Genomic DNA, 54758 nt, shown 5'->3' with positions numbered 1-54758 from the left:
AGCTGAAATCCTCGGTCACGATCTGGGCGTCGGGCACGCCTGCGGCCTCAAGCTTCTTCGGCAGGTCCTCGACCATGCTGTCGGGCCCGCAGACATAGCAGATGTCGCGCCCCGGCGTGACCAGCTCCTTGAGCATCTTGACCCCTATGGGTCCGCTTTCGTAGCGCGGATCCTTCTGGTCGGTCACGACCCACTGGGTCTTCAGCCCCTCGGCCTTTTCGAACCAGTCCTTGAGGATGATGTCGGCTTCGGTCTTGTTCGAGAACAGCAGCGTGTTGCCGTCAAGCGTCCCCTTCGCGGCCAGCTTGGCCCGCAGGATCGAGATGAACGGCGTCACGCCCGCGCCCCCGGCAATGAAGACACCGTCCCCCTTGTCCTCGATCGCACCCCACGCATCGCCGATCAGCACGTGATCGCCGGGGCGCAGCTTTGGGATGCGGGCGGTGACGCCGTCATGGTCGGGATAGGATTTGATGACGAAGTCGAGCGTGTCTTCTTCCGGCAGCGAGGTAAAGGTGAAGGGCCGCCCCTCGTCGCGCCATCCATCCTGATCCAGCGCCAGTTCGGTGGCCTGCCCGGGTGTGAAGTCGAAGCCCTCGGGCTTGTCAAAGGTCAGGTGCACCACGTTATGGGTGACCTGCTTGATGGATTGCAGCGTCAGTCGATGTGTCATTTCGGCTCCTTCTGTTACCGGAAGGAACGCGGAACGGCGTCTAGCGTTCCCGTGGACGCTTGCGGAACACCATCCAGCCCAACAATCCGGCCATGGCCGCCGCCGCGAGGAACCCGGCCAGATCGCTGGCGAGTTCCGACACTTCGGCCACCTGCCCGGCAAAGAGCCAGCCGAGCCCCACATAGATTGCCACCCAGACGGTTTCGCCGGTCACGCTGCCCAGCGTGAAATGCGACCACGGCAGGCGCATCGCCCCCCCGACGAAGTTCACATACGGCCCCAGCGGGCTGAACAGCCAGCGGGTCAGGAACACCGTGACGGTGCCGCGCCGGTGCAGCATGGCGCGGGCCTTGCGCAGGGTGCCGCGCGTCTTGCGGCGGGTTTCAAGCCGATTGACCAGCCGCGCGCCACCCCAGCGGCCGATCAAGAAACCCGTCTGGTCCCCAGCCACCGCACCACCAAGCGCCGCCCCTGCACTGAGCACAACGCTCAGATCGCCCGAGGCGGCAAAGGCCCCGGCCCCCAGCATGATCAACGAGGATGGCACAGGCACGGCAAGGCACGAGAAATACGTCGCCAGCAGCACCAGCCACGCGCCATAGACCGGCACCAGCGCGAACAGCGTATCGCTCATTCGCCCTGCCCCGCGCGATAGGCGGCGATTTCGGCTTCGATCCGGGCGATCAGCACGGCGGGGTCCTCGCCCAGCCGTTTCGCGATCTCGGCCAGTGTCTCGCGCTTGCCATCCTCGGGGGGCGGGCCAAGCGCCGCGCGCATGACCTCGCGCGGGATTTGCCACGAATGCACGACATAGCCGGGCGTCATCCACAGGGCGATGGTCTGGTCGCGATGCGCGGGGTCAGACCAGTAGATCCCCGACAAGACCAGCCGTGCACCGAAGAACAGCATGACCGCCAGCGCCAACAAAAACGCGCCCGACAGGATCGGACGCGCCTTCAATCTGGACCAGACCCGGCTCACAGGTTGTCGTATTGCGGCATGCCCAACACGTGGAAGCCGCCATCGACGCGCACGATCTCGCCGGTGGTGCAGGCCCCGCCCTCGGAGATCAGCCAGACCGCGGTGCCGCCCACCGCCTCCAGCGTGGCATTGCCCCCAAGGGGGGCGTTCTCGTTGGTGTGCTTGTAGGTCTTGCGCGCGCCGCCGATGGCAGAGCCTGCCAGCGTCTTCATCGGGCCGGGGCTGATGGCGTTGACGCGGATGCCGTCGCGGCCAAGGTCGTTGGCCAGATAGCGCGTCGCGGATTCCAGCGCCGCCTTGGCCACGCCCATGACGTTGTAATTCGGCGTGACGCGGTTGGACCCCATATAGGTCAGCGTCAACAGCGTGCCGCCCTCGGTCATCAGCGGATGCGCGCGGCGCGCCACGTCGATGAAGCTGTAGACCGAGATGTCCATCGAATTCTTGAAGTTCGCCCGCGTGGTATTGAGTATCCGCCCCTGCAGCTCGGACTTGTCCGAAAACGCGATGGCGTGGACGACGAAATCCAGCCGGTCCCAGCGTTCGGCCAGCTTGTCAAAGGCCGCGTCGAGGCTGGCCTCGTCGGTCACGTCCACATCCACCATGAAGTCGCTGCCGACGCTTTCGGCCAAGGGGGCCAACCGCTTGCCAAAGGCCTCGCCCTGATAGGTAAAGGCCAGCTCGGCCCCGGCCTCGGCACAGGCCTTGGCTATGCCCCATGCAATCGAGCGCTCGTTGGCGACACCCATGATGAGCCCGCGCTTGCCTTTCAGTGAAATCGTCATGTGCCCTCTCCGGCTTTTTGCCTTTCCTGACCGGAAAGCAGGGAGAGGTCAAGTTTGGGGCGCGACGCTTGAAGCCCGAGGGCCTTTTGCCCTACTTGGTTCGGCAAGGCCGACAAGCCAGCCCATCGCGCCCAAACCGGAGGCCAGCCAGTGCATATCAAAGCCAGACTTGAAAAGCCTTGGGAGGCTCTGTTCGTTTTTCATATGCTTGCGGTCCCCGGCGGCGGCGCCGGTCCGGCACCCATGGGCCAACTGGCGGCGCTGATCGCGCGCAACGCCGGGGACCGTCTGGATTTTGGCAAGACGCTCGCCATGGGCAAACGAAATGCCCCTTTCCAGATCGCAGGTCGGTTCGTCGCGCCAAACGATGGACAGGATTTGTTGACGGCTTGGAACGCCCCGGACGGCGACATGACGTGGATGTGTTTTTACCCCAACCATGGCATCGCGGTCGTCAACGAGGGCCAGATGGATTGGTGCGCAAACATCTGTTTCCAATGCGCCAATGCCGCGGTCACAGGCCCGAGCGCGACTCTGAGGACGGCCACACCCAATCGGTTGCTTCCCGACAGCCCGGATTTGCGTGATCGGCTGATGGCGCATCTGCCCGAGCGACCGTTTCCGCTACGCGAGATGTAAGGGACTGGCAGAGCCGCCGTCGAATTCAAACGACGGCTCGGACCATGTCAGTCGCGATACTTCGACAGCACCATCGAGCCGTTGGTGCCGCCAAAGCCAAAGCTGTTGGTCATCACCGAATCCAGCCCGGCGTTTTCCACCAGTTGGGTCGCGATCTCCTCGGGCTTCAGCGCCGGGTCCAGCGTTTCCACGTTGATCGACGGGATGATGAAGTCATGCTCCAGCGCGAGCAGGCAATAGATCGCCTCTTGCGCGCCGGTGGCGCCCTGCGAGTGACCCGTCATGGATTTGGTCGAGGAGACCGGCGGGGTCGAGCCTTCACCGAACACACGGCGGACCGCCTCGATCTCGCCCACGTCACCCACGGGCGTCGAGGTGCCATGCGCGTTGATGTAGCTGACGGTGCGGCCTTCGGGCAGCGTGCCCAAGGCCAGACGCATGGCGCGTTCGCCGCCCTCGCCCGACGGTGCGACCATGTCGGCGCCGTCCGACGTCGCGCCATAGCCCGTCACCTCGGCATAGATCTTGGCACCGCGCGCCTTGGCGTGTTCCAGTTCCTCCAGCACGAGGATGCCGCCGCCGCCCGAAATGACGAACCCGTCGCGGTTCGCGTCGAACGCGCGAGACGCCTTCTCCGGGGTGTCGTTATACTTGGACGACATCGCGCCCATCGCGTCGAAGAGGCAGGACAGCGTCCAGTCCAGTTCCTCGCCGCCACCTGCGAACATGACATCCTGCTTGCCCAGCATGATCTGTTCCGCCGCGTTCCCGATGCAGTGCAGCGAGGTCGAGCAGGCCGAGGTGATCGAGTAGTTGATGCCCTTGATCTTGAACGCGGTCGACAGGTTGGCCGACACGGTCGAGCACATGCATTTCGGCACGGCAAACGGACCCACGCGCTTGGTCGCGCCGGTCTTCAGCACCGTTTCATGGGCGGTCAGCATCGCGCTGGTCGAGGGGCCGCCGGACCCCGCCACCAGACCGGTGCGCGGGTTGACGATATCGCTTTCCTCAAGGCCCGAATCCGCGATGGCCTGCTGCATGGCGATATGCGCATAGGCCGCGCCCGGCCCCATGAAGCGCAGGGTCCGCTTGTCGATATGCTGGGCCACATCGATCTTGAGCGTGCCCGCGATCTGAGAGCGGAAGCCATGTTCCTTCATCTCTTCGCTGGCGGTGATGCCGGATTTCCCGGCTTTCAGCGAGGCGAGGACCTCTTGGGCATTGTTCCCGATCGAGGAGACGATCCCCAACCCGGTGACGACGACACGGCGCATGTGGCCTCCTTCGTTTGGTTGCAGGGTGTTTAGGGCATCAGGCGGGGGCGGCGCAAGGTGCGAGGAACGCATGACAGCTCACAACCCCGCATTGCATCCGTGGCCCCCCCTGCTGTACGTTCGTCGCGTCGGACGGCTGCAAAACACCCAAGGCCCGGGCGAGAACAGGTTGGACCCTTTGACTGATACATTCGGATACATTTTTGCCGCGGTCATAGTCGTGGGCGTCGTCGCGCTGTCGGTCTGGCTGACATTCGTCGTGCCGGCTCAAATGGCCGAGGACCGTGGCCGCAGCGCACTCGCGTGGATCTTGGTGTCCCTGTTGCTCAGTCCGCTGGTGGCCATCTTGCTTTTGTGGATGATCGGCCCGTCCGAGGACCATCAGAGCGCGCCGGACCGCGAATGGCCGTCGGTCTGATCGTCACATGTCCAGCGTGAAATGGGCCTCTGGGATCGAGATGTGCCAATGCACGGCCTCATCGGTCAGACTGTAATCCGCCTTCGTCCCCAGCATGGACGGCGCCAGCGAGGTCAGCACGGTCGAGCCGAAGCCGGTGCCGCTTTCGCGCGGCGGCTGGGCCAGTTTGGTCTCCCGCCAAGACAGGGTGATCGCCTTGTCCGTGGCGTCCGGCGACAGCGCCCATGAAATGTCGATCTCACCCACGTCGTGGTGCAACGCACCGTATTTGAGCGAATTGGTCGCCAGTTCGTGGAACGCCACCCCAATCGTCTGCACCGCTTGCGGCGCCAGCCGCACATCGGGGCCATCCAGTCGAATCCGGTGATCGGTGTCGGCCACGAAGGGCCGCAGATGTCCGTCGATCAGCGCCCCCAGCGGCACGGCCGACCAGTCGCCGCCGACCAGCAGGTCGGTCGATTTGGCCAGCGCGGCGATGCGCGCGCCGAAACTGCGGTGGAAATCCTCGACCGACAACGCGGTGCGCGCGGTCTGACGCTGAACCGCCGACACGATCGTCAGCATGTTCTTGGCGCGGTGGATGACCTCGCGGGCCAGCAATTCGCGCGCCTTCTCGGCCTTGCGCAGCTCGGTGATGTCGCGGTGGATGTTCGAGATCGCCACGACCTCGCCCGTCGCGGACCTGATCGGGGCGCAACTGATCCAGACCTCGTGCGCCGTGCCGTCCTTGCCGATCCGCGTCGCCTCGAACCGTTCGAGCCGCCCGGCAAGGATCTCGTCGCGATACCAGCTGACCGGCTTGGGCCAATCCGGCGGGTATAGCAGGCTAAGCGGCTGGCCCACCGCCTCGTCATGGGTGTAGCCGTACAGCTTTTCCGCCGCCGGGTTCCATGTCGCGATGTTGCCGTCGAGATCGTAACTGAGAATCGGATCGGTCGTGCCCGTCACCAGCGCCGCCAGCGCGCTGCTGTCGATATAGGCCTGCTCCAGCGCCGTCCGCTGGACGCGCCGCGCGGTCACGTTGCGGTGCTGCACGGCAAGAAAGACGTCGTCGTCGGATTCGATGCGCGTGGCCGTCAGTTCGAACCAGCGTTTGACGGTGTCGCTGTCGCAGGGATATTCGCAGACAAAGGGCTGGCCGGTCGCAAGGGTCTTGCGCAGGCCATCGACGACGATGCGCGCCTCGGCGCTCGACGCGCCCTCGGCACTGTCGCAGATTTCGAAATACCGGCTGCCGATATAGTGATCCGCCTCGCCGCCGTTTTCGATGCTGAACTGACGCCATGCATCGTTCGCGGCAACGACGACGCCATTTCGATCGAGAATGGCGAACTCATCCGGCAACGCGTTGATCAGCGCCGGCAAGCGCAATGCCCCAACGGCATCGGACATGTTGGGATGGTCGGACAAAAAGAACTCCTTTGCGGCGCAACGTCCTGCCACGGGATTTGGTTCCCGCAGCCGCAACCGCAGCCACGACGTGACCACCATGGGTTTGCATTTCAACCGGACCGGCAAGAAAACGCCGCCCCCGGCTTGGCCCGGGGCGGCGTTTTGCACTTCGGCGGCCCGTCGGACGGATCAGCTTTCGGACAGGGCGACTTTCATGTCCTTGACCTGATAGATGACCTCGCCATCGGCCTCGACGATGCCATCGGCGACGCCCATGGTCAGCCGCCGGGTTTGCACCGCCTTGGTGAAATCCACCTTGTAGGTCAGCATCTTGCGGTCAGGGCGCACCATGCCGGTCAGCTTGACCTCGCCCACGCCCAGCGCATAGCCGCGCCCCTGCCAGCCGCGCCAGCCAAGGTTGAAGCCGGTCAGCTGCCACAGACCGTCAAGGCCAAGACAGCCGGGCATGATCGGGTTGCCGGGGAAATGGCAGTCGAAGAACCACAGGTCCGGGGTGATGTCGAATTCCGCCACGACATGTCCCTTGCCGTGCAAGCCACCATCGCCGGAAATGTCGGTGATCCGGTCCATCATCAGCATGGGCGGGGCGGGCAGTTGGGCATTGCCCGGCCCGAACAACTCGCCCGCAGCGCATTTCAAGAGGTCTTCCTTGCTGAAGCTGGTCGGATAATCGGCCATGCGAGGGGCCCCTTCTGCTGTCTGATCCAAAGTCCGGCCCCGTCTATCACCCGCGCGCCTCGGCACGCAAGTGCCTGCGGCACAAGCAGCCTCGGGGCAATTCCATTTGAAAAACCGGACCGAAGCCCTCTATATTACGAACAGCATACAACAAGACGCAGAAAAGACATGTCCCTCGCGACCCAACGTGGCAAAGACTGGCTGGCCCATAGTGACCTGCGCCCGACGCGGCAGCGCATCGCGCTGGCCGCTTTGCTCGTGGGCGACGGGCACAATCGGCACGTCACCGCAGAAAGCCTGTTCGCCGCCGCCAAGGAAACCGGCGAGCAGGTTTCGCTGGCCACGATCTACAACACGCTGCGCGCGTTCTGCGAGGCCGGGCTGATGCAGGAGATCACGGTGGACGGGTCGAAGAGCTATTTCGACACGAACACCCACGACCACCCGCATTTCTTTTGGGAAGATGACGGAAAGCTCACCGACGCGCCCGCCGATCAACTGGAAATCGTGCGCCTGCCCGACGCGCCCGACGGGGCCGAGATCGCCTCGGTCGACGTGGTGATCCGCCTGCGCCGGAAATGACGGCCTTTGGTCGGGGGCATCCTCCGACCCGCTTGGCAGTCCTGAAAGCGGGGTTCAGTTCGCGCCGCCCTGCCAAGCCCGCGCGACGCGGCCATCCTTCAGCCAGACCATGTCGGCGGGTTCGCCCTCGGCCATGATCCCACCCGCGCCCGAGATGGTTCCCGGAACGGAGGTCACCATTGCGAGCGCCCGCACCTCGCTGACACCGATGGCCATTAGGTTGCGCACCGCCGTCGCAAGGTCGAGATCCGCGCCCGCCAAGGTCCCGTCGGGCAACGTCAAGCGGCCCGCATTGCGCGCCACCCGACGGTCGTTCAGGTCAAAGCCATCCAGCGACGTACCGGCCACCGCCATCGCATCGCTGACCGCAAACACGCCCTCGGGCCGCGCCGCCAAGGCCACCTGCAGGCTGACCGCGTCCACATGCACGAGGTCGGCAATCACGCCGATCCTGACCGGCGCGCCGGACAGCGCCGCACCGACCAGCCCCGGCGACCGCCCGGCCATCTGGCTCATGGCATTGAACAGATGCGTCACGCAGGAGGCGCCCGCCGCGACCGCCGTCAGCGCCTGCTCTGCGGTGCAGTCCGAATGGCCCAGCGACACCACAGCCCCCGCCCCGCTCAGCGCGGCGATCTGATCGGGCGTCACGGTTTCAGGCGCGACCGTCACCATCAGGCACGGCAGCGCGCGCGCGGCCGTGCAGAGCATGTCAAGGTCGTCCAGTTCCATCGGCCGGATCAGGCCGCCGTCATGCGCGCCCTTGCGCGACACGGCCAGATGCGGCCCTTCCAGATGCAGGCCACGGATGCCGGGCACACCTTCGTCCACCGCCGCACGCACCGCCGCGATGGCCGCCGCGACCGTGTCACGGCGCGCCGTGATCAGCGTCGGCAGGATCGAGGTCGCCCCAAGGCGTGCATGCGCCTTGGCCATCACCCGCAGGGTCTCGACCGTGGGGGCGTCGTTGAACATCAATCCGCCGCCACCATTGACCTGAAGGTCGACGAAGCCCGGCATCACGATGCCACCGTCCAGCGCCACCTCCGCGCCGCCCGGCCCGCCAAAGCGCCCCTCGGTCACGCGCAGCGGCCCCTCGACGAAGCGCGCCCCGTCAAAGACCCGCGCGCCGGTCAGGGTAAAGCTCAGTCCCATCCGCGCCACCCCTCCGCCACCCGCGCCGCCAAGGCCAGCGCACCGTCGGGGGCGGTGCCTCGTGGCGCGGTCAGGCAGGCGCGCATCTCGTCCGGCAGGTAATCGGCATAGACCGGGCCAAGCCCGCCGGTCAGGCAGGCCGCCTCTCCCGGCTGCCAGCCCAAGGCCCGCCAGCCCTCGGCGATGTAGCGCGCACCCTCCCAAAGCAGCGCCTCGACGCTGGCCACGCCCCGTGCCGCGACGATTTCGGGGGCAAACTCGGCGAAGGCGCGCGGCGTCGCCTGCGCGGCAAAGCGCGCGATCCCCGTTGCGCCGCCCAATCGCGCCCGCAATCCGGCCAGCAGGGCGTCATCGGCGGCCAGACCGTCCGCCGCGCGCAGCGCCATGGCCAGCGCCTCCCGCCCCAGCCAGGCTCCGGACGCCTCGTCGCCCAGCGCCAGCCCGTGGCCGCCGACATAGCGCACATGGTCGGCCTGCCGTGCAAGGAACGACCCAGTGCCGATCACCGCGACACAGCCCGTGGCCGCGCCAAGCGCATCGAGGACCGAGGCGCGGCGATCCTCTTCGATCACCGCGCGCGCAAGGGGCAAGGCGGCGGCCAGACGCGAGGCCAGCGCCTGATCCGTCACCCCGGCCAACCCGAGGAAGGCCGGCTGCGGCGACAGGTCGTCCAGCGTGCAGCCCGCCGCCTTGGCCAGATCGCGCAGGACGTTGCTGACCGCCGCCACCGCGCCGTCGAAATCCGATGTGACATTGGCCCCGGGGCGGCTCACGTCGACCCGCCGCCCCTGCCAGATCAAGGCCCCCCGGCACGTGGTGCCGCCGCCGTCGATACCGATCATGTGACGCCTCCCTTTGCGCCCTCCTACAGCAATCCGGCAACGCGCGAAAAGACCTTGTGCGCGGGGTTTGTCGAAACGTGGCCGGGGCACAGCCCCGGCCTACGGACTGTCACACCACCTGTCCGGGGTGGTCCTCGGCCCATTCGGTCAGGAAGGCCCGCAGGTCGTCCGCGCCCACCTGTTCGATCACGGAACGCGGCAGCGCCACACCGTGATGCAAGACCATATCGAGACAGGCGATGTAGTCCCGGCCCGGCCCGTGGCGATCCGGGTTATTCTCGGCGCCGTGCAGGATCGTGGTCAGCAAGGTCCCGCCATGCCCGTTAACAAAGCCCATGTCCGGGCGCAGCGACAACAGCCAGCCCAGCACCTCGGGAAGGCCAGCCCAGCCAGCCGCATGGGTCGGCGTGACGCGCTCCACCCGGTCCGGCTGGTCATAGGGCAGGCCCCGCGCCACGAGGCGCTGCATGGCCCCGAGCAGGTCGGGCCGCGTGACCATGTCGCGCAGCAGATCCGTCAGGGCTTCGGGCAGTTTGGCGGGGTCGATGAAGTCGCCCGCGCGCCCCTCGACCGCATCGACCAGAGGCTGCACCGCCGGGGACAGCGTCGTATCCGCCCCGCCATCCGCGATGGCCTGCGCCACTTCGGCATTGCCGAAGACGCGCGCCAGTTCAAAGGCGGTCACCCCTTGCCAGCGCAGGTTTGGGTCCACCCCGCCAAGGATCAGCCCGGCCATGCGCGCGTCACAGCCGCGCCGGGCGGCCTGATGCAGAGCCGGGCAGACCATCGGGGCCTCGCCGCCGACCTCGGCGGGGTTGAAGTCATCCACCCGGGCGCCGTGCGCCAGCAACAGCGCGACCGCGTCGTGGTCGTTGAAATCCATCGCCCGGAGCAGCGCGTTGGTGCCGTTCGGATCGGCCCCAGCGTCGAGCAACATCTTCAGCCCCTCGCGATGCCCCAGCTCGGTCGCGTGATAAAGCGACTCGCCGTCATTCGAGTTCGCGCCATGCTCCAGCAGCCAGCGCACCAGCACCATGTTATCCGCTGCCACCGCACCGTACAGAACCGACAGCTGGTGCGGCCCGTGCATGATGCCATCATCGACCGAGGCCCCCTGTGCGACCAGCGCCTCGGCGACGGCCAGCATGTCGGCCTCGCGGCCCGCGCCCTTGAACCACCTCGAAAAGCACAGATGCGCCATGGGCGAACGCGGCCCGCGCTGCGTCACCGCCTGAGCCGGGTCACGCGCCAGCGTGGCGCGCACGGCGTCGATGTCGTACAGCGCGCATTCCAGACCAAACAGCCCTCGGGCCAGATCGGGGAACCGCTCCAACAGACGGGCCGTCAGGCTGACCTGCCCGTGGGCCAGCGCGATTTTCAACCGCTGCAAGGCCTGCGCGCGGTCGAGCCCGGAGGTCTCGGCGGCGGCCTTGAGCTTGGGCCAGCTGTCAAAGCCGGTTTCCTGCGCGACGATATGCAAGAAGTCGGCGCGTTTGAGCGCAGCCATGCGCCTCGGCGGGTGTTGCCGGACACGTTGCACGGCCCAGACCTCGCCCGCCTCATAGGCGCGGTGAAGGCGTTTGGCATCCTGCCGCAACGCCTCGATCGAAAGGGGGATATCCGCAGACATCGGTTTCCTCCATCACGGCCCGGGATCCGCTGATCGGGCAAGAGAGAACCGAATGTTCCTGTGAACAGTCGCAAACCGGTGCGCGCGCTTTCCGCGGATCAGGAGGCCGCCGGTGATCGGCCCTGCCCTATCGTGCCGCGCCACGCGCCGAATGGCAAGCCACGGATGAGCGGTTTACGCCCCCGCCCCGGCACCCTAGATTACCCGCGACCAGACGCGCAGGATACCATGACCGACAGCCCGCAATATCAGGTGCTCGCCCGCAAGTACCGCCCCGAAACCTTTGCCGACCTCGTCGGACAGGATGCGATGGTGCGCACGCTGCGCAACGCCTTCAAGGCGGACCGGATCGCGCAGGCCTTCATCATGACGGGGATTCGCGGCACCGGTAAGACGACCACCGCGCGGATCATCGCCAAGGGGATGAACTGCATCGGGCCGGACGGCAATGGTGGCCCGACGACGGACCCCTGCGGCAAGTGCGAGCATTGCGTGGCGATCATGGAAGGCCGCCATGTCGACGTGATGGAGATGGACGCCGCGTCGCGCACGGGCGTCGGCGACATCCGCGAGATCATCGATTCGGTGCATTATCGGGCGGCCTCGGCGCGCTACAAGATCTACATCATCGACGAGGTGCACATGCTGTCCACCTCGGCCTTCAACGCGCTTTTGAAGACGCTGGAGGAACCGCCGGCGCATGTGAAATTCATCTTTGCCACCACGGAAATCCGCAAGGTGCCGGTCACGGTGCTGTCGCGCTGCCAGCGGTTCGATTTGCGGCGGATCGAGCCTGAGGTGATGATCGCCCTGCTCCGCAAGATCGCGACGGCGGAAAACGCCGAGATCACCGACGAGGCGCTGGCGCTGATCACCCGCGCCGCCGAAGGATCGGCGCGCGATGCGACCTCCCTTTTGGATCAGGCGATTTCGCATGGCGCCGGGGAGACGGGTGCCGATCAGGTCCGCGCGATGTTGGGTCTGGCCGACCGGGGCCGGGTCATGGACCTGTTCGAACGGATCATGCGCGGCGATGCCAAGGGCGCGCTGGAGGAACTGTCGGCGCAATACAGCGACGGGGCCGACCCGCTGGCGATCCTGCGCGATCTGGCCGAACTGACCCATTGGGTCAGCGTGGTAAAGATCACGCCCGACGCCGCCGAGGACCCGACGATTGGCCCAGACGAACGCTCACGGGGCCTTGCTTTTGCCGATGGGTTGGGGATGCGGCCCTTGAGCCGCGCGTGGCAGATGTTGCTGAAGGCGATCGAGGAGGTCTCGAACGCGCCGGTGGCGATGATGGCCGCCGAGATGGCGATCATCCGTCTGACCCATGTCGCGGAACTGCCCAGCCCCGAGGAACTGATCCGCAAGTTGCAGGACACACCGCCCCCCACAACGCCCGCGCCGTCCGGTGGTGGCGGAGGCTACACGCAGGCCCCCAGCGCACAGGGCAGCTATACGCCGACCCATGCCGGGCCGTCCGGCCCGGTGGCCTCAGCCGTGCCCGCGCAGGCGGTCGAGGCGGCCTTGGCCCGCTATCCCACGTTTGAACACGTGCTCGAACTGATCCGCCAGAACCGCGATGTGAAGCTGCTGGTCGAGGTCGAGGGCTGCCTGCGGCTGGCCAATTACCGCCCCGGGCGGATCGAATTCACCCCCACGAACAACGCGCCGGGCGATCTGGCCTCCAAACTGGGGACGGCGCTGCAACGCTGGACGGGCAACCGCTGGGTCGTGACGCTGGTGCCGGATTGCGACGCGCTCACCATCGTGGAAAAGCGCGACGCCGCGCGGCTGGCCATCGAGGCCGAAGCCGCGCAGCACCCGCTGGTCAAAGCCGCGCTGGAGGTCTTTCCCAAGGCCCGCATCAAGGCGGTGAAGACCGAGGAAGAGGCGCAGGTTGCCGCGTTGGAAGAGGCCCTGCCCGAGGTCGAGGACGAATGGGACCCGTTTGAAGAGGACTGACACGCGCGCGCCAAGGCTGGCGCTGGTCTGGCTGTTCGGCGGTCTGCTCAATCCGGGTGGCTATCTGGCTGGCCTCGTCCTGCTGGCGTTTGTGACGCCGCGCGCACCGGTGACGGTCTTGGACATCGGAGTGTTCTACGCGCTGCCCTGTCTGGTCGCGACAGGGCTGATGCTGGTCTTGCGCAAACGTGGCCACAGCCGCCGCGGCGCGGCCCTTTACGGTTTGGCGCTGACCTGCCTGCTGACTTGGCTGGTGATCTGCCTCTATGCCTTTGGCTTCGGCTTCGCAAAGGACGGCGTTCTTGGCATCGACCCGGCGATCCTCTGGCTGGTTGCCGTGCCGACCGCCCTGTTCGGTCTGGTCATCGGTCTGCCTGCTGCGGTGTTCGGCGCGGTCATGTTGCGTTGGACGCGGCTTTAGTCCGGGCATGGCGGGCTTGCCCCCCTGCCCCGCGACGCATATCTAGGCTGCAATCACAATGCAGGAGACGGATATGCTCAAGGGACTTGGTGGCCTCGGCGACATGGCCAAGATGATGAAGCAGGCGCAGGCCATGCAGGAAAAGGTCACGCAGCTTCAGGAAGATCTGGGCGCGATCACCGTCACGGGCGAAAGCGGTGCCGGGCTGGTCAAGGCGACCGCCACCGCCAAGGGCGAACTGACGAGCCTCGATATCGACCCCAAGATCTTTGACCCCAATGAAAAGGAAGTGGTCGAGGACCTGATCCTCGCGGCGATCAAGGATGCGCAGTCGCGCGCGCAGGAACGCTCGCGCGCCGAGATGGCGAAGATCACCGAAGAGCTGGGTCTGCCCGCCGATCTCAAGCTGCCGTTCTGATGTGAAGGGGGCGGGTTTCGCCCCGCCCCACGACTGGACGGCGCAAGCATGAGCGGCACGGATGAAATCGAACGGCTGATCGAGCTGATGTCGCGGCTGCCCGGTCTGGGGCCGCGCTCGGCCCGGCGTGCCGTTCTGCACCTGATCCGCAAGCGGGCGCTGCTGTTGAAGCCCTTGGCACAGTCGATGCAGGTCGTGGCCGACACCGCGCGCGAATGTCTGAACTGCGGCAATGTCGGCACCTCGGATATCTGCGCGCTGTGCGAAGACGAGGGCCGTGCCAACGGCCTGCTCTGCGTTGTCGAGGACGTGGCCGACCTGTGGGCGATGGAGCGGGCGAATGTCTTCAAGGGGCGTTACCACGTGCTGGGCGGGACGCTGTCGGCGCTGGACGGGATCGGCCCGGATGACCTGCGCATTCCGCAGTTGAAACAACGCATTACCGCCGAGGCGGTCAGCGAGGTGGTCCTTGCGCTGAACGCCACCATCGACGGCCAGACCACCGCGCATTACATCGCCGACCAGTTGGAGGGCACGGTGACGCTGACCTCGCTGGCGCAGGGCGTTCCCATCGGCGGCGAGCTGGACTATCTGGACGACGGCACCATCACCGCCGCGCTGAACGCCCGCAAGCCCTTGTGATGACTTGAGAATAGCCTTTTGCGGCAGGCCCACGGGCGGCCAGGCAAAGCTCCGTGACGCTTTGCACACCAGATCGCGTCGGCCTTGTGCTCCCCGGACGCAAGGCGGTCGCGGCGAACGCTGTCTGTCAATCCAGACTGGTGTCCACTGGCTGTTCGTTCGACGTGTCGACCCCGTCGCCCGCCCATTGTGCGGCCAAGTGAACGATGATGATGACCATCGCGATCGGAACGATCACCGCGATCCACACCATCGCGATCCCCAACGTGTCCGCCGTCAACCCGGCTTGACGGCCCAGATACCCCTTGGCCAAGCCGCCGCGCAGCCCGACGAACGAAAAGTAGATGACCGGCAACACGAAGGCGAGAACCGCCGCCGAGCGGATGGCGTCCGCCATCAGACCCAGAAGGCTCGGACGCGCCGGAAAGATGCTCTGCATCAGAACGGCATCCGAGCGTGACTTGAACGACAGCGTCGTTCCCAGCAGCCCGGTCCAAACCATCATGTACCGCGCAACGTCCTCGGTCCAGATCGGCGGGGACGAAAAGCCATAGCGCGCAACCACCTGAATCATCACGGTGACGAACATCCCGGCGACGGCAAGGATCGCCACCCATCGGGCGGCCTGGTGCAGCGCGTTGCTGCTGGCAATGATCAGGTGTCGCATGGCGATGGCCTCTGCTTGGGGAAAGGGGCGCCCGGACTGACGGGCGCCCGGTCGACCTTAGCGGGCCTTGGCGGACAGCTCGCTCCAGGTCTTCACGTCCTCGGACGGCAGCAAGCCGGACTCGTAGACCGCTTTCGAAAGCTCGCGGAAGGCGTTGCGCTCTTCATCGGTCAGGCGCTGGACGGTGACGCCCTTGTCCTCAAGCGCCGAGAGCGAGCTTTCCGAGACCTCGTCAAGCCAGGCCTGGGTGGCCGCGTTGCCAGCCTCGACCGCCGCATCGACGGTTGCGCGCTGCTCATCGGACAGGCCATCGTACCACATCTTCGAGACGATGACGGCGCGGATCGGGACGATCACGCGGGCATCCGAGAAATTCTTGACGAAGTCGGTCTGGCCAAAGGTGATCGGCACGAAAGGCGAGTTGAGGTAGCCATCGATCACCCCGGTCTGAAGACCCGCGGGCACTTCGCCCCACGGCACGATGGTGCCGGTCGAGCCCCAAGCCTGATACATGGCGATCTGGGCGTCATCGAGCGCGCGCATCCGCAGGCTTGCCATGTCGGCGGGCTTGCGCACCGCTGCGGTGGTGGTGATGATCCCCGAGGACGGGCCGATCGGCACGATGGCGACCAGCTTCACGTCCTGACCGGCGATGGACTCGTTGATGCGGTCGAACAGCTTGCCCTCGTTCAACACGCGCTGCATATGCGCCGCGTCGTCGAACATGTACGGCAAGCGCAGCCCATAGACGAAGGGATCGACCTGCGCGATGGCGCGCACATCGGACAGCGAGACTTCGAGCAGGCCGGTGGACAACTGGTCGAATTTCTCGGCCTCGTTGCCGACCGAGCCGCGGGGCATTTCGCGCGGGTCCATGCCGCCCTCTTTCAACCTGGCGCCAAAGGCCTGCGCCCAGTTGTACGATCCCGAGGTCTCCAGATCGGGGCCGCTGTCGAGCGCGATCTTCACTTCGGCAGACACAGCCGAGGCCGAGGCCATAAGCGCCACAAGGGCGAGTGCTTTGAGTTTCATATTCAGTCCTCCCATTTGTAACTCAATCGACGGAAAAGCCAGCAAGGCGCGGCACGCTCAGACTCAGTTCTGGCCAATAGGCCAGCGCCAGCAGCAGCAGAACCTGCACCACGACAAAAGGCAGGGCCGTCCAGGCCAGCCGCCAGTAATTCAGGTTGGTGAGCGCCGCGACCACCACCAGACATTTGCCCAAGGGGGGCGTGATCAGCCCGACGCACAGGTTGAAACACAGCACGATCCCGAGATGGATCGGATTGATCCCCTGCTCCAGCGCCTGCGGTGCGAACAGCGGGATCAGCAGCGACAGGGCCACCGGCGTGTCCATGAACATCCCCGCCAGCAGGAAAATACCCACGAGGAAAAAGAGGTATCTGGGGCCGGTCAGGCCAATGCTTTCCACCCAATCGGCGAGAGCCTGGCTCCAGCCCATCTGCCCGGCCAGAAACCCCAGAACGGAGATCGCGGCCAGAATGATGAAGATCGTCCCGGTCATCCGCGCCGTGGCTTCCAGCGCCTCCACGATCATCTTGCGGCTCAGCCCGGTGTAGAACTGCCCTGCGATCAGCGCAAAGAGCACGGCAACCGCCGAGCCTTCGGTTGGCGTGGCAAGGCCCAGCACCAACGATCCGAGGATGACCACCGGCAAGAGCAGCGCCGGGGCCGCGCGTTTCAGGCTGGGCCAGAAGCGCGGCAGATCGTCAGAGGCACCGCCCGGATGGTTGCGCAGGCGCGCGATCACCGCATTCAGCACGATCAGCGCCACCGCCAGAAGCAGGCCCGGAATGACCCCGGCCGCAAACAGCGCGGCCACCGATGCGCCCGTCAGGCCGCCGTAGATGATCATGATGATCGATGGGGGGATGATCGGCCCGATCATCGAAGAGGCCGCCGTGATGGCGCCCGCGTAATAGCGGTCATACCCGCGCTCTTCCATCTCGGGTACGAATGTCCGCGACAGCGCCGCGCTATCTGCGATGGCCGAGCCCGAGATGCCCGCAAAGAACACCGAGGTCAGGATGTTCACATGCCCCAAGCCCCCCCGGAACCGCCCGACGATGGACAGCGAGAAATCGATCAGGCTGCGCGTCACGCCCGCGCGGGTCATGATCTCGGCGGTCAGGATGAACAGCGGCATGGCCATGAACGCGAAGACGTCAAGCTGGGCAAAGATGCGCTGCGGCAGGATCGACAGGAACTGCGCCTTGCCGACCATTACGAAAGACAGCACCGACACCGCCCCCATCAGATAGGCAAACGCGGTGCCGCTGATCAGCAGGACAACGAAGACAACGGGAATGATCCACATGGGCATGTTCTCAGACTGCGGTTTGCACGGCCCCGGCCCTCTGGGGCTGGGTCGACGGCGGGTGCGTGACGATGGAGCGCAGCCCCGGCTCGACCGGCTTCAGCCGCGCCAGATCGGGGCGCGGACGCGCGGTTTCGGGGTCGGCGGCAAAGAGCGTTTCGATGGCCTTGGCAACGGCCAACAGCCCCTCGTCGCCGCGCACTGGCCCAAGCATCTGCAGACCAAAGGGCATCCCGGCGCCGTCTCGTCCCGTGGGCAGGGTGATCGACGGGCCACCCATCAAGGAGCCGCGATAGGTCAGCGCCAACCAACGGTAGTAGATATCCATCTCTTGCCCGTCGATCCGTTCGGCATGCGGTTGCGTCCACGGGAACGGAGAGACCGGCACGGTCGGCAACAGGATGGCATCCAGCCCGGCAATGCGCGCGTTGAATGCCCGCAGGATGCGGGTTTGCTCGGCATGGGCCCAGCCTCTGTCCGCCAGAGTGAATTGACGACCCAAGGCAAGGTTTGCGTGGATCGTGTCACCGAAATCCTGCGGCGCCCTTTGCGCCGGGCCATCGAAGGCCGACAAAAAGCTTTCGGCGCGCAGGATGTCGAAGGTGCGGTCCATCTCGCCAAGGTTCAGGTCCACCGCGCGGCACTCGGCCACATGCGGGGCAAGCGCCTTGAGCCGCGCGTGGAAGGTCGCGCGGATATCCGCATCGACCGGCGCATCGCCAAAGTCTTCGGACCAGCCAAGGCGCAGCGCGCTCAGCGGTTTTCCGGAAAACCCGGCAAAGCGCGCAGGGGCGGACGGCATGGACAGCGGATCGTTCGCATCATGCCCCGCACAGACGCCCAGCATCAGCAGCAGATCATCCATGTCCCGTGCCATCGGGCCCAACACCGAAATCCCCGACCAGCCCAGCGGTCGCGTCGGATGCGCGATCACGTCGACCGACGGGCGGTAGCCCACGACGCCGCAGATCGCAGCGGGCAGCCGCAACGACCCACCCGTGTCCGAGCCGGTGCACAGGGGCAGCATGTCGGCCGCCAGCGCCGCCGCCGATCCACCCGACGACCCGCCCGCGATCAACGCGGGATCGAAAGGATTGCCCGTCGCGCCCCAGACCGGGTTCCGACTGTTCCCACCCGCCCCCATCTCCGGCACGTTGGTCTTGGCCAAGACGATGGCCCCCGCCGCGCGCAATCGCGCCACCATCGGCAAATCGGCCTCGGGGACATTCCCCCGCGCCCGGGGGCTGCCATGGGTGGTCAGCAGACCCGCCGTGTCCTGCAGGTCCTTGACGCCGATGGGAAGGCCGTCCAGCGCACCGATGGGCGCATTGGCCGCCCAACGCGCTGTCGCACGCGCCGCCGCGGCCACGGCCCGTTCCGTGTCGAACGCCGTCAGCGCATTGATCAACGGGTTCACGCGGGAAATATGCGTCAGGCAGGCTTCAAGGTAGTCGCTGGGCGTCAAGTCATGCCGCGCAAAAGCGACGAGCACGTCGCGCGCCGAGAGCTGTACGATATCTTCTTGTTTCATGGTGTCGCCCAGCGACCGCACGGCAAATCCCGGTGCGGCCTCCTCCCCCTTCATATCCCTCGGTTAAGGATAGGGCGGCAAGTCATGGCAATGATAATGAAATCTGCGCCATTAAACCTAACCAAATGGAATGGTATTGGCCTGATTTGCGGTCTGCCGCAGGCAATCCATGAACAGCGCGAAGGTGCTGTTGGACAGTTCCGCACCCGATTTCCAGAAGCACCGCGCCTCGGAGAGGAAGCCCGCGGTATCAAGCGGCAGAACCACCAAGTCACCGCGCGCCGCGTAGGCCTGCGCAAGGCTTTGCGGAAACAGTGCCAGAACCGGCATCTCGCGCAGCAGTTCGAGGTTCAAAGACAGCGATAGAGATGAAATCGTGTTCGACGGCGTGGTCAGCCCGTACTCCGCAAAGAGCGCATCCACCGCGCGCCGCGCCACCGAATCCGGCTGCGGCAGGACCCAAGGCCAACGCACCGCCTCTGGCCACCTGACATCCTCCTGCCGCGCCAGCGCATGATCCCGCCCGGCCACGACCACCAGCGGCTCGCTGAACATGACCGCCTGCTCGATCCCCGGCAGGTCTTGCGGCTGCCAGACGCGGGCGATCAGCAGGTCGATCTGCCCGGCCTCGAGCCGTGGATAGAGCGATACGAAATGGCCTTCGGTCACCGACAGGCTGGCATCGGGCGCACTGCGTTTGAACAGGCTGATCGCGCCGGGCAACAGGATCGGCGCGACCGAACTGACCACCCCCACCGTCACCGCGCCCGAGACACCGCTGGCCATCGCCTGAATGTCGAAGGACGCCCGGTCCAACTGGTTCAGGACCTGCCTTGCATGCTCTGCCAGACGCTCCCCGACCGGTGTCAGGTGCAGCCGGTTGCGCTTTCTTGCGATGATCGGCGTGCCGATGATGGCTTCCAATTCGTTGATCTGCTTGGACACGGCCGGTTGGGTCACGTTCAACGCCGCTGCCACCCGCGCGACCAGCTTGAGCTCGGCCAGCCCGTGGATGACCCGCAAATGCCGGATGGTCAGCTGTCTTTTGAAGTCGGCTTGGTCGATTTGCCTGCCCTCTTCCGCATGAGACGACGTGATTTCGTCAAGCCATCAGCTGCCTTCGGATTGCAGCCAAACCTCAGTGATCCCACCCTGTATCTACCATGCGCGCCCCGATTTCCAATCTTTGAACGGCGCGGAGACGTGGTCACGTGGCCCGCAGCCGCAAGTCGTTGACCACGCGGGAGGGCGCGTCGTGCGCCTTGGGGCGCGCATCTGGGGCAGCATATGAAAAACCCGGCCAGTGGCCGGGTCTTGGGGGCGGTAGGATCAGCGCGGCTGATCGTCCTCGTCATCCTCATCCTCCGCTGCGGGCGATTTGAAGAAGCTGTCGGGATCGCTGTAATCCGGTTCGTCCTCTTCCTCTTCACCGCGCGGGTCGGTCAACGAGAAGTTCTCGAAGCCCTCGATGGCCGACGGCAGGCGCGGCTCGTCGGTCATCTCGAGGCTCTGCTCGGTCGAGACCAGCTTGCGGCGTTCGTCGTCGCTCATGGTGGTGCCGGCGGCTTTTGCGGCCTTGGCGACAGCGGCGTCCAGTTCGGACTGCTTGCACAGGCCCAGCGCAACCGGGTCGATCGGCTGCATGTTCTGGATGTTCCAATGGGTGCGCTCGCGGATCGACTGGATCGTCGGCTTGGTCGTGCCGACCAGCTTGGCGATCTGGCCATCGGACAGTTCCGGGTGGAACTTGACCAGCCAAAGAATCGCGTTGGGGCGGTCCTGACGCTTTGACAGGGGCGTGTAGCGCGGGCCGCGGCGCTTGTCCTCGTCGCGGGCGGCGGGGTTGTGCTTCAGCTTCAGCCGGGCCAGCGGGTCCTTTTCGGCGCGGTCGATATCGGCCTGCTCCAGCTGGTTGTTGGCGACCGGGTCAAAGCCCTTGACGCCCACGGCCACGTCGCCATCGGCGATGCCTTGGATTTCCAGCTCGTGGAAGCCGGTGAAATCGCCGATCTGCTTGAAGGTCAGCGTGGTGTTGTCGACCAGCCAGACGGCGGTCGCCTTGGGGTGCAGCAGCTTCGCCATGGGTGTGCTCCTTTGCGTCAACGGTCCGACCGGTGAACCCCGGCCAAGTCTGTTGCCGCGCCCGCGGCCTTGCCACGGGCACCCCGGCGGACCGGAGCGGGTTACCTCTGTCGGGAAACTTGGCGCCTATATAGGGGGCAAAGCCGTAAAGGGGAAGTGAAAATCCGCGTATCGCCTTGAACAGCCCGTGACCGCCACATGGTTCTGGCAAAAACCGGCTGAACGGGCTACCAATCCCGCGTCCACAGTCCGAGGTTCCCCATGCGCCTGACCGCCCTTCTCGCCCTGCTTGCCACGCCCGCCTTGGCCCAAGACATCTCGGGCGAGTTCGACTATTACGTCATGTCGCTCAGCTGGTCGCCGAACTGGTGCGCGCTCGAAGGCGACGCGCGCAACTCGCCGCAATGCGACCGCGATTTCGGCTGGGTGCTGCACGGTCTCTGGCCGCAATACCATCGTGGCTACCCGTCTTACTGCACCACAACGGAACGCCAGCCCTCGCGCCAGATGACGTCGGAGATGGCCGATATCATGGGCACCTCCGGTCTGGCATGGCACCAATGGAAGAAGCACGGGGTGTGCAGCGGCCTGTCCGCCACCGCCTATTACGCGCTCTCGCGCGAGGCCTACGGCACCATCACCCGGCCAGAGATTTTCCGCAGGCTGGAGGACACGGTCAAATTGCCCGCCGAGGTGGTCGAACAGGCCTTCATCGAGGCCAACCCGGAGCTTGAGCCGGACATGATCACCATCACCTGCAAGGATGGCCACATCCAAGAAGCACGCGTCTGCCTGTCCAAAGACCTTGATCCCGTGCCCTGCGGCCGTGACGTAGTGCGCGATTGCAAGATGACGAACGCCCTGTTCGAACCGGTGCGGTGAAGCGCCTCGTCGCTTTGATCGCGGCCATCGGGCTGGTGCTGTGCCTGCAATTCCTACCACCAAGCGTTTGGGCCAACCGTCCGAAACCCCGACAATATGTCTGTGAGAGCGTACGTGACGGGCTTTGGTCACCAGTTGCCAACCGCTGCATGACAGAGACCTGTCATGAGGAAGGAACATGTGGGGTGCAGTCCTATCCGGCCGCGCAATGCCACCGTCTGGCCATCGGGGACAGCGTGGCGCGAGCCTATCTTTTGCTCGGGGAACCGGCCCGCCAAGAGGGCGCGGCCTATGGCTGGTACGCGCACAAAACCGATTGGGGGATCGGCGTCACGGCGCGCTTTGAACAGGGCCGCCTGATCGCGCTTGACTGCCCCGCCGCACCTTGGGCGAATTGATCCTGCAAGGCTCAAACCTTTTTCAACACATTTGCGGCAAAACCTCTTGAGTTGCCACGAGAGGTCCCGATGCCGCTGTCACGCCTGCTTGCCCTGTGCCTGTCCCTGCTCGCCAGCCCGTTGCTGGCGCAACAGGGCAGCCTGTTGCAGTCCGGGGGCGTGCCGTTGATCCAATCGGCCAGCGCGGCCTTGATCACATCGCGCGCGGCGCCGTTGATCCCCCCCGGCCAAGGGGGGGCAAAGGTCCAAAGCGCCAGCCTGTTCGCCGGGGGGCAGGACGGGTTCTTTTCCCCCGCGCCGATCCGCGCGCATCGCTCGCGCCCGGTTGCCCTGCCCCAGCCCGGCCCGTTTGCCTCGGATGCCGACCGCATCCGGCACGTCATCGCCAGCGCCGAGGCCTCGTCCAAGGGCTACGATTCCGTCCAGCACGGGGCGCGCGTGAAGCCGTCCAAGGCCCCCACGGACATGACCTTGGGCGAAATCTACGCTTGGATCAAAGCCACCCCGCGCCAGCCCCACGCCATCGGGCGCTACCAGTTCATCCCCTCGACCTTGCGCCGTCTGGCCAAGCAGGCGGGTTTTGGCCCCGAGACGCGCTTTACCCCTCAGGTCCAGGACGCGCTGGCCGATATCCTGCTGGAGGAAGCCGGTCTGAACAAGATCAGGCGGGGCGAACTCAGCCGGAAGGCCTTCATGAACAACCTTGCCAAGATCTGGGCGGGCCTGCCGAATTCCACCGGCAAATCGCATTACCACGGCTATGCAGGCAACAAGGCCAGCATCACATGGGCGCGCTTCGACAAGGAAATGGCGGCGATCTTTCCGTCCTGAGGCGCGCGGCGTTCAGAACGTATAGCCGAAGCGATCGATGTCGGTGCGAAAGATCCCCTCGACCCATTCCGCCAGCGCGTCGTCGTAATAGCCGCGATATTCGCCGCGCTCGGACCGGTTCGCATGGCCGATCTCGGGTTCGAAGCCGAGATGGTCGACCAAGGGCGCCCAGTCCTCGCGCAGGTGTTCCAGCCTGATGAACAGGTCGCAGCGCTCCTTGCCCCCGACCGTGACATAGCGCCCGTAGGGCCAGTCGCGCAGCACCTTCACGTTGAACGGGTGGCGCATGAAATCCGCAAAGCCCAGCCGCTGCGCAAGGCCCACCGCCGGGTGATCGAAGGACTGCCCCTGCAGCCAGTGGTAGTAGCTGACCATCCGGTCCCACGGGTTGCGCACGAGGCAAAAGACGCACATCCCCTCAAGCGGCACCACGCCCTTGATGTCCTCGAGCGTCGAATGCTTCCACAGGCGGCCCGGGGCCACGATCTTTTCGACCCGCGCGCGGCGCTTGCGCGCCTTGGGCGTGTCCCCGATCAGGATGTCGTCGCGGTGCGCGCGCGCCTCCAGCGCCAGCGCCATCGAGGTTCCCCCGGTCTTGGGGATATGCACGAAAATGAAACGACGTCCGGGCGAGATGATCATGGCGCCATGTTTACCGCTAACCTGCCTTTTCACCAGTCGAATCCTTGGCCATAGTCCGTGCGCGACCAAGAGGGAGGCCGAGATGGGCTGGATGAAGGACGAAACCGGGCTGGACAAATGCGCCGCCAATCACGTGGCCCTGACGCCGCTGAGCTTTCTGAACCGGGCCGCCTCGATCTGGCCGGACCACCCGGCGGTGGTCTATGGCCCGCATCGCAAGACCTACGCCCAGTACCATGAGCGCGTCACGCGTCTGGCCTCGGCGCTGGCCGCGATGGGGGTGGAAGCGGGCGACGTCGTTGCGACGATCCTGCCCAACATCCCCGCGCAGGCCGAGGCGCATTTCGCCGTGCCCGCCTGTGGTGCTGTCCTGAACGCCATCAACACCCGCCTCGATCCAGACACCGTCGCCTATATCCTCGACCATGGCGAGGCGCGTGTCGTCCTGTGTGATCCGCAGTTTCTGCCAATGTTGGCCGAGGCGCTGGACCGGATGGAGGGCACGCCACCGCAGGTGATCGAGGTCCCCGACGACCATGCCGGTGTGCACAAACATTCCGACTATCCGCAATACGAGGATGTGCTGGCCGGGGGCGATCCGTCCTTCGCATGGATCATGCCGCAGGATGAATGGGAAAGCATCGCGCTCAATTATACTTCGGGCACCACGGGGCGGCCCAAGGGCGTGGTCTATCACCATCGCGGGGCGTATCTGAACGCCATGGGGCAGGTCGTCAGCTGGCGGATGGTGCTGCATCCGAAATACCTGACCATCGTGCCGCTGTTCCACTGCAATGGCTGGTGCCACACATGGATGATGCCGGTGCTCGGCGGCACCGTGGTCTGCTGCCGCGACATCACCGCGCCCGCGATCTTCGACGCCATCGCCGATGAGGGCGTCACCCATTTCGGCGGCGCGCCCATCGTGCTGAATATGCTGGTCAACGCCCCTGCGGATCAGAAACGCGACTTCGACCACATCGTCGAGGTCTTTACCGCCGGTGCTCCCCCTGCCCCCGCGACGCTGGCCAAGATCGAGCCGATGGGCTTCAACGTGACGCAGGTCTACGGCCTGACCGAGGTCTACGGACCGGCGACCGAATGCACATGGCAAGCGCAATGGGAGCCGCTGCAAGGCGCCGACCGCGCCGCGATCAAGGCCCGGCAGGGCGTCGCCATGCCCTTCATGGAAGGGGTCGAGGTCCACGACGACAACGGCCAGCCGATCCCCATGGACGGCGAGACCAAGGGCGAGATCATGTTTCGCGGCAACGGCGTGATGAAAGGATACTACAAGAACCCGAAAGCCACCGAAGAGGCCTTTGACGGCGGCTGGTTCCATTCCGGCGACATCGCCGTGCAACACCCCGATACCTACGTGCAGATCGCCGACCGGGCGAAGGACATCATCATCTCCGGCGGCGAGAATATCAGCTCGGTCGAGGTCGAGGGCACCTTGATGGCGCATGACGCCGTGCTGCTCTGTGCCGTCGTCGCCAAACCGGACGAAAAGTGGGGCGAGGTGCCCTGCGCCTTTGTCGAATTGAAGGACGGGCATGACGTGTCCGAGGCCGATCTGATCGCCTTTGCCCGCGAAAAACTGGCCGGGTTCAAATGCCCGAAGAAGGTGGTCTTTCAGGAATTGCCCAAGACCTCCACCGGCAAGATCCAGAAGTTCGAATTGCGGACATTGGCGAAATCGCTCTGAGCGGACGACGGGCGGGGGCGATCCCCGCCCACGCGGCGCAATGCCTGATTGCCCTTAGGTCACCCTTGTGACAGTGTGAGGTGGCAACCTCCTGATAAACTTCGGGAAACACAACCCAAACGGGAGGCAACATGCCCGTATTCGTGATCGCCTGCGTCACCGTCAACACGGAGGAACCCGAAGCATACCAAGCCTATCTGGACGCGACCACGCCGCTTTTGGAAAAGGCGGGGGCAAAGGTCACCCAGCATTTTCCGGTCGATGATGTCGTGGTGGGCGACAAGCCCGCCGAGAATGTCATGATCGTGCAATATCCCGATATCGAAGCGGTCCATGACCTGTTCGACAGCCCCGAATACCGCGCCGTAATCCCGATGCGGGACCGGGCGTTCACCACCTACAACGTCTCGATCGTCGGCTGACACCCTGCCGATGGACGCCCTCCGGCCCGCATGCTAACCTGCGCGGCAGAGCAGAGACCGGGACAAAATCACCCCAATGACCGCCCTGAAGGAATTCGACCGGCTGGAGGCGACAGGCCTGTGGCGGCCCACGCCGCAGGACCAGCGGCGCGAGGTCATCGTATCCCTCGGCGATGCCACCCTGACCATGTCCAACACCAACGGCACCGCGTTGGCGCATTGGTCGCTGGGCGCGGTCCAGCGCGCCAATCCCGGCACCCTGCCCGCGATCTACCACCCCGATGGCGATGCGGGCGAGACGCTGGAACTGCCCGAGGACGAAGGCGCGATGATCGACGGCATCGACCGCCTGCTGCGCGCCATCGACCGCAAGCGCCCTCGGCCCGGCAAGCTGCGGCTGATCCTTGGCAGCGCCGTTGCGTTGACCATCGCCGCGGGGGCGGTGTTCTGGCTGCCCGAGGCGCTGGAAAACTACACCGTCACCGTCGTGCCATCGGTCAAGCGGCAGGAGATCGGCGAGGCGCTGCTGGCGGACATCGCCCGCGTCGCCGGGGCGCCCTGCTCTGCCCCAGAGGCCGCCCGCCCGCTCGACCGTCTGACCCGCCGCGTTTTGCCCGAGGGGGGCCGGATCGCCATCGTGCCCAACATCGCGCTGGCCAGCACCCACCTGCCCGGCGGCATCGTCCTGCTGGACCGCTCCGTCATCGAAGACCACGAGGACCCGGATGTCGCCGCAGGCTATATCCTGTCCGAAGCGACGCTGGCATCGCAGAACGACCCGCTTGCGCAAGTGATCGACCATGCCGGGCTGCTCGCCAGCCTGCGCCTGCTGACCACCGGGACCTTGCCGGAACCGGCGCTGGATGCCTATGCCGAACACCTGATGGCCCAGCCGGAAACCCGGCCCGACGACATCACGCTGCTCGCCGCCTTCGCCCGCGCCGAGATCCGCAGCACCCCTTACGCCTATGCCCGCGACCCCGAGGGCGAGGACACCCGCGCCCTGATCGACGGCGACCCGCGCGCCGGTCAGCCCAGTCGCGAGGTCCTGTCCGATGCCGACTGGCTGCGCCTTCAATCGATTTGCGGCGGCTGAGTTTCCCCAACCGCCGCTTCGTCATTGTCAATTCACGGAACGCCTCAGCGCCACGGCACGTAGTGCAACGGCGGCGTGATGTAGCGGCGTTCGTTGATATAATAGGTCGCCGGATCGGCCTGATAGGCGATGATCGGATCGTGGTCGTGGATGAACCGCTTGCGCGCGGTCAGCACCGATTCCCGCGGGACGCTATGGGTCCAGATCTGCTGGCTCATGCGATAGCCCTCGACGGTCTGGAGCGCACGGTAGGGGTTCAGGCGGTCATCCTCCCATGCGGGCTTGTAGCCGGCGGGCACGTAAAGCGGCGAGGTGTCGCGGCCTTCGTAGATGTGCCGGGGGATGATGCGCGTCTTGGGGTCCAGACTGCTGTCGTTCCACGTCTTGTTGTAATAGACGTTCTTGCCCGCGGTGGGCGCCTCGCCCCGGCGGACGATGGTGACATGCGGGGATGTCTGCGGACCACAGCGCACCTGCAGCGTCTTGCCTTGGAAGGTGCGGGTGCGCACACCATTGGCGCAGGCACCGTAGGTCGGGACAGCCAGCGGCTTGGTCGCGCGGACCTGCGCCTGCGGTGCGACCGGCACACGGCGCAGCACGCGGGGCGGCTCAGCCTCGACCGGCTTCGAGGCGGGGGCGGCACGAACCACCCGCTGCACGGGTTTGGGGGCCGGCTGCGGGGCAACACGCGCGGTGCGCACCGGCTGCGGGGCCGGTGTCGGCGCCACGACCGGCATCTCGACACGGGGCGCGATCTGGGGTGCCGCCGCCGGGGCCGCAGCCTCGCGGACGGTGCCGAAGGTCGGCTTCTGACCGCAGATCTGTTGCCGCGACCGAGTCACCCGGGGCACCCAAGTCACGTTGCCGTCGAATCCCGCGCGGACAAAGACGCAGCCCTTATTGTCCACGAATTGTCGCCCACTGAAGGACGATGGCGGGAAATTCACCGGAATCACTTCGTTTCCGGCCTGCGCTGTTGCCGGTTGAGAAACAATCCCGAATCCGGAAACCAAAAGAGACAATAAGCCTAGTGTTTTCAAGTTCATGTCTGCCCCCACAGATGCATGTGGGAGCATGGCACGAGTCACAAGGCGCTGTAAAGCCGTCAAATTTCCTTAATTTAGCCACAATTCGACAGGTCTCGGCCCCTATTTGGTGCCGAACATCCGGTCGCCCGCATCGCCGAGACCCGGCACAATATAGCCTTTTTCGTTCAGCTTCTCGTCCAGCGCGGCGGTGATCACCGGCACGTCCGGGTGCGCCTCTTTCATCCGCGCGACGCCTTCGGGGGCGGCCAGCAGGCAGAGGAAGCGGATATTGGTCGCGCCCGCCTCCTTGACCAGATCGATGGCCGCGGCCGAGGAATTGCCGGTGGCCAGCATCGGGTCGACGACGATGGTCAGACGATCCCCCAGATTGTCGGGCAGCTTGTTGTAATACTGCACGGGCTTGAGCGTTTCCTCGTCGCGGTAGAGCCCGACAAAGCCCACCCGCGCAGCCGGGATCAGTTCGAGGATACCATCCATCAACCCATTGCCCGCGCGCAGGATCGACACCAGCGCCAGCTTCTTGCCCTCGATCACCGGCGCGTCCATCTCGCAGAGCGGTGTGGTGATGCGCTTCGTGGTCATGCCCATCTCGCGTGTGACCTCGTAGGCCAGCAGCAGCGAGATCTCGCGCAGCAGGCGGCGGAAGGAATTGGTCGAGGTCTCGACCTCGCGCATCAGGGTCAGCTTGTGCTGGACCAGCGGGTGGTCGACGATGGTGAGGTGCTCGGTCATGTCAGCTCCAGTTTCTTGGCGAGGGCGTCGCGGGTTGCGGCGTCACAAAAGGCGGCGTTCAGCGTGTCGCGGTGGACCGCGGCAAAGATGTCCTGATCCCAGCCGAAGGTTTTCGCAAGGTTTACGTATTCGCGCCGCATGGTGGTGTGGAAGAAGGGCGGGTCGTCGGTCGATACCGTGACCTTGACGCCGCGCTTGCGGAGTTCGTCGATGGGATGCTCGGACAAGGACGGGAAGACCCCGAGGAAGACATTCGAGCCCGGGCAGACCTCCAGCGTGATCTCGCGCTCGGCCAGCAGGTCGACAAGGGCGAGGTCCTCGATGGCGCGGACACCGTGGCCGATGCGTTCGACGCCCAGATCCTCGACCGCCTCGCGCACTTCCTTCGGGCCTTGCCATTCGCCCGCGTGGCTGGTCAGGCGCAGGCCCGCCTCGCGCGCGCAGTCGAAGGACCATGCAAAGTCGCGCTGCTTGCCCATCTTTTCATCGCCGCCCATGCCAAGGCCGACGATCCAGTCCCCTGCCGTCTCGGCGGCACATCGCGCCGCGCGCTTGGCCTTGTCGGGGCCGAAATGGCGGATCGGCGTGACGATGCCGCGCAGGGTGATGCCATGGGCACGCTCGGCCGCATCCGCCGCTTCGCGGATCGCGTGCAGGTATTCCTTCCACGCGTGCACATCGCCGCCGCCGCAGAAATCGGGGCTGAGGAAGGTCTCGCAATAGACCACGTCATTGGCGGCGCTTTCCTCGAGGATCGCGGTGCAGAGCCGGGCAAAATCCTCGGGCGTTTTCAGAACGGACGTGGCGGCTTCGTAAACCTCAAGGAAGTGCCAGAAATCGCGGTAGTCATAAGACCCGTCGGGGCGGAAGATCTTGGACAGGTCGATCTTTTTCTCCTTGGCCAGACCGCGGATGAAGGCCGGGGGCGCTGCGCCCTCGAAATGCAGGTGCAGTTCCAGCTTAGGCAGGCGCATGATCGCGTCCAGCCGTTCCTCGTTCATATCGGCGATGCGTTGGCGCTGCGCCTCGCCCATCGGGTAGCTCATAAGAAGGACCTCCCCGGCCCTTGCGCCGGTATGTTGAGATGATGCGCGATGCTGGCGGCCACGTCGGCAAAGCCGATCTGCCCGATCTCGCCCGCGCCCGCACCCGCGACAATCACGGGGACGCGTTCGCGCGTGTGGTCGGTGCCGAACCATGTGGGATCGTTGCCATGATCGGCGGTGATGATCAGCAGGTCGCCGTCGCGCAGGCGGGCCAGCGCCTTGCCGATCTCGGCGTCGAACCATTCGAGATGGCGCGCATAGCCCGCCACATCGCGGCGGTGGCCATAGGCGCTGTCGAATTCGACGAAATTGGCGAAGGTCAGGCTGCCCTCTTCGGCGGTGTCGATCAGGCGGTGCAGGTCGGCCATTAAGTCCTCGTCCCCGCCTCGGGTGACGTCGTCGATCCCGGACATGCTGAAGATGTCGCCGATCTTGCCCACCGCATGGACGCGGCGGCCCGCGTCATGGACCCAGTTGGTCAGCACGGGGCTTGGCGGCGCGATGGCGTAGTCGTGGCGGTTGGCGGTGCGCTTGAAATTGCCCGGCTCACCGACAAAGGGGCGCGCGATGACGCGACCGACCTTCATGGCGTGCAAGGTCGGCGCGAGTGCCTCGCACAAATCATACAGGCGCTGTAGGCCGAAATGCTCTTCATGCGCGGCGATCTGGAAGACGCTGTCGACGGAGGTGTAGCAGATCGGGAAGCCGGTCTCGATGTGCTCGGCGCCCAAGGTGTCGACGATCAGCGTGCCGGAGGAATGGCAATTGCCAAGGATGCCGTCCGTGCCCGCCAGTTCGCAGACCTGCGCGGTGATCTCGGGGGGGAAGGTGGGGATGGCTTTGGGGAAGTAATGCCAGTCCCATGGCACGGGCAGACCGGCCAGTTCCCAATGGCCCGAGGGGGTGTCCTTGCCCTTGGAGGTTTCCGTGGCGGCGGCCCATTTGCCCATGGGCTGGTCGGGGCCCAGACCTGACCGGCGCTCTCCGGTCGCCAGATGCAGCGCGTGGAACAGGCCCATATCGGCCATGTGCGGCAGGTGCAGGGGGCCGGTGCGCCCGTCATCCGCCTCGCCGCGCGCGCAGGCATCGACGATATGGCCCAGCGTGTTGGCGCCGGTGTCGGGGCGCCCGTCGTTGAAATACTGGTCGGCATCCGGCGCGCCGCCGATCCCGACCGAATCCATCACCACCAGAAACGCACGCATCACGAGACCCTTTCGATCACAAGCGGCAGGTCCGCCGGTGCGGTGTCGCCAAGCCGTATCGCCTGCTGCACCGCCCGCACCGCCTGCTCTGCCGCGCCTTCGCGCGCCGCATGGACGCGGGCCAACGCCTGTCCCTTGCCAACGCGGGTGCCCAGACGCACCACCTCGGTCAGGCCGACCGCCGGGTCGACCGCATCCGTCTCGACCCGCCGTCCGCCGCCCAGATCGACCACCGCCATGCCAAGCGCCTCGCCGTCAATCGCGGTGACGATGCCCGCCTCTGGCGCGGGGACCTCGCGGATCACCGTGGCCTCGGGCAGGAAGCGGCGCCAGTCCTCGACGAAATGCAAAGGGCCGCCAAGGTCGTAGACCATGCGCCCGAACCGCTCGGCGGCACCGCCGCTCGCGAGCGCCTCGCGCAGCTTGGCCGCGCCGTTTTCGACCTGCGCCGTGGCGAGCAGTTCGGCCCCCAAGGCGAGGGTCAGGTCAAAGAGCGGGCCTTGGGCCGCGCCGGTCAGGACCTGCATCACTGCGTCGACCTCCAACGCGTTGCCAAGCGCGGGGCACAGCGGCTGCGACATGTCGGTGATCAGCGCCGTCGTTGGGCAGCCCGCCGCGTTGGCCGTGCCGACCAGCGCCTGCGCCAGCGCGCGGGCCTCGTCGACCGACTTCATGAAGGCGCCCGACCCCACCTTGACGTCCAACACCAGCGATTGCAGCCCCGCCGCCAGCTTTTTCGACAGGATCGAGGCGGTGATCAGGTCGAGGCTTTCCACCGTCGCGGTCACGTCGCGGATCGCGTACAGGCGCTTGTCGGCGGGGGCGATGTCGCCGCTGGCGCCGACGATGGCGCAGCCGGTGTCGCGGACGATGCGGCGAAACCGCGCCTCGTCCGGGGAAATGTCGTAGCCCGGGATCGATTCCAGCTTGTCCAGCGTGCCGCCGGTATGGCCAAGGCCCCGGCCCGAGATCATCGGCACATGCACGCCGCAGGCGGCCAAAGCGGGGGCCAGCACCAGCGACACGCAATCCCCCACCCCGCCGGTGGAGTGCTTGTCGATCACCGGCGCGTCCAGATCCCAGTCCAGCACCCGACCCGAATCACGCATGGCCAGCGTCAGCGCCACGCGCCCCGATTCCGACAAACCGCGCAAACAGACGCCCATGGCAAAGGCCCCGGCCTGCGCCGCGCTGACCTGCCCGTCGGCGAGGCCGTGGGCGAACCAGGCGAGGTCTTTCGCGCTCGGCTCCTCGCCCCGGCGCAAGGCCGTGATGACTCGGCGGGCGTCGCTCATGCCTTGTCCATGTGGGTGCTGGTGAAGGCGCCGGGCAGCAGGTCGGCCACGGTGGTCACGAATTCCTGCCCGTCGGTCGTGGCGAGCGTGACGGTCACCCCACCCTTGGCGAATTCGGCCAGTTTCTGGCGGCAACCGCCACATGGCGGCACTGGATGCGGGCTGTCAGCGATAACATAGGCCTCGGTGATCTCGGTTTCACCTGCGGCGACCATCGCCGCGATGGCGCCCGCCTCGGCGCAAGTGCCCTCGGGATAGGCGACGTTTTCGACGTTGCAGCCGACATGGATCGCACCCGAAGGGGACATCAGGGCCGCACCGACCTTGAACCGGGAGTAAGGGACATAGGCGTTCTCGCGCACCGCGCGGGCGGCATCCTTGAGCTGCATGGGACCTCCGTTCGTCAGGCCGCCATGATGCGAAGCCATGACGGCGGATGCAAGGGCAACGCAGGGGCAGAGCATTTACAAAGCAGGGTTGAAACTGTATCGCCATGGCGACGCATTCCCCTTGGGAAACGACAATGGTTTAACGTTGAACAAACGTCCTGGAGAGGCCGCGAGATGACCGACAGCAGCAATGAGAACCTTCGCCAGGCGGCGCTTTTCTACCATGAATATCCCAAGCCGGGGAAACTGGAAATCCGCGCCACCAAACCGCTGGCGAACGGGCGCGACCTTAGCCGCGCCTATTCGCCCGGCGTGGCCGAGGCCTGCCTTGAAATCAAGGCGGATGAGACCAATGCGGCGCGCTACACGGCCCGGGGCAACCTTGTGGCGGTGGTGTCGAACGGCACCGCCGTGCTGGGCCTTGGCAATATCGGTGCGCTGGCCTCGAAACCGGTGATGGAGGGCAAGGCCGTCCTGTTCAAGAAATTCGCCAATATCGACTGTTTCGATATCGAGGTGAACGAACCGGACCCGGTCAAGCTGGCCGAGATCGTCTGCGCGCTGGAGCCGACCTTCGGCGCGATCAACCTCGAAGACATCAAGGCGCCGGATTGCTTTATCGTTGAACAAATCTGCCGCGAGCGGATGAACATCCCCGTTTTCCACGACGATCAGCACGGCACGGCCATCGTCGTGGGGGCTGCGGCGACCAATGCGCTGCACGTGGCGGGCAAGGACTGGGCCGATATCAAGGTCGTCTCCACCGGCGGTGGCGCGGCGGGCATCGCTTGCCTGAACATGCTGCTGAAGCTTGGGGTCAAACGCGAAAACGTTTGGCTGTGCGACATCCACGGGCTGGTCTACGAGGGTCGCGCCGAGGATATGAACCCGCAAAAGGCCGCCTTTGCGCAGGCCTCCGATCTGCGGACGCTGGATGATGTGATCGACGGCGCGGACCTGTTCCTTGGCCTGTCCGGTCCGGGCGTCCTGACGCCCGAGCACGTGGCGCGCATGGCCCCGACGCCCATCGTTTTTGCGCTGGCCAACCCGACGCCGGAAATCATGCCCGATGTCGCCCGCGCCGCCGTACCGGACGCGATCATCGCCACCGGACGCAGCGATTTTCCCAATCAGGTCAACAACGTGCTGTGCTTCCCCTTCATCTTCCGGGGCGCTCTGGATGTGGGCGCGACTGAGATCAACGACGCCATGCAGATTGCCTGCGTCGAGGGCATCGCGGCACTGGCCCGCGCCACGACGTCGGCAGAGGCGGCGGCGGCCTATCGCGGCGAGCAGCTGACCTTTGGCGCCGATTACCTGATCCCCAAACCCTTCGACCCGCGCCTGTCGGGCATCGTGTCCAGCGCCGTGGCCAAGGCCGCGATGGAGACCGGCGTCGCGATGCGCCCGCTTGACGACCTCAAGGCCTACAAGGCGCGGCTGGATGCGGCGGTCTACAAGTCGGCGATGCTGATGCGTCCCGTCTTCGAGGCGGCGGCGACGGCGGCGCGCCGCATCGTCTTTGCCGAGGGCGAGGACGAGCGCGTGCTGCGCGCCGCGCAGGCCATTCTGGAAGAGACGACCGAGACGCCGATCCTGATCGGCCGCCCCGAGGTGATCGCCACGCGCTGCGAACGGCTGGGGCTGAACATCCGGCCAGAGCGGGACTTTACCATCGTGAACCCGGAGAACGACGCGCGCTACCGCGACTACTGGGAGACGTATCACCAGATCATGGCGCGGCGCGGCGTGACGCCCGATCTGGCGCGGGCGATCATGCGCACCAACACCACCGCCATCGGCGCCGTGATGGTGCATCGCGACGAAGCCGACAGCCTGATCTGCGGCACCTTCGGCGAATATCGCTGGCATCTGAACTATATCCGGCAGGTTCTGGGGTCGAAGAAGCACCACCCGCATGGCGCGCTCTCGCTGATGATCCTCGAAGACGGGCCGCTGTTCATCGCCGACACCCATTGCCGCGTGCTGCCCACGCCCGAGGAGATCGCCGAGACGGCGATCGGCGCGGCGCGGCACGTGGCGCGGTTCGGCTTGCGGCCGAACATCGCGTTCTGCTCGCAGTCGCAGTTCGGGAACCAGAGCGAGGGGTCCGGCAAGCGGCTGCGCGACGCGATGGCGATCCTCGACGCGCAGGGGCACGATTTCTGCTATGAGGGCGAGATGAACGTCGACGCCGCGCTGGATCAGGAGCTGCGCAACCGTCTGTTCCCGGGCAACCGGATGCAGGGCGCAGCGAATGTGCTGATCTTTGGCCATGCGGATGCGGCCTCGGCCACGCGCAACATCCTCAAGATGAAGGGCGGCGGGCTTGAGGTCGGGCCGATCCTGATGGGCATGGGCAACCGCGCGCATATCGTGACCCCGTCGATCACGGCGCGGGGGCTGCTGAACATGGCGGCCATCGCGGGAACGCCGGTCGATCACTACAGCTGACCTTGGGTAGGATGGGTGATCACCCATCCTACTTGCGACCGTCAGTCCGCCAGAGGCTCCAGCGTTTCGCCCACCAGTGCGAACCGCTTCTTGCACGGTGCCGAACCGGCCTTGCCGCAGGCCGAGCCGTGCAGGTCCATCTCGACCACGCCGGGCTGCGGCAGGCTCATGCCATAGACATTGCCCTCGAAGACCTGCCGGTAGTCGCCCCCTTCGAGACCCAGCCAAAGCGAGGTCACACAGCCGGCGGAGCCGCAGACCAGCGACGAGGTGGTCGAGCATTCCGCCTTGGCGTGGTTCACCCGCATGTCGATCGGGTCCTGCCCGTCTAGATCCACCGCCTCGGCCAGCCCTTCCAAAGGCGTCAGCTGGCCGCCCAGCGCATCGCAGGCCTCTTTCATGTCGCCAAGAATGTCGATCAGGGGATTGTCCGAGGTCTTCTTCGCCACCTCCTGCGCCGCGTAATCCGGCCGCGCGCAGGCTTCCTCGACCGCTGTCAGGGCGCTGCGCGAGCCGCGCAGGCCCAGCCGCACGATCTCTGGCGGGCTGTCGATGTCGAACCACAGGCGCAGTTCCGCCTGCGCCCCGGCCTTCAGCCGCTCGATCCCCTCCTCATGCGACTGCTCCATCGGCGCCGAGAACACGCCCGGGCTGGTCTGCTCGAACGTCACCTCGCCCGACAGGCGCGACCCGACAAAGATCAGCGCCCGCACGCGCGGCGCGGCCATCATGTCGATCATCGTCTCGGAGCTTAGCCCCCATGTCAGGGGGCCCCCGGCCTCGCAGGCCAGTTCGAAGCACAGGCCGGTCTGGCCATCCGTGCAGACCTGCGCGGCATTGCGTGCCGCCCCCCCCTCGCCCTCGACCACCCACTGGGCCTGTGCCCCGCTGGCCCAGACGAGGAACGCGAAACAGGCAACGATCAGCTTTCTCATGGTCTCTCCTGGCTGTTGTCCCGTTCTCGCCAATTCCGGGTGGACTGGTCAAGCGCCCGCGCCATCACATCTTTGCAGCCCGGCCTGGAAAAAGTTTGCAAAGTCTTAACTTCTTCGCAGGGTAGCGCATAAATTCTCAATAATTTGCAAAAATTCGCAAGTAATCGGCAGCGGTTTTCGCAAATTTCCTGCGGTAACTTGTCCTGACATGCGCCAACAGGCTTGCCCGCGACCACAGGCAACGCCTAAGCCCTTCAGAGGCATCCTGAGGAGGAAAGCATGGGCTACCAAGACGTATATGACCGCTGGACATCCGACCCCGAGGGCTTCTGGATGGAGGCTGCCGAGGCCATCGACTGGGACCGCAAACCGTCGACGGCGCTGACCGATCTGGGCGACAACATGTACGAATGGTTCGCCGATGGCATGGTCAACACCTGCTGGAACGCCGTCGACCGCCATGTCGAGGCCGGGCGGGGCGAGCAGACCGCGATCATCTATGACAGCCCGATCACCCATACCAAGCGCGAGATTTCCTACATGGAACTGCGCAACCGCGTCGCCAATCTCGCCGGGGCGCTGCGCGCCAAGGGCGTGGAAAAGGGCGACCGCGTCATCATCTACATGCCGATGATCCCCGAGGCGCTGGAGGCGATGCTGGCCTGCGCCCGTCTGGGTGCGATCCATTCGGTGGTCTTCGGCGGCTTTGCCGCCAGCGAACTGGCGGTGCGCATCGACGACGCCAAGCCCAAGGCGATCATCGCCGCCTCCTGCGGGATGGAGCCGGGCCGCGTCGTGCATTACAAGCCCCTGCTGGATGGCGCCATCGACCAAGCCACGCACAAGCCGGATTTCTGCGTGATCTTCCAGCGCGAGCAGGAGGTGGCCAAGCTGATCGAGGGTCGTGACTACAACTGGCATGGCTTCCAGTATGGCGTCGAGCCTGCGGATTGCGTGCCGGTCGAGGGCAACCACCCGGCCTATATCCTCTATACCTCCGGCACCACGGGCCAGCCCAAGGGCGTCGTGCGCCCCACCGGCGGCCATCTGGTGGCGCTGAACTGGACGATGAAGAACCTGTATAACGTCGATCCGGGCGACGTGTTCTGGGCGGCCTCCGATGTGGGTTGGGTCGTGGGCCACAGCTATATCTGCTACGGCCCGCTGATCCACGGCAACACCACCATCGTCTTCGAGGGCAAGCCGGTCGGCACCCCTGATGCGGGCACCTTCTGGCGGGTGATTTCGGAACACAAGGTCAAGAGCTTCTTCACCGCCCCCACGGCCTTCCGCGCGGTGAAGCGCGAGGACCCCAAGGGCGAGTTCGTCGGCAAGTATGACCTGTCCTGCCTCAAGGCCGTCTATCTTGCCGGTGAGCGCGCCGACCCCGCGACCATCGAATGGGCGCAGGACCAGTTGAAGGTGCCGGTGATCGACCATTGGTGGCAGACCGAAACCGGCTGGTGCATCGCGGGCAACCCGTTGGGGATCGAGGAATTGCCGACGAAGCTGGGCTCTCCCGCGGTGCCGATGCCGGGTTACGACATCCAGATCCTCGACGAGGCGGGCCACCCCATGCCCAAGGGCGAGTTGGGCGCCATCGCGGTCAAGCTGCCCCTGCCCCCCGGCACTCTGCCGACGCTGTGGAACGCCGAAGGCCGGTTCAAGAAATCCTACCTCGAACACTTCCCCGGCTATTACGAGACCGGCGATGCGGGCATGATCGACGACGACGGCTATGTCTACATCATGGCGCGCACCGATGACGTCATCAACGTCGCGGGCCACCGCCTGTCCACCGGCGCCATGGAAGAGGTTCTGGCCTCTCACCCGGACGTGGCCGAATGCGCGGTGATCGGCGTGACCGACCAGCTCAAGGGCCAGCTGCCGCTGGGCTTTTTGTGCCTGTCCGCCGGTGTGAACCGGCCGCATGACGAGATCGTCAAGGAATGCGTCAAGCTGGTGCGCGACAAGATCGGCCCGGTCGCGGCGTTCAAACTGGCCTGCGTCGTGGACAGGTTGCCCAAGACCCGCTCGGGCAAGATCCTGCGCGCCACGATGGTCAAGATCGCCGACAGCGAAACGTTCAAGATGCCGGCGACCATCGACGATCCGGTCATTCTGGACGAGATCAAGGTCGCGCTTCAGGGGCTTGGCTACGCGCAGGCCTGATCGCCCGCGCCCCCGGTTCAGGGCCGCTCCTTCGGGGGCGGCCTTTCGTTTGTCCGGCGCGTGGAAACAGGAAAAACGGGGTGGCCGGCTGGACCACCCCGCCTCGGACACACCGAGAGAGAACCCGATTGAACAGTGGCGCCCCGAGGCTTGGGGATAGGGGACACCCTCACCAACCGGCACGGCATGGCAGGGCTGGCAATCTGGTCGAAATATGACCCGACCTTCGCCACACTCACACGAACAGCCCCGTTCCAGATCCGGTTCGAAAAATGCAACCGGACCCTTCAACCTCCATACCAGCTCCGACAACACGAGGGCATGAACAAGGTTGACTTGCGCAGCCTCCGCATCGACTCTCGAAGCTTGGGTCAGTTGTGCCCTGACTATTGCGGGAGGGGTGTGATCCAGATCACACCTCAGACATCTTTCAGACACCAATTTCGCGAGAAAGCGGACCGGAACGATCATGACGGACACACTTTTCCAACGCCCCAAGGGGATTCTGTTCGGCGCCCTGTCGCGCGACGACGCCATTGCGCTCAGCGCGCTGGCTCAGCCGGTGCATTACCCGGGCCGAAAACAGATTTTTGCCATGGGTGGCACGGACCAAACTATGCTGCTGATCGAAACCGGGCGGGTGCAGATCAGCCTGATCTCATCGGACGGGCGGCGCTCGATCCTGGCGCAGCTGGGGCCGGGCGACGTGGTGGGCGAGATGGCGGCGCTGGATGGCGCGCCGCGCAGCGCCTTTGCCACGGCGGCGGGGCATGTGACGGGGCGGCTGCTGACACGGGCGCAGATCATGGACTTTCTCCGGTCGCGGCCCGATGCCGCGATCCTCGTGATCCAGACCCTGTGCCAGCGGCTGCGCGACACCAACGACCAGTTGGCCGGGCTGGCCCTGACCGACGGGCCGACGCGGCTGGCACGGGTGATGAACCGGCTTTACGACGAATGGGGCAAGCCGGACGAGGATGGCGGCATCGTGCTGGACGGCGCGTTTACCCAGTCGGAGCTTGGCGACATGGCGGGACTGACGCGCGAAACGGTCAACCGCCTGATCCGCAACTGGGACGCGGACGGGATATTGGAGCGCAGGCCCGACAAGCTGGTGCTGCGCAATCCCGATGCGCTGGACGCGATGGCGCAGGGGGTGAACTGAGGTAGGATGGGTGATCACCCATCCTACTTGAGGCTCATACGAATTGCTCGCGGATCAGCCGTTCTTCCAGCCCGTGACCGGGGTCGAACAAGACCCTGTGCGCAATCGACGGGTCCGACCGGATATGCACCCGCGACACGTCACGCACCGCGTTGCTGTCGGCCTCGGCCATGACCGGGCGCTTGTCGGCCTCCAGCACCTCGAACGTCACCTCTGCCGCCTTCGGCAGCAGCGCCCCGCGCCAGCGTCGGGGGCGGAACGCCGCAACCGCCGTCAGGGCCAGCACATCCGCGCCGATCGGCAGGATCGGCCCGTGGGCGCTGTAGTTATAGGCCGTCGACCCGGCGGGCGTCGCCAACAGCGCGCCGTCGCAGACCAGTTCCGGCAGGCGGACCTTGCGATCGACGCTGATGCGCAGCTTGGCCGCCTGTGGCCCCTGCCGCAGCAGCGACACCTCGTTGATCGCCAGCGCGCGGTGTTCGGACCCGTCCAGACAGGCCGCGCGCATACGCAACGGGTTGATCACCGCCTGTTCGGCGGCCTCCAGCCGTTCGACCAGCGCGTGGTCGGAATATTCATTCATCAGAAAGCCGACCGTCCCCCGGTTCATGCCGTAGACCGGTGCGGGGTTGTGCTCGGTGCGGTGCAGGGTCTGCAGCATGAAGCCATCGCCGCCCAGTGCCACGATCACGTCTGCGCCGTGCTCGGAATGGTCACCGTAGCGGCGGCTCAACCCCTCCAGAGCGGCCTGCGCGATCGGCGCGCGCGAGGCGCAAAAGGCGATCTTCAATGACATGGGCCAAGTTTCCTGTCCGCTCCGATATGCCCCGAAACAAGCACAACCGCCCGGCAATCGCCAGAGAGGACGCAAGATTAATCCGCAGCGTCGCTTTGCAACCTTTGCGCCCCTGCCCCTTTCGGCTACAGCAGGCGCAATTGTCGGATTCCCTGTCAGGAGAGCCAAAATGAACGCATCCCTCCGCGAAGACGGTTTCTTTACCGAGACCCTGTCCTCCCGCGATCCCGAACTGTTTGCCGCCGTCACCGGCGAGCTGGGCCGCCAGCGCGACGAGATCGAGCTGATCGCGTCGGAAAACATCGTCTCCCGCGCGGTGATGGAAGCGCAGGGTTCGGTCCTGACCAACAAGTATGCCGAAGGCTATCCGGGCCGTCGCTACTATGGCGGCTGCGACTGGGTCGACGTGGCCGAGAACCTCGCCATCGAGCGCGCCAAGCAGCTGTTCGGCTGTGAGTTTGCCAACGTCCAGCCGAATTCCGGCTCGCAGGCCAACCAAGGCGTGTTCACCGCGCTGATCAAGCCGGGCGACACCATCCTCGGCATGTCGCTGGACGCGGGCGGCCACCTGACCCACGGCGCGGCTCCGAACCAGTCGGGCAAGTGGTTCAACGCCGTGCAATACGGCGTGCGCAAGCAGGACAACATGCTGGATTACGATCAGGTGCAGGCGCTGGCGACCGAGCACAAGCCCAAGCTGATCATCGCCGGTGGCTCGGCCATCCCGCGCCAGATCGACTTTGCCCGCATGCGCGAGATCGCGGATTCGGTTGGGGCCTACCTGCATGTGGACATGGCGCACTTTGCCGGTCTGGTCGCGGCAGGCGAGCATCCCTCGCCCTTCCCGCACGCCCATGTCGCAACCACCACCACGCACAAGACCCTGCGCGGTCCGCGCGGCGGCATGATCCTGACCAATGACGAGGCGATCGCGAAGAAGGTCAACTCGGCGATCTTCCCCGGCATTCAGGGTGGTCCGCTGATGCACGTCATCGCGGCCAAGGCCGTGGCCTTCGGCGAGGCGCTGCGCCCCGAGTTCAAGACCTATATCCAGAACGTCATCCGCAACGCACAGGCCCTGTCCGACCAGCTGATCAAGGGCGGTCTGGACACCGTGACCCACGGCACCGACACCCATGTGGTGCTGGTCGACCTGCGCCCCAAGGGCGTGACCGGCAACATCGTGGACAAGGCCTTGGGCCGCGCGCACATCACCTGCAACAAGAACGGCGTGCCGTTCGACCCGGAAAAGCCGACCGTGACCAGCGGCATCCGTCTGGGCTCGCCCGCGGGCACGACCCGTGGCTTTGGCGAGGCCGAGTTCCGCCAGATCGCCGACTGGATCATCGAAGTTGTCGACGGTCTGGCCGCCAATGGCGAGGACGGCAATGCCGAGGTCGAGGCCAAGGTGAAGGCCGAGGTCGAGGCGCTGTGCAAGCGTTTCCCGATCTACCCCGAGCTGTGAGTTCAGGGAGGCCCGGGCACGGTCCCGGCCTCTGATCTGCATCGCGGACCGCGCCGTTTGGCGCGGTCCGTTTTGTTTTGCGGCGCAGCAGGCTTGTGGCAAGCTGCGCGGCATGACCGACAAGACCGTCTCGAAATTCCTGTCCTACGTGCTGCGCCACAAGCCCGAAGAGATCGACCTGACGCTGGACGCGGGCGGTTGGGCAATGATCGACGACCTGTTGGCCCGTGCGACGGTGCCATTGGACCGCACGGCGCTGGAAAGGATCGTGGCGAACAGCGATAAGCAACGCTTTGCCATCTCTCCGGATGGGCTGCGCATCCGCGCCAATCAGGGCCACAGCTTCGACGTCGATCTGGGGTTGGCCCCGCTCCCGCCGCCGGACCTGCTGTATCACGGCACCGCCACGCGAAATCTGGATGCCATCCGGGCCGAGGGGCTGAACAAGCGCGCCCGGCAGCATGTGCACCTGTCGCCGGACCCGGAGACCGCGCGCAGCGTCGGGATGCGCTACGGTCCCCCTGTTGTCCTGAAGATTGCGGCGGGCCGAATGCATGGCGCGGGCCATGTCTTTTTCCGGTCTCAGAATGGTGTCTGGCTGACCGAGCATGTGCCGCCCGCCTTCCTTGGGACCCATGCCGGGGACGGCCCGCCCCGCGCCTGACCCAAGGTTAGACCGGTCGGGTCGGGATCACAGGCGATTGCCCTTTGAGTAGGATGGGTGATCACCCATCCTACCTCAGGTCACCAGAACCAGCGCAAGGATCGACACTGTCAGAAACCCGATCCCCACCAACTCCCGGCGCGAGACCGTCTCCTTGAAGAACAGCACCGAGGCCATCAGCGACAGGATCAGTTCCACCTGCCCCAGCGCATAGACATAGGCGGCAGTTTGCAGCGTGAAAGCGGTGAACCAGCTCAGCGTGCCGCACATCGAGGTCACGCCCAGCCAGACCGCCACCCGCCGCGCGCCCCACACGGCGGTCAACTGCCCCGGCTCGCGCCAGCGCAGCCACAGCGCCATGCCCCCCGCCTGCAACAGCGTCACCGCCACCAGTGACACCGCCGCGCGCAGTAGCGGATCGTCGGACGGAACCTCCAGCGTGGCAGCGCGGTATCCGACGCCCGAGACCGCGAAGAAGAAACCCGATCCCAGACCCAGCACCACCGCGCGGCTCTTCAGTCCGGCCCAGACCCGGCCCACATCGCCCGGCGTGCGCGACAACAGCAGCACGCCGACCAGTCCGATGCCGATGGCCAGCCAGCCGCCGGGGGCAATCGCCTCGCCCAGCAGCACCAGCCCCATGAGCGCGGTCTGGATGACTTCGGTCTTCTTCAGCGTGATTCCGACCGCGAAATTCCGTTCGCGAAAGGTCAGCACAACCAGCACCGTGGCAAGAATCTGCCCCAGCCCGCCGACCACCGTCCAGCCCCAGAAGGCCGGGCCAAGCCCCGGCAGGCCCGTGCCCTTGACCCAAAGCATCCCGCCCAGAACCAGCCATGCAAACGGCGCGGCATAGGCAAAGCGCGCGAAGGTACTGCCCGTGGCGCTCAGCGCGCCCGAGGCCAGCACCTTTTGCACCATGAATCGAACTGTCTGGAACGTTGCCGCCGACAGCGTCGCGATAATCCATAACTCCATGGCCTGTTGCTATGGCGCAGGCTTACGACGAAGGCCAGAGCGGATGCGGCACCGGGTCCTTGGCCTTCCACAGGTAGCGGCGGAAGATCTCGGCATAGGAGCGGTAGCGGTAGCCCTTGTTGCGCGACAGGTAGCGGTCGGGATTGGACCAGTAGAGGCGCGGCAGCCGGTACCACGGCACGGCGGCGTGCATGTGGTGGACCACGTGCAGGTTGTTGTTGAGAAAGATCAGCGCGAGCGGGCCGCGATCCTCGATGATGACGGTCCGCCCGCGCGCCTCGTCATGGGCGCGGTGTTCGAGGAAGGTGCGGATCTTCAGCACAGACAGCGCCGCGTAGGTGCTGACGGCCCAGGCCCAAAGCGGCATCGCCGCCACCGCCAGCATCCACCACAGCACCACGGCCACCGCAGGGACATGCAGCGCATAGCCCAGCATCACCCGCCGGTCGCCGCGTGCGATCAGGCGCATATCCCCTTTGGTGAAGACCCATGTGCCCAGCGCAGGCCCGATCAGCAAGCGACCGGCCAGCGTGTTGTTGGCCCGTAAGAGCCACCGGCGCCAGCCCGGGAGCGCGTCCCAGACTTTGGGGTCGAGATAGTTGCTTTCTGGGTCGTCATAGGGGTCGGTCAGGATCGAGTCGCGGTGATGCGCCAGATGCGTGTCCTTGAACCGCAGGTAAGGCACGACGAGCGACAAGGCCGGAAACACCAGCGCGCCGTTCCAGAAGCGCGAGCGGAACGGATGGCCATGTAGGACCTCGTGCGTCAGCGAGGAATGCAGCGCCGCGCCCAGCGTCACCGCCAGCATCCCCAGCGGCAGCCAAGCGCCGCTGGCCAGCGTGCCCAAGGTCCAGAGCGCGTAGCATGCCGCCAGCAGCGCGAGGGTCGGCCATTCGAAGCCGCGCAACCGCTCACGCATCGGCGCGCCCCCAGCCGATCCGCGCCCAGACCCGCTCGTAGACCAGATAGCTGGCAAAGCCGAGCACCGCGTTGACCAGAGCCATGCCGCCCCCAAGCGCGGCCGAGCCGGTAAAGGCCAGACCGACAAGGGCCATGCTGACCAGTCCGATCAGCGTCCAGACAACGGATTTCAAGAGCGTGCGGGCGCCGGTTTCCATTCTGCCTCCTTGATGCATATGCACGAAGCGGTAACGCATCCGTGAGCATCCGGGCAGTTCGTCTCTGGTTCACAAATTTCCGCAGCGGTGATATTTGTCACCACATGCCGCATCTGATCGACAAACGAGACCGCGCTGCCCTGCTGCGCACCCGCCTGTCCGAGGCGATGGACCGGGCCGGGTCCAACCAGACCGCGCTGGCGCGGGCCGTGGGCGTGGATCGCTCGACCATTTCGCAATTGCTCAAGGATCAGGGCGCGCGGCTGCCCAATGCGCATCTGGTGGGCGCCTGCGCGCAGGCTTTGGGCGTGTCCTCGGACTGGCTGTTGGGCCTGTCGGACCGCCCCGAACTGGCCGCCGACCTGCTGGCCAATTCGCTGACCGTGACCGAGGCGCCGCGCGCGCTTGTGGATGAGACGATCTATCAGTGGCACCGCGAGGCGGAGGGCTACAAGATCCGCTACGTGCCCCCGGCCCTGCCGGACATGCTCAAGACGCAGGCCATGCTGGAATGGGAATATACGCCGCATCTGGGCAAGACGACGGAACAGGCGATCAACGCCTCGAACGACCGGCTGAACTGGATGCGCGGGGCCCGGTCGGATTACGAGATCGCCCTGCCCCTGCACGAGTTGGAGAGTTTCGCGGCAGGCACCGGCTATTATGCCGGGCTGTCGGTGGGGCTGCGGCAGGCGCAGCTCGATCTGTTGATCGAACTGGCGGAGGGGCTGTATCCGCGCATGCGGATCTATCTGTTCGATGCGCGGGCGCTGTATTCGGCCCCGCTGACGATCTTTGGCCCACTGCTGGCGGTGCTGTATATGGGCCGCAATTATCTGGCGTTCCGGGACACGGACCGGATTTCGGCCTTTGCCGCGCATTTCGACGGGCTTGTGCGCGAGGCGCAGGTCTCGGCCCGCGCGCTGCCCGATCATCTGCGGGACCTGCGCGCGCGGGTGGGTTGACCTGGCGGAGCGCCTGCGGCGCGCAGTTTGCCTCGCGGTCCTCCCTTCGGTCGTCCGCTCGGGCGTGTCGGGCCAGAGGCCCGACCTACGGGGTCAGTACGGCATCGGGTGCTGTTTGTGGATCTCGTCGAGACGGGTCAGCAACTCGTCCGGCAGGGTGACATCCAGACCTTTGAGCGCGTGTTCGAGCTGGTCGAGCGTGGTCGCCCCGAAGATCGACGAGGCCACGAAGGGCCGCCCGGCAGCCCAGGCCAAGGCCATATGCACCGGGTCCAGACCGAAATCGCGCGCGGCTTGCAGATAGGCCGCGACCGCGTCGAAGACGCGCGCGCTTTTGCGCCCGCCCATGGTGTCGTTGAGCGACATGCGCGAGCCCTCGGGCACCGCGCCGCCTTGATACTTGCCGGTCAGGAAGCCCGCGCCCAAGGGCGAGAAGGGCAGAAGGCCCACATCCTCGTGCCACATCAATTCCGCGAGATCGGTATCGGCAGCACGGCAGAGCAGCGAATATTCGTTCTGGATGGTCGCGACGCGCGGCCCGCCCGTGCGCTCGGCCGCCGCCAGCCATTGCGCCGTGCCCCATGCGCTTTCGTTCGACAGGCCGAAGGCGCGGATCGTGCCGCGCTCGACCTCGTCCTGAAGCGCGCCGAGGCAATCCTCCATATCGGCGACGATCTCGGCGCGGGTCATCGGGCAGGCCGAAGGGTCGTAGGTCCAGTTCTTGCGGAACTGGAAGCTGCCCCTGTTCGGCCAGTGGAACTGGTAGAGGTCGATATGGTCGGTCTTGAGCCGCTTGAGCCCGGCTTCGATGGTCGGGCGGATGGTTTTCGACGAGATCGGCGCGCCGTCGCGGGCATGGGAGCCTTCGCCGGAATGTTTCGTCGCGAGAATCCAGTCATTGCGGCGTCCGGTCTTTGCGAACCAGTCGCCGATGATTTCCTCGGTCCGGCCCATGGTCTCGGCCCGGACCGGGTTCACCGGGTACATCTCGGCGGTGTCGAGGAAGTTGATCCCGGCCTCCAGCGCCCGGTCCATCTGGGCGTGGGCGATGTCGGGCGCGGTCTGATTGCCGAAGGTCATGGTGCCGAGGCAATGCTCGGTCACCTGCAGGCCGGTGCGGCCCAAGGGGTTGGTTTTCATGGTCCTGTCCGTGGATTGCGTGCGTTGACGGGCAGGATGCCCGCCCCTTGGCCGGATGGCAAGGGACGGGGCGAGGTCACGGACGGATGTAGAGATACCCCTCGGATTGCAGTTGCGCGATGCGGACGACGCCGCCCTCGTCGCGGCGGGCAAAGCCGTCGAGCAGATCGTCGAGACCGACGGCCTGCGCGTTCATCGTGTTGCCGCAGGCTTCGAACTGGACGCCATTGCCCTGCAGCGCCGCGACCCGCTCTGAGGTCTTGGGATCGGCGCTGATGTCATGAAAGGCCTTGAGCGCGGGGCCGTGGGCGACCAGCACGATCTCGACATTCTCCGGGCCGCCCACGCCTTGGATATGGTTGAGCATGTTGCCCAGCGCAAAGCCGACCTTGTCGGCTTCGGAGACGTGGTAGACGACCTTGAGCTTGTCGGCGGCGAAGGCGCCGGTGGACAGCGTGAGCGCGATACAAAGCGCCACGAGGACCTTGAACGGTTGCATGTGTTTCCTCCCTTTCGTTCGTGGTGCCCGAAGCGTGCCTTGAAAACATGCAAGTGTCACTATGTTTTGGATGGATTGAGAACAAATGTGGAACATGCTATGAGGGGAGCATGTCTCATCACCCCTGCCTGACCCGCCGCCATCACGACAGCCGCCCGGCCCTGACGCTGTGGGGGGAGGTGTCCTTTCCGCTGGCACGGGTACACGAGATCTGCGGCCCGGCGCGCTGGACGCTGGCGCTGTGGATCGCGGCGCGGGCCGGGGGGCCGCTGATCTGGATCGCCCCGGACCGAACGGGGGAAGAGATGACCGCGCCGGGGATTCGCGGGCTCATGGATGCGGGGCAGTTGCTGCGCGTGCGTCCCGAAAAGTCCGGGGACATGTTCTGGACGATGGAGGAAAGCCTGCGCAGCGGGGCTGCGCCGGTGGTGGCGATGGAACTGACGGCGCCGCCGGGGATCACCCCCGTGCGCCGTCTACATCTGGCAGCCGAAGCCGGGGCACGCGCCGGGATGGGGATGCCGCTGGGGCTGGTGCTGACGCCCGACGATGGCGGCGCGCAGGCGATCGAGACGCGGTGGCGGCTGGATCCGTTCTGGCCCGGAGCATGGCGGCTGACGCGGCTGAGGGCGCGAATGTATCCGCCGCGCAGCTGGTACTTGGTCCTCGAAAGGGAGGCGGGGGGCCGACCCGCGCTACGCGAGGTGTCCCCCGGGGCGGCGATTGGCGCGGCCCAAAGCGTGCCGCTGGCCATGGTGGGATGAAAGCGGCAGGGTGAAAGCGGGGTTGCCCCCCGCCCCCGCACGGGCGAAGGTCGCATGGCGCCAGTCTTTGAGGGCGGGAGGCGCGGATGGGGGCAAGCCGGCACTGTGCCTGAGGCTCGGCCACAACCGCCGCCCCCACGACCAAGGGAGAACCGTCGCAACCGCCACAAACGACCAAACCCGTCGCCAGCGGGCCAGACCCACCCGCGCCAAGCCGCCAAGACCTCGACATGCCCCTCTCCTTCGCCGCCCTCTTCCTGTCCGTCATCCTTCTCCAACTGTCGTCGGGCGGCCTTGGGCCGCTGGACGCGCTGTCCGGCATCGCGCTGAATTTCACCACGCCGCAAATCGGCCTTCTGGGCTCGGCGCATTTCATGGGATTCTTCATCGGCTGCTGGTGGGCGCCACGGCTCATGGGGGCGGTGGGCCATGCCCGCGCCTTCTCGGCCTTCACCGCGCTGGGGACGATGGGCATCCTCGGGCACGTTCTGACGGACAATGCATATGCGTGGATGGGCCTGCGCGTCGCGCAGGGCCTTTGCGTCGCAGGCTGCTACACGGTGATCGAGGCTTGGCTTCAGGCCAAGGTCACCAATGCCAACCGGGGCCGCGCCATGGGCGCGTACCGCCTGACCGACATCACCGCCAGCCTTGGCGCGCAGCTGATCATCTCGGTCCTGCCGCCTGCGCATTATATCAGCTACACGCTGCTGGCGCTTATCTGCTGTGCGGCGCTGATGCCGATGACGCTGACCCGCCTGCCCCAGCCGGAAACGCCCGCCGCGCCCCGCCTACACCCGCGCCTCGCTTGGGACCGCTCGCCGCTGGCCGTGGCGGGCGTGCTGGTCGCCGCGCTGTCGGGGGCGTCCTTTCGCATGGTCGGGCCGATCTACGGCACCGGCGTGGGGCTGGAAACCGGGCAGATCGCCATCTTTCTCGCGGCTTTCGTGGCGGGCGGCGCGCTCAGCCAATACCCGGTGGGCTGGCTCGCCGACCGCTATGACCGGCGGCATGTGCTGATCTGGCTGTCGGTCGCGGCCATCGCGTCGTGTCTCTTCACCGCCACCGCCACCGGCCTGCCGACCACCGGCATCATGCTGACCGCCGCCGTGTTCGGCCTGACCACCTTTCCGATCTACTCGGTCTCGGCGGCCCATGCCCATGACTTTGCCGAGACCCGCGAGCGGGTCGAACTGTCCGCCGCGCTGATGTTCTGGTACGCGGTCGGCGCCATCGCGGCCCCTTGGGTCGCGTCCAGCCTGATCGAGCGGTTCGGCCCGCCTGCCCTGTTCGCGCTGATCGCGCTGGGGCACGCGGCGCTGGTGGTGTTTGGCCTGATCCGGATGCGCGCCCGTCCGACGCAGGCGCGCACGCGCTATGTTTACATGCCGCGGACCTCCTTCGGGGTCGGCAACCTGCTCAAGCAGCTGCGCTCTCAGACGACGACGGCCAAATCCGCCAAATCCGACAGCGAATCGTAGCTGGCCGAGGGATCGGCGAACATGTCCGAGATCACCGCCCCGCTTGCCCCCGGATCGCCCGGCAAAGTGTAAAGCGGGTCGGACACGCGATGGCGCATCAGGTCGGCCGGTGCGCTGTCCAGCGGCAGGTAGGTCGCCGCGCCGTTGCGCTGCTGCCAGAAGGCCCAGATTCGATCGACATTGCAGTGGTGCAGGAAAAAGATCGGGTCGTTCGGCGAATGGCCAAAGCCCATATCCCCGCCGACGAACCCATGCACCCGGTTGTGCATGCCCTCGCCCCGCCAACCTTCCAGCTCGTTGCGGAAGCTGGGCAGCGAACTGCGATCCCACGGCGCAGCGTCGTAATCGCCGCGCAGCAAGGTCCGCGCCACCGAGCCGGTGTTCGGCAACCGCCGAATGCCCGCTTGCTGGATCATCCGGTTCAGCCCCCGCTCCACGAGGAACAGCCCCGACGGGCGCAGCTCGATCCGCACGACCCATGTGTCCGGGTCGGTCGGGTCATAGGCGAAGGGCCCGCTTGCAACGGGCGAGCCGCTGCCCCCCATGGCGTCCAGCCCCCAGATCGGCGCGTTGCCCTGATCCGTCTCGCCCAGTGCGCCATCGGCCACCCAGTTCCAATAGGGCAGCGCGAAATCCGGCTTGCCCAAGGCCTGCGCGATCTCGGCCTCGAACCGTTTCAGGTAATAGCGGTGCCACGGCAGAAAGGCCGGACCGCTATGGGCCGCGTTGCGCCCTGCCGAATTGCCCGGCGGGGTCATCGTCATCATCGTTGCGGCGTGCCACAGCACGTACCAGTCATAGCGCGAATAGCGCGGATCGTCCGCCGGGGTGGCCTTCAGCGCCTTGACCCCGTCGATATAGTCGGCCCGCGCGGTGGCGTCGCTCATGATATCCTTGCGCATGGCTCACCCTCCGTGCCCATGGTGGTCGCCATGACCGCCCTGCGGCGCGGGGCCGAAATCGTCGGGATAGTGGTCGATGATGTCCTTGACCATGTCGACGAGCGAGTCGTAGGCCACGTAAGGCCGCAGATGGGAGGTAACCTTGCCATCCTGCCCGACCGAGAAATGCAACTGCCGCGCGACGCCGTTGACCTTGACCTCGTAGGTGGCGGCGATCTCGACCGCCTTGCCGCCATGATCGAAACTGCGAACTGACGTGACCTGCGTGCCGTGGCTCATGTCGTGATCGCCGACCGGCAGGCCTAAATGGGTGTCGTCCGTCATCAGACTCCCCTTTCCAATGAAATGATTTCAACTATGGCGGTAGTCTAACACGGATCGCGCGATCCGCCAAAGCCTGCAGCTGCCCACTGGCCAGTCGCGCATCGCCGCGTTAAACCGCGTGCAAGACCTGCAAAGGAAGAGACACATGGCGCGCCACCTCATCACCTCCGCGATTCCGTACATCAACGGGATCAAGCATCTGGGCAATCTGGTTGGGTCCCAACTGCCCGCCGATCTCTATGCCCGCTACCTGCGCGCGCGCGGTCACGAGGTGCTGTTCCTCTGCGCCACGGACGAACACGGCACGCCTGCGGAACTGGCCGCTGCCAAGGCGGGCAAGCCCGTGGCCGAGTATTGCGCCGAACTGCATCAGGTGCAGGCCGAGATCGCCAAGGGCTTCCGCCTGTCTTTCGACCATTTCGGGCGCTCGTCCAGCCCGCAGAACCATGCGCTGACCCAGCATTTCGCGGGCGCGCTGGAGCGTGAGGGCCTGATCCGTGAGGTCAGCGAGACCCAGATGTATTCCAAGGCCGACGGCCGCTTCCTGCCTGACCGCTATATCGAGGGCACCTGCCCGAATTGCGGTTTTGAATCGGCGCGCGGCGACCAGTGCGACAACTGCACCAAGCAGCTCGACCCCGTCGACCTGATCAACCCGCATTCGACGATTTCCGGCTCCACCGATCTGGAAATGCGCGAGACCAAGCACCTGTACCTGCGCCAATCCACCATGAAGGACCGTCTGGAAAAGTGGATCGACACGCGCGAGGGCTGGCCGGTGCTGACCACCTCGATTGCCAAGAAATGGCTGAACGACGGCGACGGCTTGCAGGATCGCGGCATCACCCGCGACCTCGACTGGGGTGTGCCGGTCAAGAAGGGCGATCAGGACTGGCCGGGCATGGAGGGCAAGGTCTTCTACGTCTGGTTCGACGCGCCCATCGAATACATCGCCTGCGCGCAGGAATGGGTCGAGGCCGGCAAAGGCGACGATTGGGAGCGCTGGTGGCGCACCGACAAGGGTGCGGATGATGTCCGCTACACCCAGTTCATGGGCAAGGACAACGTCCCCTTCCACACCCTGTCCTTCCCCTGCACCATCCTCGGCTCGAACGAGCCGTGGAAGCTGGTCGATTACATCAAGTCCTTCAACTACCTGAACTATGACGGCGGCCAGTTCAGCACCTCGCGCGGGCGCGGCGTGTTCATGGATCAGGCCTTGGACATCCTTCCGGCGGATTACTGGCGCTGGTGGCTGCTGAGCCATGTGCCGGAAACCTCGGACAGCGAATTCACGTGGGAATCGTTCCAGTCGGGCGTCAACAAGGACCTCGCCGACGTGCTGGGCAACTTTGCCAGCCGCGTGACGAAGTTCTGCCGCTCGAAGTTCTCGGAGGCCGTCCCCGAGGGCGGCCAGCGCGGCGCACGCGAGGAGCAGCTGATCGCCGACCTGACAGCCAAGATCCGCGAATACGAAGCGCACATGGAGGCAGTCGAAATCCGCAAGGCGGCCGCCGCGCTGCGCGCCGCTTGGGTCATGGGCAACGAGTATCTGCAAGAGGTCGCCCCTTGGTCGACCTTCAAGACCGATCCGGAACAGGCCGCGATGCAAATCCGCCTCGCGCTGAACATGATCCGTCTCTACGCGGTGATCTCCGCGCCGTTCATCCCCGATGCCAGCGCCGAATTGCTGGAGGCCATGCACGCCACCGACGCCGAATGGCCCACCGACGTGGCCGCCGCGCTGGAGGTGTTGAAAGAGGGCCATGCCTTCACCGTGCCCGACGTGACCTTCCGCAAGATCACCGATGCCGAGCGCGAGGAATGGGCCGAACGTTTCGCCGGGGTGCGGGACTGAGCCTTGCGGATCGGCGCCATTGACGACGCGCTGGCGCTGATCCTTGATTGGGCCGGGCAGGACGCGGCCTTGCCCCCGTCCGCGCCCTGCCCCGGTCTGCCCGCCGCGCTGCCGCGTGTCATTTCCGTATCGGATGCATTGGGTCCCGGTTTCTCCAGCAGCGACAGCCAAAACAGTCCCTTGCGGAGCGTTCAGGACCAAATATGGCGGCCAGAGGATATGCAGCCAGACGCCGACGGCATCCTACCGCTGATCACGGAAAACCAATGTGTTTGGCGATTGGATTTTGCTTCGTCGGCCCCCGAACAGGTGCTGGTCAAGGGGGATTGGCTCTATGGCGATGACAATCTGCATCCGGACAGGTGGTGCCCGCTCTCCATGACCTGTGAGGACGCGTTGATCCTGACGGTCCTCGTCAACGGTTTCTTCGGCTTGGGCACGCGTTTCGAAACGCGTGAAGAGCCGGATTTCGAAATCCGGCCAGCCGATTGCCCGGTGCTGCTCTGGACGCACCCCGCCCTAGCTCCGGGCTGGACCGGCTTTTGGACGCATGACGCGTCGCACCGCCTGCATTTCGGTGGCTTCGGTCAAACCCTGATCCGGGCGTGACATCTGCCACCTGCGCGGGAAAGCGCGTTCGAACGCGCTTGGACAAGGCGCTTCGAAGCGCCTTGCACCCCGCAACGCGCAGCGACACGCGCGGGAACCCAAGCGCGGCGGCGGTGTTGTCAGGCAATGAGCACCGCCAAAAGAGACCTGACCCAGGGCCCCGTCGCCCGCGCCCTGTGGCGCGTTTCCGCACCTATGACCATCGGCATCGCCGGCGTGCTCTATGTTGGCCTCGCAGACGCGACATTCCTTGCGCGCGCGGGTGCCGATGATCTCGCCGCCATCGGCTTCGTCTACCCGGCCATCGTCGCGCTGACCTCGTTGGCCATCGGCATGGGCGCGGGCACCTCTGCCGTCGTCAGCCAAGAGTTGGGCCGCACCGGCGGCTCAGAGGCGCAATCCGCCCGGCTTGCCCTGCAAGCGCTGATCTTTGCCGCCATCCTGGCAGTCGTGGCCGCGACCGCGTTCTGGCTGGCCGCGCCCTTCGTGTTCGCCGCCATGGGCGCCGAGGGGGCCGTGCTGGACAAGGTGCTGGCCTATGTGCCGTGGTGGTGTCTGTCCTTCGCGCCGATGGTCGCGGGCATGGGGCTGAACGCGGTCTTTCGGGCCGGCGGCGAGTCGCAGATCGCCGCGACGGTGATGATCTCGCAATCGGTGATCAACGTCGCGCTCGACCCGATCTTCATCTTTGGCTGGGGACCCGTGCCTGCGCTTGGCACCGAAGGTGCGGGCATCGCGACCTGCATCGCGCGGGTCTTGGGCTTTGGCGGCCTGTTGGTCTTTGCCATTGCCAGCGGCCGGCTGTCGGTGGATCGCGCCTGCCTGAAGGGTTTGGGCCAATCGCTGCGCCGCATCGCGCGGATCGGCGGCCCGGCGGCGCTGTCGAATGCGATCAACCCGCTTGGCCTGTCTTTCGTCACCGCCGCCGTAGCCACGCTGGGAGAAGTCGCCGTTGCGGGTTTCGGCGCGGCGACGCGGGTGCAATCGCTGCTGGTCCTGCCGATGCTGGCGCTGTCGGCGGGCATTGGCCCGGTCGTGGGTCAGGCTTGGGGCGCGGACCGGCCTGCACGGGCGCAGGCCGCGACCCGGCTGACCTTCTTCCTGTGTGCGGGCTACGGCGCGGCGCTGGCCACCGCGCTGATGCTCTTCGCCGATCCTTTGGCGCGGCTGGTCGCCAATGATGGCGACGCGGCCCCCTATGCGGCGCAATACCTGCGCGTCGTCGGTTTGGGCTTTTTCGGTTACGGCATCCTAGTCACCGGCAATGCGGCGTTGAACGCGCGCGACCGGGCCGTGCACGCCATGGGGCTGTCGGCGGCGCGCATCGCGCTGGTCTACGTGCCACTGGCGTGGCTTGGGGTCTGGGGGCTGGGCTATGGCGGCGTGCTGGCCGCCGCGCTGGCCGCCAATATCGCCGGGGCCGCCGGTGCGGTCTGGCTGACATGGCGGACCGGACTGCTGCATTTCCAGCGTCCAGAACCCGTCGCCCTGTCGCAGTCGAATTGACAGCCCCCGCGCGGCTTGCTACGCGGCCCGCCTTGACAGGAGGCACGGCATGGCACGCAAGAAGGGTCGCGATATTTCCGGTTGGCTGGTGGTGGACAAACCGGCCGGGCTGACCTCGACCGCGGTGG

The 54758-nt window shown here is 65.9% G+C and carries 57 protein-coding genes (2 of these 57 cut by a window edge); 25 read left to right on the top strand and 32 right to left on the bottom strand.

Translation table 11 applies throughout. The features are described 5' to 3' along the window. The 4 genes in view from D8Z78_RS11635 to D8Z78_RS11620 are tightly spaced (at most 40 nt apart) and all read right to left on the bottom strand, a layout consistent with a single transcriptional unit that may run on beyond the window. Positions 1-673, bottom strand: the 5' portion of a protein-coding gene (locus tag D8Z78_RS11635; protein ID WP_121630300.1) for an FAD-binding oxidoreductase. 2 nt of this gene lie to the left of the window's left edge; the window shows 673 of its 675 coding nt (coding positions 1-673); it begins with the start codon at positions 671-673; only part of the stop codon is in view: it crosses the left edge, with 1 base visible at position 1. Positions 674-713: 40 nt separating this feature from the next. Further along, on the bottom strand, positions 714-1307 hold the full coding sequence (locus D8Z78_RS11630; protein WP_121630299.1) for a DedA family protein: 594 nt from the start codon (positions 1305-1307) through the stop codon (positions 714-716). After that, positions 1304-1654 (bottom strand): hypothetical protein, encoded by a 351-nt coding sequence (locus D8Z78_RS11625; protein ID WP_128910773.1) that lies wholly within the window; start codon positions 1652-1654, stop codon positions 1304-1306. Before D8Z78_RS11625 ends, D8Z78_RS11630 begins: the two co-directional genes overlap by 4 nt. Next, positions 1651-2439: an enoyl-ACP reductase FabI gene (locus D8Z78_RS11620; protein ID WP_121630297.1), complete on the bottom strand. Its 789-nt coding sequence runs from the start codon at positions 2437-2439 to the stop codon at positions 1651-1653. Before D8Z78_RS11620 ends, D8Z78_RS11625 begins: the two co-directional genes overlap by 4 nt. Before the next feature lie 243 nt (positions 2440-2682). Between D8Z78_RS11620 and D8Z78_RS11615 the strand changes: the two genes are divergently transcribed. Further along, a complete protein-coding gene (locus tag D8Z78_RS11615; RefSeq protein ID WP_128910772.1) occupies positions 2683-3078 on the top strand; it encodes a hypothetical protein in 396 nt (131 codons plus the stop codon). Positions 3079-3125: 47 nt separating this feature from the next. On the opposite strand, the gene fabB is transcribed toward D8Z78_RS11615, so the two are convergent. Continuing rightward, positions 3126-4355 (bottom strand): beta-ketoacyl-ACP synthase I, encoded by a 1230-nt coding sequence (gene fabB / locus D8Z78_RS11610; protein WP_121630295.1) that lies wholly within the window; start codon positions 4353-4355, stop codon positions 3126-3128. Positions 4356-4533: 178 nt separating this feature from the next. On the opposite strand from fabB, the gene D8Z78_RS11605 reads away from it, so the two are divergent. Then, a complete protein-coding gene (locus D8Z78_RS11605) occupies positions 4534-4773 on the top strand; it encodes a hypothetical protein (protein WP_121630294.1) in 240 nt (79 codons plus the stop codon). Positions 4774-4776: 3 nt separating this feature from the next. Here D8Z78_RS11605 and D8Z78_RS11600 read toward each other — a convergent pair whose 3' ends face one another. Together D8Z78_RS11600 and fabA are read right to left on the bottom strand one after the other, a co-directional pair. Further along, positions 4777-6165 (bottom strand): sensor histidine kinase, encoded by a 1389-nt coding sequence (locus D8Z78_RS11600; RefSeq protein ID WP_164932948.1) that lies wholly within the window; start codon positions 6163-6165, stop codon positions 4777-4779. 189 nt (positions 6166-6354) lie between these two features. Further along, positions 6355-6864 (bottom strand): bifunctional 3-hydroxydecanoyl-ACP dehydratase/trans-2-decenoyl-ACP isomerase, encoded by a 510-nt coding sequence (fabA, locus tag D8Z78_RS11595; RefSeq protein ID WP_121630292.1) that lies wholly within the window; start codon positions 6862-6864, stop codon positions 6355-6357. Between the two features lie 168 nt (positions 6865-7032). Here fabA and irr point away from each other — a divergent pair, with 168 nt between their 5' ends. Next, positions 7033-7446, top strand: a complete 414-nt coding sequence (gene irr / locus D8Z78_RS11590; RefSeq protein ID WP_121630291.1) for a Fur family transcriptional regulator Irr — start codon at positions 7033-7035, stop codon at positions 7444-7446. 54 nt (positions 7447-7500) lie between these two features. Here irr and D8Z78_RS11585 read toward each other — a convergent pair whose 3' ends face one another. The 3 genes from D8Z78_RS11585 to D8Z78_RS11575 all read right to left on the bottom strand — a co-directional run bounded on the left by D8Z78_RS11585 (position 7501) and on the right by D8Z78_RS11575 (position 11073). Next, positions 7501-8595, bottom strand: a complete 1095-nt coding sequence (locus D8Z78_RS11585) for an N-acetylglucosamine-6-phosphate deacetylase (protein WP_420824314.1) — start codon at positions 8593-8595, stop codon at positions 7501-7503. Beyond that, positions 8592-9443, bottom strand: a complete 852-nt coding sequence (locus tag D8Z78_RS11580; RefSeq protein WP_121630289.1) for a glucosamine kinase nucleotide-binding domain-containing protein — start codon at positions 9441-9443, stop codon at positions 8592-8594. The genes D8Z78_RS11585 and D8Z78_RS11580 overlap by 4 nt, the downstream gene beginning before the upstream one ends. Positions 9444-9552: 109 nt before the next feature. Further along, on the bottom strand, positions 9553-11073 hold the full coding sequence (locus D8Z78_RS11575) for an ankyrin repeat domain-containing protein (protein WP_240672096.1): 1521 nt from the start codon (positions 11071-11073) through the stop codon (positions 9553-9555). A 228-nt stretch (positions 11074-11301) separates the two neighbouring features. Between D8Z78_RS11575 and D8Z78_RS11570 the strand changes: the two genes are divergently transcribed. From D8Z78_RS11570 to recR, 4 genes are all read left to right on the top strand, one after another. Then, positions 11302-13041, top strand: a complete 1740-nt coding sequence (locus tag D8Z78_RS11570; protein ID WP_121630288.1) for a DNA polymerase III subunit gamma/tau — start codon at positions 11302-11304, stop codon at positions 13039-13041. After that, positions 13028-13462 carry a hypothetical protein gene (locus D8Z78_RS11565; protein ID WP_121630287.1) on the top strand — a complete coding sequence of 145 codons (435 nt, stop codon included), beginning with the start codon at positions 13028-13030 and terminating at the stop codon, positions 13460-13462. The genes D8Z78_RS11570 and D8Z78_RS11565 overlap by 14 nt, the downstream gene beginning before the upstream one ends. 73 nt (positions 13463-13535) lie before the next feature. Then, positions 13536-13880, top strand: coding sequence for a YbaB/EbfC family nucleoid-associated protein (locus D8Z78_RS11560; protein ID WP_121630286.1), 345 nt, complete (start codon positions 13536-13538; stop codon positions 13878-13880). 48 nt (positions 13881-13928) lie between these two features. Beyond that, positions 13929-14522: a recombination mediator RecR gene (gene recR, locus D8Z78_RS11555; protein WP_121630285.1), complete on the top strand. Its 594-nt coding sequence runs from the start codon at positions 13929-13931 to the stop codon at positions 14520-14522. 127 nt (positions 14523-14649) lie between these two features. Here recR and D8Z78_RS11550 read toward each other — a convergent pair whose 3' ends face one another. From D8Z78_RS11550 to D8Z78_RS11525, 6 genes are all read right to left on the bottom strand, one after another. Then, complete coding sequence (locus D8Z78_RS11550) at positions 14650-15189, bottom strand: TRAP transporter small permease (protein WP_121630284.1); 540 nt, start codon at positions 15187-15189, stop codon at positions 14650-14652. 57 nt (positions 15190-15246) lie between these two features. After that, positions 15247-16221 carry a TRAP transporter substrate-binding protein gene (locus tag D8Z78_RS11545; protein ID WP_121630283.1) on the bottom strand — a complete coding sequence of 325 codons (975 nt, stop codon included), beginning with the start codon at positions 16219-16221 and terminating at the stop codon, positions 15247-15249. 22 nt (positions 16222-16243) lie between these two features. Next, entirely contained in the window at positions 16244-17527 is a 1284-nt protein-coding gene (locus tag D8Z78_RS11540; protein WP_121630282.1) for a TRAP transporter large permease, read from the bottom strand. 10 nt (positions 17528-17537) lie between these two features. Further along, the gene (locus D8Z78_RS11535; RefSeq protein ID WP_121630334.1) at positions 17538-19058 is read right to left on the bottom strand and encodes an amidase; all 1521 of its coding nucleotides are present in this window, start codon (positions 19056-19058) and stop codon (positions 17538-17540) included. Between the two features lie 117 nt (positions 19059-19175). Then, complete coding sequence (locus D8Z78_RS11530) at positions 19176-20081, bottom strand: LysR family transcriptional regulator (RefSeq protein ID WP_121630281.1); 906 nt, start codon at positions 20079-20081, stop codon at positions 19176-19178. A gap of 306 nt (positions 20082-20387) precedes the next feature. Further along, positions 20388-21140: a DUF1013 domain-containing protein gene (locus tag D8Z78_RS11525; RefSeq protein ID WP_121630280.1), complete on the bottom strand. Its 753-nt coding sequence runs from the start codon at positions 21138-21140 to the stop codon at positions 20388-20390. 261 nt (positions 21141-21401) lie between these two features. On the opposite strand from D8Z78_RS11525, the gene D8Z78_RS11520 reads away from it, so the two are divergent. The 3 genes from D8Z78_RS11520 to D8Z78_RS11510 all read left to right on the top strand — a co-directional run bounded on the left by D8Z78_RS11520 (position 21402) and on the right by D8Z78_RS11510 (position 23251). Further along, the gene (locus tag D8Z78_RS11520) at positions 21402-22022 is read left to right on the top strand and encodes a ribonuclease T2 family protein (RefSeq protein ID WP_121630279.1); all 621 of its coding nucleotides are present in this window, start codon (positions 21402-21404) and stop codon (positions 22020-22022) included. Continuing rightward, the gene (locus D8Z78_RS24840) at positions 22019-22420 is read left to right on the top strand and encodes a hypothetical protein (RefSeq protein WP_128910771.1); all 402 of its coding nucleotides are present in this window, start codon (positions 22019-22021) and stop codon (positions 22418-22420) included. The genes D8Z78_RS11520 and D8Z78_RS24840 overlap by 4 nt, the downstream gene beginning before the upstream one ends. 69 nt (positions 22421-22489) lie before the next feature. Then, positions 22490-23251 carry a lysozyme family protein gene (locus D8Z78_RS11510; RefSeq protein WP_121630277.1) on the top strand — a complete coding sequence of 254 codons (762 nt, stop codon included), beginning with the start codon at positions 22490-22492 and terminating at the stop codon, positions 23249-23251. Positions 23252-23263: 12 nt separating this feature from the next. On the opposite strand, the gene D8Z78_RS11505 is transcribed toward D8Z78_RS11510, so the two are convergent. Further along, positions 23264-23893 carry a sulfotransferase family 2 domain-containing protein gene (locus D8Z78_RS11505; protein ID WP_121630276.1) on the bottom strand — a complete coding sequence of 210 codons (630 nt, stop codon included), beginning with the start codon at positions 23891-23893 and terminating at the stop codon, positions 23264-23266. Positions 23894-23975: 82 nt separating this feature from the next. On the opposite strand from D8Z78_RS11505, the gene D8Z78_RS11500 reads away from it, so the two are divergent. The 3 genes from D8Z78_RS11500 to D8Z78_RS11490 all read left to right on the top strand — a co-directional run bounded on the left by D8Z78_RS11500 (position 23976) and on the right by D8Z78_RS11490 (position 27119). After that, positions 23976-25601 carry an AMP-binding protein gene (locus tag D8Z78_RS11500; protein WP_121630275.1) on the top strand — a complete coding sequence of 542 codons (1626 nt, stop codon included), beginning with the start codon at positions 23976-23978 and terminating at the stop codon, positions 25599-25601. Positions 25602-25732: 131 nt separating this feature from the next. After that, entirely contained in the window at positions 25733-26023 is a 291-nt protein-coding gene (locus tag D8Z78_RS11495; protein WP_121630274.1) for a DUF1330 domain-containing protein, read from the top strand. Positions 26024-26099: 76 nt separating this feature from the next. Further along, positions 26100-27119 carry a hypothetical protein gene (locus D8Z78_RS11490; protein WP_121630273.1) on the top strand — a complete coding sequence of 340 codons (1020 nt, stop codon included), beginning with the start codon at positions 26100-26102 and terminating at the stop codon, positions 27117-27119. A 44-nt stretch (positions 27120-27163) separates the two neighbouring features. Here D8Z78_RS11490 and D8Z78_RS11485 read toward each other — a convergent pair whose 3' ends face one another. The 6 genes from D8Z78_RS11485 to D8Z78_RS11460 all read right to left on the bottom strand — a co-directional run bounded on the left by D8Z78_RS11485 (position 27164) and on the right by D8Z78_RS11460 (position 32835). Further along, on the bottom strand, positions 27164-28027 hold the full coding sequence (locus D8Z78_RS11485; RefSeq protein WP_128910770.1) for a hypothetical protein: 864 nt from the start codon (positions 28025-28027) through the stop codon (positions 27164-27166). A 240-nt stretch (positions 28028-28267) separates the two neighbouring features. Further along, positions 28268-28900 (bottom strand): uracil phosphoribosyltransferase, encoded by a 633-nt coding sequence (gene upp / locus D8Z78_RS11480; RefSeq protein ID WP_121630271.1) that lies wholly within the window; start codon positions 28898-28900, stop codon positions 28268-28270. After that, on the bottom strand, positions 28897-29901 hold the full coding sequence (locus D8Z78_RS11475) for an adenosine deaminase (protein WP_121630333.1): 1005 nt from the start codon (positions 29899-29901) through the stop codon (positions 28897-28899). Before D8Z78_RS11475 ends, upp begins: the two co-directional genes overlap by 4 nt. Before the next feature lie 41 nt (positions 29902-29942). Further along, a complete protein-coding gene (locus D8Z78_RS11470) occupies positions 29943-31154 on the bottom strand; it encodes a phosphopentomutase (protein ID WP_206169675.1) in 1212 nt (403 codons plus the stop codon). Beyond that, positions 31151-32446 carry a thymidine phosphorylase gene (locus tag D8Z78_RS11465; protein WP_121630269.1) on the bottom strand — a complete coding sequence of 432 codons (1296 nt, stop codon included), beginning with the start codon at positions 32444-32446 and terminating at the stop codon, positions 31151-31153. Before D8Z78_RS11465 ends, D8Z78_RS11470 begins: the two co-directional genes overlap by 4 nt. After that, positions 32443-32835, bottom strand: a complete 393-nt coding sequence (locus tag D8Z78_RS11460; RefSeq protein ID WP_121630268.1) for a cytidine deaminase — start codon at positions 32833-32835, stop codon at positions 32443-32445. The genes D8Z78_RS11465 and D8Z78_RS11460 overlap by 4 nt, the downstream gene beginning before the upstream one ends. Before the next feature lie 174 nt (positions 32836-33009). Between D8Z78_RS11460 and D8Z78_RS11455 the strand changes: the two genes are divergently transcribed. Beyond that, positions 33010-35289 (top strand): NADP-dependent malic enzyme, encoded by a 2280-nt coding sequence (locus D8Z78_RS11455; protein ID WP_121630267.1) that lies wholly within the window; start codon positions 33010-33012, stop codon positions 35287-35289. A 41-nt stretch (positions 35290-35330) separates the two neighbouring features. Here D8Z78_RS11455 and D8Z78_RS11450 read toward each other — a convergent pair whose 3' ends face one another. After that, entirely contained in the window at positions 35331-36224 is an 894-nt protein-coding gene (locus D8Z78_RS11450; protein WP_121630266.1) for a hypothetical protein, read from the bottom strand. 279 nt (positions 36225-36503) lie between these two features. Between D8Z78_RS11450 and prpE the strand changes: the two genes are divergently transcribed. Further along, positions 36504-38396, top strand: coding sequence for a propionate-CoA ligase PrpE (gene prpE, locus D8Z78_RS11445; protein ID WP_121630265.1), 1893 nt, complete (start codon positions 36504-36506; stop codon positions 38394-38396). A 469-nt stretch (positions 38397-38865) separates the two neighbouring features. Beyond that, positions 38866-39561, top strand: coding sequence for a Crp/Fnr family transcriptional regulator (locus D8Z78_RS11440; protein WP_121630264.1), 696 nt, complete (start codon positions 38866-38868; stop codon positions 39559-39561). Positions 39562-39595: 34 nt separating this feature from the next. On the opposite strand, the gene D8Z78_RS11435 is transcribed toward D8Z78_RS11440, so the two are convergent. Continuing rightward, positions 39596-40357 (bottom strand): NAD kinase, encoded by a 762-nt coding sequence (locus tag D8Z78_RS11435; protein ID WP_121630263.1) that lies wholly within the window; start codon positions 40355-40357, stop codon positions 39596-39598. 169 nt (positions 40358-40526) lie between these two features. Here D8Z78_RS11435 and glyA point away from each other — a divergent pair, with 169 nt between their 5' ends. Both glyA and D8Z78_RS11425 read left to right on the top strand, forming a co-directional pair. Next, the gene (gene glyA, locus D8Z78_RS11430) at positions 40527-41822 is read left to right on the top strand and encodes a serine hydroxymethyltransferase (protein WP_121630262.1); all 1296 of its coding nucleotides are present in this window, start codon (positions 40527-40529) and stop codon (positions 41820-41822) included. A gap of 112 nt (positions 41823-41934) precedes the next feature. After that, on the top strand, positions 41935-42486 hold the full coding sequence (locus tag D8Z78_RS11425; protein ID WP_121630261.1) for an RNA 2'-phosphotransferase: 552 nt from the start codon (positions 41935-41937) through the stop codon (positions 42484-42486). Positions 42487-42561: 75 nt separating this feature from the next. Here the strand turns inward: D8Z78_RS11425 and D8Z78_RS11420 are convergent, their stop codons facing one another. From D8Z78_RS11420 to D8Z78_RS11410, 3 genes are read right to left on the bottom strand one after another with little or no spacing between them, the layout of a single operon-like run. Then, a complete protein-coding gene (locus tag D8Z78_RS11420; protein ID WP_121630260.1) occupies positions 42562-43464 on the bottom strand; it encodes a DMT family transporter in 903 nt (300 codons plus the stop codon). Positions 43465-43486: 22 nt separating this feature from the next. After that, positions 43487-44383 (bottom strand): fatty acid desaturase, encoded by an 897-nt coding sequence (locus tag D8Z78_RS11415; RefSeq protein WP_121630259.1) that lies wholly within the window; start codon positions 44381-44383, stop codon positions 43487-43489. Next, the gene (locus tag D8Z78_RS11410; protein ID WP_121630258.1) at positions 44376-44582 is read right to left on the bottom strand and encodes a DUF2061 domain-containing protein; all 207 of its coding nucleotides are present in this window, start codon (positions 44580-44582) and stop codon (positions 44376-44378) included. Before D8Z78_RS11410 ends, D8Z78_RS11415 begins: the two co-directional genes overlap by 8 nt. 104 nt (positions 44583-44686) lie before the next feature. Between D8Z78_RS11410 and D8Z78_RS11405 the strand changes: the two genes are divergently transcribed. Beyond that, on the top strand, positions 44687-45547 hold the full coding sequence (locus D8Z78_RS11405) for a helix-turn-helix domain-containing protein (protein WP_121630257.1): 861 nt from the start codon (positions 44687-44689) through the stop codon (positions 45545-45547). 93 nt (positions 45548-45640) lie between these two features. Here D8Z78_RS11405 and D8Z78_RS11400 read toward each other — a convergent pair whose 3' ends face one another. Beyond that, complete coding sequence (locus D8Z78_RS11400; protein WP_121630256.1) at positions 45641-46687, bottom strand: aldo/keto reductase; 1047 nt, start codon at positions 46685-46687, stop codon at positions 45641-45643. A 76-nt stretch (positions 46688-46763) separates the two neighbouring features. Further along, positions 46764-47186, bottom strand: a complete 423-nt coding sequence (locus D8Z78_RS11395; protein ID WP_121630255.1) for a DsrE family protein — start codon at positions 47184-47186, stop codon at positions 46764-46766. 110 nt (positions 47187-47296) lie between these two features. Between D8Z78_RS11395 and D8Z78_RS11390 the strand changes: the two genes are divergently transcribed. Continuing rightward, positions 47297-47950, top strand: a complete 654-nt coding sequence (locus D8Z78_RS11390) for an ImuA family protein (RefSeq protein WP_206169674.1) — start codon at positions 47297-47299, stop codon at positions 47948-47950. 230 nt (positions 47951-48180) lie between these two features. Continuing rightward, positions 48181-49431: an MFS transporter gene (locus tag D8Z78_RS11385; RefSeq protein WP_121630254.1), complete on the top strand. Its 1251-nt coding sequence runs from the start codon at positions 48181-48183 to the stop codon at positions 49429-49431. Here D8Z78_RS11385 and D8Z78_RS11380 read toward each other — a convergent pair. Together D8Z78_RS11380 and D8Z78_RS11375 are read right to left on the bottom strand one after the other, a co-directional pair. Beyond that, positions 49386-50333 (bottom strand): tyrosinase family protein, encoded by a 948-nt coding sequence (locus tag D8Z78_RS11380; RefSeq protein ID WP_121630253.1) that lies wholly within the window; start codon positions 50331-50333, stop codon positions 49386-49388. The two genes, D8Z78_RS11385 and D8Z78_RS11380, sit on opposite strands and share 46 nt — an antisense overlap. A gap of 3 nt (positions 50334-50336) precedes the next feature. Beyond that, positions 50337-50657, bottom strand: coding sequence for a hypothetical protein (locus D8Z78_RS11375; protein ID WP_121630252.1), 321 nt, complete (start codon positions 50655-50657; stop codon positions 50337-50339). Positions 50658-50802: 145 nt separating this feature from the next. Here D8Z78_RS11375 and metG point away from each other — a divergent pair, with 145 nt between their 5' ends. From metG to truB, 4 genes are all read left to right on the top strand, one after another. Further along, positions 50803-52515, top strand: coding sequence for a methionine--tRNA ligase (metG, locus tag D8Z78_RS11370; protein ID WP_121630251.1), 1713 nt, complete (start codon positions 50803-50805; stop codon positions 52513-52515). 3 nt (positions 52516-52518) lie between these two features. Continuing rightward, complete coding sequence (locus D8Z78_RS11365) at positions 52519-53124, top strand: hypothetical protein (RefSeq protein WP_121630250.1); 606 nt, start codon at positions 52519-52521, stop codon at positions 53122-53124. Between the two features lie 195 nt (positions 53125-53319). Then, on the top strand, positions 53320-54630 hold the full coding sequence (locus D8Z78_RS11360) for an MATE family efflux transporter (RefSeq protein WP_240672095.1): 1311 nt from the start codon (positions 53320-53322) through the stop codon (positions 54628-54630). 49 nt (positions 54631-54679) lie between these two features. After that, positions 54680-54758, top strand: partial view of a tRNA pseudouridine(55) synthase TruB gene (gene truB, locus D8Z78_RS11355; protein ID WP_121630248.1) — the start only. Its footprint extends 827 nt past the window's final position; only the first 79 of its 906 coding nucleotides appear in the window; the start codon lies at positions 54680-54682; its stop codon lies off the right edge, out of view.

This window comes from Tropicibacter alexandrii (genome assembly GCF_003667315.2).
Taxonomy (GTDB): Bacteria; Pseudomonadota; Alphaproteobacteria; order Rhodobacterales; family Rhodobacteraceae; genus Tropicibacter; species Tropicibacter alexandrii.
Note: the sequence above shows the minus strand (reverse complement) of the source record. Positions and strands in the feature narration are given on the sequence as shown.

What these genes read in the sequence shown, in the direction of transcription:
- D8Z78_RS11400 (WP_121630256.1), bottom strand. Translation starts at nt 46,687, where the DNA reads ATGAAAACCAACCCCTTGGGCCGCACCGGCCTGCAGGTGACCGAGCAT.
- D8Z78_RS11525 (WP_121630280.1), bottom strand. Translation starts at nt 21,140, where the DNA reads ATGGCGAAGCTGCTGCACCCCAAGGCGACCGCCGTCTGGCTGGTCGAC.
- D8Z78_RS11600 (WP_164932948.1), bottom strand. Translation starts at nt 6,165, where the DNA reads ATGTCCGATGCCGTTGGGGCATTGCGCTTGCCGGCGCTGATCAACGCG.
- D8Z78_RS11520 (WP_121630279.1), top strand. Translation starts at nt 21,402, where the DNA reads ATGCGCCTGACCGCCCTTCTCGCCCTGCTTGCCACGCCCGCCTTGGCC.
- D8Z78_RS11475 (WP_121630333.1), bottom strand. Translation starts at nt 29,901, where the DNA reads ATGAACGAGGAACGGCTGGACGCGATCATGCGCCTGCCTAAGCTGGAA.
- D8Z78_RS11415 (WP_121630259.1), bottom strand. Translation starts at nt 44,383, where the DNA reads ATGCGTGAGCGGTTGCGCGGCTTCGAATGGCCGACCCTCGCGCTGCTG.
- fabB (WP_121630295.1), bottom strand. Translation starts at nt 4,355, where the DNA reads ATGCGCCGTGTCGTCGTCACCGGGTTGGGGATCGTCTCCTCGATCGGG.
- D8Z78_RS11535 (WP_121630334.1), bottom strand. Translation starts at nt 19,058, where the DNA reads ATGAAACAAGAAGATATCGTACAGCTCTCGGCGCGCGACGTGCTCGTC.
- D8Z78_RS11550 (WP_121630284.1), bottom strand. Translation starts at nt 15,189, where the DNA reads ATGCGACACCTGATCATTGCCAGCAGCAACGCGCTGCACCAGGCCGCC.
- D8Z78_RS11435 (WP_121630263.1), bottom strand. Translation starts at nt 40,357, where the DNA reads ATGTCATTGAAGATCGCCTTTTGCGCCTCGCGCGCGCCGATCGCGCAG.
- D8Z78_RS11425 (WP_121630261.1), top strand. Translation starts at nt 41,935, where the DNA reads ATGACCGACAAGACCGTCTCGAAATTCCTGTCCTACGTGCTGCGCCAC.
- glyA (WP_121630262.1), top strand. Translation starts at nt 40,527, where the DNA reads ATGAACGCATCCCTCCGCGAAGACGGTTTCTTTACCGAGACCCTGTCC.
- recR (WP_121630285.1), top strand. Translation starts at nt 13,929, where the DNA reads ATGAGCGGCACGGATGAAATCGAACGGCTGATCGAGCTGATGTCGCGG.
- D8Z78_RS11395 (WP_121630255.1), bottom strand. Translation starts at nt 47,186, where the DNA reads ATGCAACCGTTCAAGGTCCTCGTGGCGCTTTGTATCGCGCTCACGCTG.
- D8Z78_RS11410 (WP_121630258.1), bottom strand. Translation starts at nt 44,582, where the DNA reads ATGGAAACCGGCGCCCGCACGCTCTTGAAATCCGTTGTCTGGACGCTG.
- metG (WP_121630251.1), top strand. Translation starts at nt 50,803, where the DNA reads ATGGCGCGCCACCTCATCACCTCCGCGATTCCGTACATCAACGGGATC.
- D8Z78_RS11510 (WP_121630277.1), top strand. Translation starts at nt 22,490, where the DNA reads ATGCCGCTGTCACGCCTGCTTGCCCTGTGCCTGTCCCTGCTCGCCAGC.
- D8Z78_RS11420 (WP_121630260.1), bottom strand. Translation starts at nt 43,464, where the DNA reads ATGGAGTTATGGATTATCGCGACGCTGTCGGCGGCAACGTTCCAGACA.
- D8Z78_RS11500 (WP_121630275.1), top strand. Translation starts at nt 23,976, where the DNA reads ATGGGCTGGATGAAGGACGAAACCGGGCTGGACAAATGCGCCGCCAAT.
- D8Z78_RS11540 (WP_121630282.1), bottom strand. Translation starts at nt 17,527, where the DNA reads ATGTGGATCATTCCCGTTGTCTTCGTTGTCCTGCTGATCAGCGGCACC.
- fabA (WP_121630292.1), bottom strand. Translation starts at nt 6,864, where the DNA reads ATGGCCGATTATCCGACCAGCTTCAGCAAGGAAGACCTCTTGAAATGC.
- D8Z78_RS11455 (WP_121630267.1), top strand. Translation starts at nt 33,010, where the DNA reads ATGACCGACAGCAGCAATGAGAACCTTCGCCAGGCGGCGCTTTTCTAC.
- D8Z78_RS11630 (WP_121630299.1), bottom strand. Translation starts at nt 1,307, where the DNA reads ATGAGCGATACGCTGTTCGCGCTGGTGCCGGTCTATGGCGCGTGGCTG.
- D8Z78_RS11405 (WP_121630257.1), top strand. Translation starts at nt 44,687, where the DNA reads ATGCCGCATCTGATCGACAAACGAGACCGCGCTGCCCTGCTGCGCACC.
- D8Z78_RS11575 (WP_240672096.1), bottom strand. Translation starts at nt 11,073, where the DNA reads ATGTCTGCGGATATCCCCCTTTCGATCGAGGCGTTGCGGCAGGATGCC.
- D8Z78_RS11495 (WP_121630274.1), top strand. Translation starts at nt 25,733, where the DNA reads ATGCCCGTATTCGTGATCGCCTGCGTCACCGTCAACACGGAGGAACCC.
- D8Z78_RS11385 (WP_121630254.1), top strand. Translation starts at nt 48,181, where the DNA reads ATGCCCCTCTCCTTCGCCGCCCTCTTCCTGTCCGTCATCCTTCTCCAA.
- D8Z78_RS11465 (WP_121630269.1), bottom strand. Translation starts at nt 32,446, where the DNA reads ATGAGCGACGCCCGCCGAGTCATCACGGCCTTGCGCCGGGGCGAGGAG.
- D8Z78_RS11620 (WP_121630297.1), bottom strand. Translation starts at nt 2,439, where the DNA reads ATGACGATTTCACTGAAAGGCAAGCGCGGGCTCATCATGGGTGTCGCC.
- irr (WP_121630291.1), top strand. Translation starts at nt 7,033, where the DNA reads ATGTCCCTCGCGACCCAACGTGGCAAAGACTGGCTGGCCCATAGTGAC.
- D8Z78_RS11545 (WP_121630283.1), bottom strand. Translation starts at nt 16,221, where the DNA reads ATGAAACTCAAAGCACTCGCCCTTGTGGCGCTTATGGCCTCGGCCTCG.
- D8Z78_RS11375 (WP_121630252.1), bottom strand. Translation starts at nt 50,657, where the DNA reads ATGACGGACGACACCCATTTAGGCCTGCCGGTCGGCGATCACGACATG.
- D8Z78_RS11560 (WP_121630286.1), top strand. Translation starts at nt 13,536, where the DNA reads ATGCTCAAGGGACTTGGTGGCCTCGGCGACATGGCCAAGATGATGAAG.
- D8Z78_RS11360 (WP_240672095.1), top strand. Translation starts at nt 53,320, where the DNA reads ATGACCATCGGCATCGCCGGCGTGCTCTATGTTGGCCTCGCAGACGCG.
- D8Z78_RS11440 (WP_121630264.1), top strand. Translation starts at nt 38,866, where the DNA reads ATGACGGACACACTTTTCCAACGCCCCAAGGGGATTCTGTTCGGCGCC.
- D8Z78_RS11505 (WP_121630276.1), bottom strand. Translation starts at nt 23,893, where the DNA reads ATGATCATCTCGCCCGGACGTCGTTTCATTTTCGTGCATATCCCCAAG.
- D8Z78_RS11390 (WP_206169674.1), top strand. Translation starts at nt 47,297, where the DNA reads ATGTCTCATCACCCCTGCCTGACCCGCCGCCATCACGACAGCCGCCCG.
- D8Z78_RS11380 (WP_121630253.1), bottom strand. Translation starts at nt 50,333, where the DNA reads ATGCGCAAGGATATCATGAGCGACGCCACCGCGCGGGCCGACTATATC.
- D8Z78_RS11615 (WP_128910772.1), top strand. Translation starts at nt 2,683, where the DNA reads ATGGGCCAACTGGCGGCGCTGATCGCGCGCAACGCCGGGGACCGTCTG.
- prpE (WP_121630265.1), top strand. Translation starts at nt 36,504, where the DNA reads ATGGGCTACCAAGACGTATATGACCGCTGGACATCCGACCCCGAGGGC.
- D8Z78_RS11580 (WP_121630289.1), bottom strand. Translation starts at nt 9,443, where the DNA reads ATGATCGGTATCGACGGCGGCGGCACCACGTGCCGGGGGGCCTTGATC.
- D8Z78_RS11460 (WP_121630268.1), bottom strand. Translation starts at nt 32,835, where the DNA reads ATGCAGCTCAAGGATGCCGCCCGCGCGGTGCGCGAGAACGCCTATGTC.
- D8Z78_RS11570 (WP_121630288.1), top strand. Translation starts at nt 11,302, where the DNA reads ATGACCGACAGCCCGCAATATCAGGTGCTCGCCCGCAAGTACCGCCCC.
- D8Z78_RS11450 (WP_121630266.1), bottom strand. Translation starts at nt 36,224, where the DNA reads ATGAGAAAGCTGATCGTTGCCTGTTTCGCGTTCCTCGTCTGGGCCAGC.
- upp (WP_121630271.1), bottom strand. Translation starts at nt 28,900, where the DNA reads ATGACCGAGCACCTCACCATCGTCGACCACCCGCTGGTCCAGCACAAG.
- D8Z78_RS11490 (WP_121630273.1), top strand. Translation starts at nt 26,100, where the DNA reads ATGACCGCCCTGAAGGAATTCGACCGGCTGGAGGCGACAGGCCTGTGG.